The following is a 57267-nucleotide window of genomic DNA, read 5'->3' as shown; positions in this document are numbered from 1 at the left end:
GCCGTCGGCCCGGGCTCGGATGCTCGCCGCGCGCTGGCGCCGGGAGGAACCGGAGCCGCAGCCGTGGCGCTCCGACGAGCCGCCCGCGGGCTGGTTCTTCAGCAAGGCCCGGCGGCGCAGGTGGCGCAGGCGCTGACCGGCCCGGTCGCCGGTTTATTCGGTGGCGTCCGTTTCGCCCGGCAGGGCACAGTAGTCATGTCCCTGCCGGGCGAGGAGCCCGGCGCCGGACACGGGGAGAGGAGCCGGACGATGTCCCTGCACGGCAGTACGTCCAGCTCCCCGCAGGGCAGCCCGCGGGCGGGCTCCGGAGCAGTCGCCACCGCTCCGTAGAGCCTCGCCCCTGGGGGAGCTGCCCGGGGCGGCCGCTTCGAGCACGCGAACCGCACCTCGCGTGGGCCGCCCACCCGGAGGATTGGCCGAGCGGTAAGGCACTGGCTCGCTGAGCCACGGTCGGGCTGGAAGGCCCGCGCACGTTCGATCCGTGCATCCTCCGCGCACACGCGACCGCGTTCAGCCCAGCAACCGCTCCAGGACCACGGCGATCCCGTCCTCGTCGTTGGAGGACGTCACCTCGTCGGCCACCGCCTTCAGTTCCTCGTGGGCGTCGGCCATGGCGACACCGTGGGCGGCCCACGCGAACATCGGGATGTCGTTGGGCATGTCGCCGAAGGCGATCGTGTCGGCCGCCTTCAGCTTGAGCCGGCGGGCCGCCAGCGACAGACCGGTGGCCTTGGACAGGCCCAGGGGGAGCAACTCGACGATGCCCGGGCCCGCCATCGTGACGGTGACGAAACCGCCGGCGGTCCGGGTGGCCGCCTCGCACAGTTCGTCGTCCGACAGGGTCGGGTGCTGGATGTACAGCTTGTTCAGGGGCGCGGTCCACAGATCCGACGCGTCCGTGAAGGGGGTCGCGGGCAGCTTGCCGTGCGCCGCGTAGCCCGGGCCCACCAGCACCTCGCCGTCCAGGCCGTCGCGGCTCGCGGCCAGGTACAGCGGCCCGACCTCCGCCTCGATCTTGGCCAGGGCGACCCCGGCGAGCTGCCGGTCCAGTGTGACCGAGGTCAGCAGCCGGCGGGCCCCGGCGTCGTACACCTGCGCCCCCTGGCCGCAGACGGCCAGCCCTTCGTAGCCGAGGTCGTCGAGGATGTGCCGGGTCCAGGGGACCGCGCGGCCGGTGACGACGATGTGTGCCGCGCCCGCCGCGGTGGCGGCGGCGAGCGCGTCACGGGTGCGCTGCGACACCGAGTCGTCGGACCGCAGCAGTGTCCCGTCGAGGTCGGTGGCGACGAGCTTGTAGGGGAAGCCGCCCGAGGGAGCCGTGTCGCTCACGTGGCCACCGGCTCCAGGACCTCCCGGCCGCCCAGGTACGGCCGCAGCACCTCGGGCACGCGGACCGAGCCGTCGGGCTGCTGGTGGTTCTCCAGGATCGCCACGATGGTGCGCGGGACGGCGCAGAGCGTGCCGTTGAGCGTGGCCAGCGGCCGGACCTGCTTGCCCTCACGGACGCGGATCGACAGGCGGCGGGACTGGAACTCGGTGCAGTCCGAGGTCGAGGTCAGCTCCCGGTACTTGCCCTGGGTCGGGATCCACGCCTCGCAGTCGAACTTGCGGGCGGCCGAGGAGCCGAGGTCGGCGGAGGCGACGTCGATGACCCGGAACGGCAGCTCCAGCGAGGTCAGCCACTGCTTCTCCCACTCCAGCAGCCGCTGGTGCTCGGCCTGCGAGTCCTCCGGCGTGACATAGGAGAACATCTCGACCTTGTCGAACTGGTGCACGCGGAAGATGCCCCGGGTGTCCTTGCCGTGCGAACCGGCCTCGCGGCGGAAGCAGGGCGAGAAGCCCGCGTAGCGCAGCGGGAGGCGGTCGGCGTCGAGGATCTCGTCCATGTGGTACGCGGCGAGCGCGACCTCGGAGGTGCCGACCAGGTACAGGTCGTCGTCCTGGAGGTGGTAGACGTCCTGGGCGGCCTGGCCGAGGAAGCCCGTGCCCGCCATGGACTGGGGGCGGACCAGGGCCGGGGTCAGCATCGGCGTGAAGCCGGCGGCCGTGGCCTGCGCCATCGCGGCGTTCACCAGGGCGAGCTCCAGCAGGGCGCCGACACCGGTGAGGAAGTAGAAGCGCGAGCCGGAGACCTTGGCGCCGCGCTCCACGTCGATCGCGCCGAGGATCTGGCCGAGCTCCAGGTGGTCCCGGGGTGCGAAGCCCTCGGCGTCGAAGTCGCGGATCGTGCCGTGCGTCTCCAGCGTGACGAAGTCCTCCTCGCCGCCCACGGGGACGTCCGGGTGGACCAGGTTGCCGAGCTTCTGGAGCAGTTCCTGGGTCTCCGAGGCGGCGGCGTCGCGCTCCGCGTCGGCGGCCTTCACGTCGGCGGCCAGCTGGCTCGCCTTCTTCAGCAGCTCGGCCTTCTCGTCCCCGGAGGCCTTGGGGATGAGCTTGCCGAGCGCCTTCTGCTCGGCGCGCAGCTCGTCGAAGCGGACGCCGGACGACCTGCGCCGTTCGTCGGCGGACAGGAGGGAGTCGACGAGCGCGACGTCCTCTCCACGGGCGCGCTGGGAGGCGCGCACACGGTCGGGGTCCTCACGGAGCAGGCGAAGGTCAATCACGCGCTCCAGGCTACCGGTGTGGGATGACCGCCCACGACTCACTATTCCCGTCGCGCCTTACGTGCCGTTATGAGGGAATCGCGTGCCGTGTCAATAAAAAGGGACCTCTCCCCGGAACGGGGCATGCCGCGGGCGCCGCATTGACTCGAATCCCTTGCGGGAAGCGGGACTTGGGGCTCGGTTGTCCACAGCGGTCCACACCCGGCGAAGAGTTATCCACAGGCTGTGTGGAAGATCTGTGGACTCCGGAATTGATCACTCCGGAAGGGCGGGCCGTACCTGAGAATTCCCACCGCAAACCCGCTCCACCCTCACTTTCGAGTGGAAACGGGCCACCCCGAAGAGTTACGCAAGGGGAAACGGTGGACGAAGGGTGACCTGCCCGCCGATGGACGCATCAGGGGTGTGTAGGGCGATTTGTCGACTGCTTCATGGTTCGTTGTCGACTTGTCCCCAGGTCGAGAAGCGGACCTGTGGATAACTTCTGTGGATAACGACTATCGGCAGGTACGACCGGCCTAGAAGCGGCCGTCCTGGCAGCGCGCGACCCAGTCCGACGCCGCAACGAACTCCTCGTCCGACGTCCCGAGCCGCGGCGGTCGCACGTCCGCCGGCCGCACGTCGGCACGCGGATACGAGCCCAGGTAGCGCACCTGGAGGCAGACGCGCTTCAGGCCCATCAGGGCCTCGGCCACCCGGCGGTCGGAGATGTGGCCCTCGGCGTCGATGCAGAAGCAGTAGTTGCCGATGCCGGCACCGGTCGGGCGGGACTGCAGCAGCATCAGGTTGATGCCCCGGGTGGCGAACTCACCGAGCAGGTCGCGCAGGCCGCCGGGATGGTCGTCGCGCTGCCACAGCACGACGGAGGTCTTGTCGGCGCCGGTCGGCGCGGCGGGCCGGGCCGGGCGGCCCACCAGCACGAACCGGGTCTGGGCGTTCTCGGCGTCGTGGATGCCCGTCTCCAGGGCCTCCAGCCCGTAGCGTGCGGCCGCGAACTCCCCGGCGAAGGCGGCGTCGTACTGGCCCTCCTGGACCAGCCGGGCGGCGTCCGCGTTCGAGGCGGCCGACTCCCAGTGCGCGTCCGGCAGGTGCTTCTTCAGCCAGTTGCGCACCTGCGGCTGGGCGGCCGGGTGCGCGGAGACGGTCTTGATGTCCGCCAGGGTCGTGCCCGGGCGCACGAGCAGCGCGAAGGTGATGGAGAGCAGCACCTCGCGGTAGATCATCAGCGGGGCGCCCGCGACGAGCTCGTCCAGGGTGGTGGTGATGCCGCCCTCGACGGAGTTCTCGATCGGCACGAACGCGGCCTCGGCCTCGCCGGCGCGCACCGCGTCGAGCGCGGACTGGACGGACACGTACGGGATGAGCTCCCGGGTGGCGGCCTCTGGAAGCGTGCGCAGGGCGACTTCGGTGAAGGTGCCCTCGGGGCCGAGATAGGCATAGCTCGCTGGCATGACCTCACCCTAATGGGCTTGCGGAAGCGCGATCCCCCACAAGCGCGTACACGGCCGCACTCTCACCCCTCCAGCAACCGCTGCCCCACGTACTCGCCCTCCGCAGCCCCGCCGGGCACCGCGAACAGCCCGCTCGACTCGTGCCGGATGAACGGCGACAGGGCGTCGCCCCGGTCGAGCTTGCGCTGCACCGGCACGAAACCGCGCAGCGGATCGGCCTGCCAGCAGATGAAGAGCAGGCCCGCGTCGGGCACGCCGTCGGGGTCGATGCCGTCGTGGAAGGAGAACGGGCGGCGGAGCATCGCGGCGCCACCGTTCTGGTCGGGCCGGGTGATGCGCGCGTGGGCGTTGACCGGGACCACCAGGTTGCCCTCGGCGTCGGTCTTCTCCAGGTCCATCTCCGTCGTCTCGGAGCCGCCGGACAGGGCCGCCCCGTCGGACTTGCGGCGCCCGATGACGTCCTCCTGGGCCTTGACGGAGAGCTTCTCCCAGTCGTCGAGGAGCATGCGGATGCGCCGGACGACGGCGTAGGAGCCGTTCGCCATCCAGGCCGGTTCGCCCTGTTCCGGCACGAAGATCCGCTCGTCGAAGTCGGGCTCGCCCGGCTTCGGGTTCCGGGTGCCGTCGATCTGGCCCATGAGGTTGCGGGCGGTCATGGGGTGGGCGGTGGCGCCGGGCGAGCGGTTGAAGCCGTTCATCTGCCACCGCACCTTGGCGGCCCGGCCCGCGTCCTTCTGGACCGCCCGCAGCGCGTGGAAGGCGACCAGGGCGTCGTTGGCGCCGATCTGGACCCACAGGTCACCGTTGCTGCGGGTCTTGTCGAGGCGGTCCGAGGAGAACTCGGGCAGCGGGTCCAGTGCGACCGGCCGCTGCTTCTCCAGGCCCGTCCGGGCGAAGAAGCTGTGCCCGAAGCCGAAGGTGAGCGTCAGCGACGAGGGCCCCGCGTCGCGGGCCACGTCGGTGTCGCCGTGCGGGCTCGGCTCGCCCGCCATCAGCCGCCGGGCCGTCTGTGACCAGCGGCGGAGCAGGGCCGCGGCCTCCTTGCGCCCGGCGCCCGGCGCCAGGTCGAAGGCGACGAGGTGACCCCGGGCCTGGAGGCCGTCGGTGATGCCGGGCTGATGTTTCCCGTGAAACATCGCCCGGTCGGTGCCGAGCGAGGTGAGCGGAACGGCCGCCTCGGAGGGGGCGGCGGCGTATCCCGCGGCGGTGCCCGCCGTGCCGAGCACGAGGCCGGTGGCACCGGCGGTGCCGAGCAGCCGCCGCCGGGAGATCCCCCCGGGAACGGAGGCCGCTGCGGTGTCCTCCGGGTCTGCGTGTGGGGTGCGGGTCTGGGGGATGGAGGGGTCGGGCATGGTCGTTCAGCCGATCTGCGCGTTCTTGGTGACGGTCACCTCGTCGATCTCGGAGGTCCGCACGGTCACGTCGACCTTCCAGTCGCCGGCCATGGGGATCTGCACTCCGTTCGCCGACCAGTGTCCGGTAGCGAGGTGGTCGGGGGCGACGGGCAGGGGCCCGATGTCCTTGGCCTCGAGGGTGAACTCGACCTTGACTTCGGGGATGTCGAAGGCTTGGCCGTCGGGCCGCTCCACGTAGACGTGCATCTCGTTGCCGCCCACGCGGGCCGGGTCGAGGTCGATGGTGACGACGCCCTTGCCGTCCCGGCCGCCGGTGTCGAAGGGCATGTTCAGCGTGAGCGCCCCGGATGTCCCGGCGTCCGCGGCGGAGGAGGACGAGGAGGAGGCGGCCGCCTTGGCCTCCTGTTCCGTCCGACCCGGCTCGGTCTGCGTCAGCACGGTGGTGACGGCGAGCAGGACGACCGCGATACCGGCCTCGGCCAGCACCGAGCGGCGCAGGCCGGAACGGTTCGGGTCGGCGTCCCGCAGCCGCTTCTGCCGGGCGGCGTCCCGGGCGGCCCGCTGCCGGGCGAGCTGGGCTGCGCGCTCGGCGTCGGCGGGCTGGACGGCGGCCGCCTCGACCGCGTCGGCGGGCTGGACGGCGGCCGCCTCGTCCCCGTCGGCGGTCTCGCCGGAGGCTCCCGCCCCGGCACCGACCTTCTCCCGCTCCGCCGCCGCCGGCGCCGTCTCCGCCAGCCGTCCCGTCCACCGCCGCGAGATCCACGCGACGCCGACGAGGACGCCGACGAGGGCGATCTTCGCCAGCAGGAGCTGCCCGTAACGGGTGTCGGTGAAGGCCGACCAGGAGCCGAGCTGGCGCCACGACTGGTAGGTGCCGGTCACGACCAGCGCGACCACGCTGCCGAAGGCCATACGGGAGAAGCGGCGTACCGCGGTGGCGTCGACGGGGGCGCCGGCGGGTGCCCGGTACAGGGCGACCAGGAGCGCGCCGAGTCCGCCGAGCCAGGCGGCGACGGCCAGCAGGTGCAGGACGTCGACCGGCATGGCGAAGCCCGCCTGCAGTCCGACGGAGGCGTGCTCGGACATCGCCCAGCTCGCGGCGAGACCCGCGGCCACGACGCCGCCGCCGATGGCGAGCCCGAAGGTCAGGTCCCGCTTCTCCTGGGGGTCCTCCCGCTTGTCGTACGCCCCGAACAGGACGGCGATGAACAGCGCGGCGGCGGCGAGCAGCAGCAGCCGGGACACCAGGGCCGCACCGGTCTTGGTCTGCAGCACCTGCCCCAGCAGGGACAGGTCGAAGATGTCGGAGACCTTCCCGGAGCCGGTGAAGGAGCCGCGCAGCAGGAGCAGGGCGAGGGTCGAGGCCGTGAGCGCGAGCCACCCGGAGACGACGAACCGCTGCACCGGCCGCACTCCGGAGCCGCGCGGCCAGCAGGCGAGCACGAAGGCGGCGCCGCCGGCCAGCACGATGAACCCGGCGTACGACACGTACCGCCCGAAGCCGTAGAGCCAGCCCACGACCCCGTCGTCGGCGCCCTGCCTGGAGACCGCCACGGTCGTCTTGGAAGGGGCGCCGATGGAGAAGGTGTAGGCCCCCGCGACGGGGTGGCTGTCCGCCGAGACGACCTGGTAGGCCACCGTGTAGGTGCCGTCGGACAGGTCCGGCCGCAGACGCACGGCGTACGTCGCGCCGCTGACGGCGGACGGCTCGCCCGTGTCGACGCGCTTGCCCTCCGGGTCGAGCACGCGCAGCGAGTCGCCGGAGAGGGCGACCTGCTCGGAGAAGGTGAGCGAGATCCGGGACGGGGCCTGGTCGACCACCGCCCCCTGCGCGGGGTCGCTGCCCGTCACCGCGGCGTGCGCGGAGGCCGGACCGGCCCCGGCGAGCAGGGCGCAGAGCGCTGCCAGGAGCAGCAGCACCAGGGCCCGGACGCGGGGGGCGATGGTCTGGGTCACAGGGGTCCCTCCGTCAGTGTCCGGTCGTCGGGGTGTAGGTCGCGGCCTTCACCGGCATCTGCACCTCGACGGGATCGGAGTGGGCGAAGCGCAGCTCGACGGTGACCGTCTGGCCTTCCTTCGGCTTGCGCTTGAGCTGCTCGAACATCAGGTGGTCGCCGCCGGTCCTCAGCACCAGTTCCCCGTGCGCGGGGATGGTGAGGCTCTCGACCTCACGCATGGCTCCGCCGGTGGTCTCGTGCACGGTGACCTGTCCGGCGATGTCGCTGCTGACCGAGGTCAGTTCGTCGGCGGTGCCGCCCTTGTTGGTGACGGTGAGGAAACCGGCCGCCATCTCGTCGGAGACCGGCTGCGGCATGTACGCGGAGCCGACCGAGAGCTCGGCCGCACCGCCCGAGCCGCCGCCGTCGCCGTCCGGGTCTCCGCAGCCCGCCAGTGCCAGGGCTCCGGCTATGACCAGGGCCGCCGGAGCGAGCCGTCGCCTCACGGGTTCTCCCCCTTGACGATCCTGGGGAGGTCCTTGCTGTAGTCCTGGACGGTGGCGTCCTCGCCGTAGAGCACATAACCCCCGTCGGTCTTCGGCGAGAACGCGATGACCTGGGTGCCGTGCTCGGAGACGACCTTGCCGTTCTTGTCCTTGCGCGGCGGGTCGATGGAGATGCCGAGGGTGCGGGCGCCGGCCTGGACGGTGGCGAAGTCACCGGTGAGGCCGACGAACCGGGAGTCGATGCCCTTGAGCCACTTGCCGAGTTCGGCCGGGGTGTCCCGCTCGGGGTCGGTGGTGACGAACACCACGCGCAGCTCGTCCTGTGCGGCCTTGGGCAACTGCTTGGCGGCGACGGCGATGTTGTTCATGGTCAGCGGGCAGACGTCGGGGCAGTGCGTGTACCCGAAGTAGATCAGCGTCGGCTTGCCCGCGGTCTGCTCGCGGAGGTCGTACTTCTTGCCCTGCGTGTCGGTGAGGACCAGGTCGGGCTTCTCGAACGGCTTGTCGAGGACCGTGGCGGCCTGGTCCGAGCCGGACTCCTCGGAGACCACGGCGACGGGCTTGTTGCTGTCGTCGCCGCTGCCGCAGGCGGTCAGGGTCAGGGAGGCCGCGGCGAGCAGTGCGGCCGCGGCGAAGGTCTTGGTGCGCATAGAAAAATGTCCCAGATGTCGGTGGCGCGGCGCGCGCCGGGGTGTCCCGTGGGCCGGGCGTGCACCCGGCGCGCGCCGTGCGGGGAAGCGGCGTCAGACGGTGCTGCGCCGACGCCCGGCGAGCACGCCGTAGGCGACGCCGGCGGCGCCGACGACGATGCCGACGATGCCGAGGACGCGGGCGGTGGTGTCGGTGCCGCTGGAGGAGCCGGAGTCGTCCGCGGCGGTCTCGGCGGAGGCCTTCTCGGCCGACCCGGCGTCGTCGTCCTCACCGGCCGCCGCGTCGTGGTGCCCGTCCTCGGAGGCGGCGGACAGTTCCAGCACGGGGGCCGGGTTGTCGGGCTCCTCCTGGCCCTCCTGCGGCACCTCGATCCAGCGGACGACCTCCTTGTCGGAGTACGTCTGGAGGGCCTTGAAGACCAGCTGGTCGGTGTCCTCGGGCAGCTGGCCGACGGAGAGCGGGAACTTCTCGAAGTAGCCGGGCTCGATGCCCTTGCCGTCGGCGGTCCAGGTGACCTTGGAGACCGCCTCGGTGATCTTCTCGCCGTGCATCTCCAGCGGCTTGTCCAGCTTGGACTTGGTGACCTCGATCTTCCAGCCGGGCATCGGCTGCGGCATGACGGAGGCCAGCGGGTGGTCGGTCGGGAAGGTGACCTCGAGCTTGGTGGTGGAGGCGTCGTCGCGCTCGTTCGGCACCTTGAAGCCGACGACCGCGTAACCGCCCTTGGCGGCGGTGCCCTCGGGCTGCACGGTGACGTGCGCGAAGGCGGGGGCGGACAGGGCGAGGACGGTGAGACCGGCGGCGGCACCGGCCGCGGCGATACGGGAAGCCTTCATGGAAGGAAGCACTCCGCTGTGAGTCGGGATGAGGAAGAGGGTGCGCGCACGCGCGTGTGCCGCACACGACGGCAACCCTCCTCCGGGGCGTCCGGGCAGCTGCCGGCTTCGGGAAGCCGGGGTTCCGGGACGGGCGGAGTGATGGTGGTCGTGCCGTGTCAGGCGGCGAGGGCGAGTGCGGCTGCGGAAGCCGTCGCGCGGGGCGGGCCCCGCCGGATCACCGAGTGCTGGAGCGGGAGGGTGCGGGGCATCGCGGGCACGGACCGCGCGGCGTGCGCAGGGCGCGGACGGGCTTCGGGCGCGCCGGGCAGCCCGGCGCGCAGGGCCCGCACCAGGGCGCAAGCGGCCCGCAGGGCGCGGACGAGCGCCCCTTCCGCGACGCCCTGAGCCGACAGTTCGGCCAGCCGGAGCACCGCCAGGTCGCCGCGGCGCAGCAGCCAGCCGGCGGCGAGCGCCGCGAGGACGTGGCCGAGCAGCATGGGCAGGGACGGCCACAGCGAGACCGACGCGCCCGGCACGGCGTCCGCGGCGACGTGCGTGTGCGATCCCGCGGGCGGCTGGACCCGCGCGTCGGTGAGGATCCTGTGGGCCTGCGCCGGACTGATCGCCGCCGCCGTCGTGCCGCACACGAACCGCGCGGCCTGCTGGACCAGGGCGGCGTCGCTCAGTCCCGCCGGCCGCGGCCCGGCGGCGGCTGCCGTGCCGTGCTGGCCCAGGCCGAACAGCGTGTGCAGCACCGTCTGGCCGGCCGCGAGCAGGGCGGCGATGCCCGGCAGCGTGCGGGAGCGCCCGGCGAGCGGGACGGCCACCGCGGCCACCCCGAGGAACCCGGCGCCCAGCGTCCACAGCGGGATGCCGTCGCAGGAGGCCAGTGCGTGCCCCGCCCCGGCCAGCACGACGCAGACCGCGGCGAACACCGCGGCCCGCAGGATCCGGAGCCGGGCTCCGGAGCGCGTCGTGGGCGTGTGGGGGGCAAGCATGGCGGCCTCATCATCGCACTGGCCCCGCCGGTCCCGTACGGCAGGTCCGCAAGATGCCGTACGACCGGAACGTCACGCTCTGGTCCGGCGCGCCCCCGGATGCGCCGGGCTTCGCTCCCTTGCCGCGCCGACGCACGCCCCCACATACACCGATCAGGACCAGCGCGCATCCGCCGTATGGGCGGCATCACGTCAACTTCACGCTTACACGCGGGGACTGAGGGCAATACGTAACGGTATGTCGAGCCGCGGCCAGGAGGCTGGAGCATGAGCATCTGGTGGTCACTCCATCTGCGGCGCGAGGCCGCGAGCGTGCCGCTCGCCCGCCGCCTGCTGATCGGCACGATGGAGACCGCGGGCGTGGACCCCGACATCTCCTACGACCTCTCCGTCGCCCTCAGCGAGGCCTGCGCGAACGCGGTGGAGCACGGCGGGGAAACGGGGCGCGGTCCCGGATCGGAGGCCTACCGGGTCACCGCCTACCTCGACGGCGAGATGTGCCGGATCGAGGTCGCCGACGCGGGCCCTGGCTTCCCCGCCTCCTCCGCCGGACGGCCCCGCCCCCCGATCCGTCCCGCGCACACCGACGCCGAGAACGGCAGGGGGCTGTGTCTCATCGAGGAGCTGGCCGACCACGTCCACATCGGCAACACATCGGGCCGGGGCGGCGCCGTGGTGAGCTTCGACAAGGTGCTCAAGTGGCGGGAGGACGCGCCGCTGATGGCGGTCTGACCTGCCGGACGGGGCGGTGTTTCACGTGAAACACCGCCTCCGCGGCGGGCAGCCCCGGCCGCCCTACAGCGCGCCCCAGTCCAGCGTCGTCCGCGCCAGACCCGCCACCTGGGTCAGCAGGGCCAGCCGTGCCGCCCGCAGCGCCGGGTCCGGGTCCATCACCAGCACCTCGTCGAAGAACGAGCCGATCGCCTCGACCAGCGGTGCGGACACCTCGATCAGCGCGCCGAGGTCGTCCTCGCGTCCCTCCAGCGCCTGGCGCACGGCCTGGGCGCACTCGGCGAGGCGCAGCTCCGCGGGAGCGGTCAGCAGCGACGGGTCCGCCGCTTCGACGCCGCCCTCGGGAAGGATGCGCAGCACCCGCTGGAGCGCGGCCGCGAGCGCCTCGAACGCCTCGCTGCCGACATGCCGCTCCAGCGTGGCCAGCGTCCGGTCCCCGTGCGCCGGGCGGTCGGCCCACACCAGCACGGCCTGCACCAGCCGGTGCTCGTGCCCGGCGTCCGTGAGCTGCTGCTCGTAGCGCCGGGTGATCAGCTCGGCGGCCTCGGCGACCCGGTCGGCGGGTACCGCCACCCCCTGCGCGGCGTACCGCACGGCCGCGGCGCGCAGCCCGTCACCCACCCGGATCCCGGCCACGGCCGGCACGCTGCGCAACACGTTGAGCAGCCCGATCGCGGCCCGCCGCACCCCGTACGGATCGGAACTCCCGGTCGGTGCCGCCCCGATCACGAACATGCCCGTCACCAGGTCGAACCGGTCGGCGAGCGAGAGCACGGCCCCCGCGTCCCCGGCGGGCAGGGCGCCACCGGCGGAGCGCGGCAGCTCCATCTCGGCCAGGGCCCGGGCGACCTCGGGGGACTCCCCGGCCCGGCGGGCGTACTCCTCGGCCATCACCCCGGCGAGACCGGAGAACTCGATCACCATCTGGGAGGCGAGGTCGAACTTGGCCAGCGCACCGGCCCGCCGCACGACCTCCACGGTCTCCTCCGGGAGCCCGGCGCGTCCGGCCAGGTCCAGGGCGAGGGAGCCGAGCCGCCCGGCGCGGTCGGCGACCGTGCCCAGCCGGTCCTCGAAGGTCAGCTTGTCCAGCCGGCGGCGGAACTCCTCCGGCGCCACCTTCAGGTCCGCCCGCCAGAAGAACGCGGCGTCCTCGTACCGCGCCCGCAGCACCGCCTCGTTGCCCGCGCGCACCACGTCGTCGTCGCACAGGGCGTTGGCGAAGGTGACGAAGTACGGCATGAGGCGGTCGCCGTCCAGCACGGGCAGATAGCGCTGGTGCTTGCGCATCACGGTGGTCAGGACGCTCGCGGGCAGTTCGAGGTACCGCTCGTCGAACGACCCGCGCACGGCGTAGGGGAACTCCAGGATGTCGGTGATCTCGTCGATCAGCCCGGCCTGGGCCTCCACGTCGATCCGCCCGCCGACCTCGGCCGCCGCCTCCAGCGCCCCGCGCACCACCGCTCCGCGCCGGGCCTCCCGGTCGAGCAGGATGCCGTGCATGTGCAGGAAGTGCGGGTAGCCCTCGGCGGAGGTCACCCGGACCTCCGGATAGGGCGCCTGCCGCTGCACCCGCGTCGTGTCGCCCGAGGAGAGCGAGGAGACCACCACGGGCAGGGGCGTACGGCCCAGCAGCGCCAGCAGCCAGCGCACCGGACGCGAGAACGACAGGCCCGGGTCGCTCCACCGCATGTTCCGCCCCGCGCGGAGCCCGGACACCACCTCGGCCAGCAGGTCGCTGAGCACCTCGACGGCCGGGCGCCCCGGCTCGTGCCGGGTCAGCGACACGTACTCGACGCCCTTGACCTCGATGATCCGTACGTCGGACGGCTCGGCTCCCTGACTGCGGGCGAAGCCCAGCAGCGCGGGCGTGGGGGCGCCGTCCTTGAAGGCGGCGGCGACCTTGGGACCGCGTACGGTCCGCACGGTGTCCCGTTCGCGCGGCTGCACCCCGTCGACCGTGATCACGATCCGGCGCGGCGTGGCCATCACGGTGATCGTCCCGTGCCCCAGCCGGGTCTCGGCGAGCTTCGCGGTGACCGACTCGCGCACCGCCTCGGTGGTGGCGACGACATCGGCGTAGGGCAGTTCCTCCACACCGATCTCGAACAGCAGCGTCTCGACGCCGGGGACCTTGGGCAGCGGGGCCCGTACCGCGGGGGCGGGGGCGGGCGCGATCCCGAGCGGATGCTCCAGCGCCGCCCGCCGCTTCTCCCACAGCGTGGCCGACTCGTGGGTCAGGCCGCGCATCAGCGCGAACGCCTTGGCGCGCTCGGTGGTGCTGATCGCGCCGCGCGCGTCGAGCACGTTGAAGGTGTGACTGCACTTGAGGACGTACAGGTACGCCGGGACGGGCAGCTCCAGGTCCAGCAGCCGCCGGGCCTCGGCCGCGTACGCGTCGAACAGCCGGTGGTTGGTGTCCAGGTCGGCGTCGTCGAGGTAGTACCGGCTCATCTCGTACTCGTTCTGCCCGAACACCTCGCCGTAGGTGATGCCCGGCGCGTAGGCGATGTCCTTGAAGTGGGACACGCCCTGGAGGTTCATCAGGATGCGTTCGAGACCGTAGGTGATCTCCACCGACACCGGGTCCAGCGCGACGCCGCCGACCTGCTGGAAGTAGGTGAACTGGGTGATCTCCATGCCGTCCAGCCAGACCTCCCAGCCCAGCCCCCAGGCGCCGAGCGCGGGGGAGGCCCAGTTGTCCTCGACGAACCGCACGTCGTGCGCGTTCAGGTCGACACCGAGGGCGCGGAGGCTGCCCAGGTACAGCTCCTGCGGATTGCCCGGGTCGGGCTTGAGGATCACCTGGAACTGGGTGTGGGTCTGGAGCCGGTTCGGGTTCTCGCCGTAGCGCGAGTCGTCCGGCCGCACGCTCGGCTCCACGTAGGCGACGCTCCACGGCTCCGGGCCGAGCACCCGCAACGCCGTGGCCGGGTTGGCCGTACCGGCTCCGACCTCGGTGTTCAACGGCTGCGTGATCATGCAGCCGTTGTCGCTCCAGTACTTCTGCAGGGTGAGGATGGCGTCCTGCATGGTCAGCGCTGTCTGAACGTTCTTCATGATGATCGCGCCCGTTCCCCGAGTCGGCCCGGCAAGGTCGGTCATGATCTCATACGTCAACCAGCGCTGACCTGCGCATTTTTGACTGCTTTCGGCGGTAGGTCAGCCCTTGACGGAGGCCATCCACGCCTCGACTTCGTCGGAGCGCCGGGGCAGCGCGGCACTGAGGTTCCGGTTGCCGTCCTCCGTCACGAGGATGTCGTCCTCGATCCGCACGCCGATCCCCCGGTACTCCTCGGGCACCGTCAGGTCGTCGGCCTGGAAGTACAGCCCCGGCTCCACCGTCAGGCACATGCCCGGCTCCAGCACGCCGTCCACGTACGTCTCGGTCCGGGCGGCGGCGCAGTCGTGCACGTCCATGCCCAGCATGTGGCCCGTGCCGTGCAGCGTCCACCGCCGCTGCAGCCCGAGCTCCAGCACCCGCTCGACCGGGCCCTCGACGAGCCCCCACTCCACGAGCTTCTCGGTCAGCACCCGCTGGGCCGCGTCGTGGAAGTCCCGGTACTTGGCGCCGGGCTTCACCGCGGCGATCCCGGCCTCCTGGGCCTCGTACACGGCGTCGTAGATCTTGCGCTGGATCTCGCTGAACCGGCCGTTGACCGGCAGTGTGCGCGTGACGTCGGCGGTGTAGTACGTGTGCGTCTCCACACCGGCGTCGAGCAGCAGCAGGTCGCCCGAGCGGACGGGTCCGTCGTTGCGCACCCAGTGCAGCGTGCAGGCGTGCGGGCCGGCCGCGGCGATCGTGCCGTAGCCGACGTCGTTGCCCTCGACGCGGGCGCGCAGGAAGAACGTGCCCTCGATGTAGCGCTCGGAGGTCGCCTGTGCCTTGTCGAGGACCTTCACGACGTCCTCGAAGCCGCGCACCGTCGAGTCGACCGCCTTCTGCAGCTCGCCGATCTCGAAGGCGTCCTTGACCAGCCGCGCCTCGGAGAGGAAGACCCGCAGCTCCTCGTCGCGCTCGGCGGTGACCTTGTCGGTCAGGGCCGCCTCGACGCCGGCGTCGTGACCGCGCACGACCCGCACCGGACCGGTGGCCTCGCGCAGCTTCGCGGGCAGCTCGCGCACGTCGGAGGCGGGGATGCCGTAGAGCCGCTCGGCCTCGGTGAGGGAGTGCCTGCGGCCGACCCACAGCTCGCCCTGGCCGTCCAGCCAGAACTCGCCGTTCTCCCGGTCGGAGCGCGGCAGCAGGTAGATCGTCGCCTCGTGGCCCTCGCCCCTGGGCTCCAGGACCAGGACGCCGTCCTCGGTCTGGTTGCCGGTGAGCCAGGCGTACTCGACGGAGGCGCGGAAGGCGTACTCGGTGTCGTTCGAGCGGGTCTTCAGGTTGCCCGCGGGGATCACCAGGCGCTCGCCCGGGAAGCGCGCGGACAGCGCTGCCCGGCGGGCGGCCGTCTCGGCGGCCTGGGCGATCGGCTCGAGGTCGCGCAGCTCGGTGTCGGCCCAGCCGCTCTTCATGTTCTCGGCCAGCTCGTCGGACACGCCGGGGTACAGTCCGTTCTTCCGCTGCTTGATCGGCTCTTCGCTCTCGTCCGGGATCGCCGGTGTGAGCTCCTCCGCCACGGTCATCCTCCTCGATACGGCACTGGACCACCGTCCACTCTACGGCGGAGCGGAAGAGGGCCCGGGCCGGTGACGAGGAGCGTTACTCGAAGCGGACCGCGAGCAGCACCACGTCCTCGGCGCCCTCCGCCGCGTCCAGCCCGTCCGGCAGCACGCTGCGCAGGACGTGGTCGGCGATGGCGCCCGGGTCGCCGCGCAGGGCCCTCGGCACCCCGGCCGCCGCGGCGTGCAGCCGGGCGAAGGCCCGGTCCGTGGCCTCGCCGGTGCGGTGGAGCAGCCCGTCGGTGTAGAGCAGAACCGTCTCGCCGGGCTCGGCGAGGATCTCCACGCTGGGCGCCTCCCAGCAGGCGAGCATGCCGAGCGGGGCGGAGACGGACGTCTCCACGAACTCCGTGCGGTGCTGCCCGATCAGCAGGGGCGGGCTGTGCCCGGCACCGGCCAGCGTGATCTTGCGGGCGGCCGGTTCGCAGTAGCCGAACAGGGCGGTGGCCGAGCGGGCCGGTTCGGTGAGCCGCAGCAGCAGCTCCAGGTCGGACAGGACCGCGACCGGGTCCTCGCCCTCCATCACGGCGTAGGCGCGCAGGGACGCCCGCAGCCGCCCCATCGCGGCGACCGCGCTGGGGCCCGCCCCGGTGACGGATCCGACGGCGAGGCCGAGGGCGGCGTCGGGCAGCGGCAGCGCGTCGTACCAGTCGCCGCCGCCGCGCGGGCCGGTGCGGTGCCGGGCGGCGAGCTGGACACCGGCCACCCGGGGCAGCCGGGTGGGCAGCAGCTCCTCCGACATGGTCGTCATGGACGCGCGGGTGCGTTCCAGTTCCAGCAGCCGGGCGAGGTGCTCGGCGGCGTACCGGGCGTACAGCCCCGCGAGGTGACGCTGCCGTTCGCCCGGTTCGGCGGGTTCGTCGTAGAGCCAGACGGCGGCTCCGAGGCGGCCGGTGGCCTCGGGGGCGAGGGGGAGGGCGTAGCTGGCGGCGTAGCCGAGGCGGGCCGCGACCTCGCGGTGGCGCGGGTCGAGCTTCTCCTCGGCGAAGAGGTCGGGCTCGGCGATCGCGTCCTCGCCGCCCGGCAGTCCGTCGAGGATCCGGCCGTAGGACAGGGCGCTGCGCGGCACGGTCTCGATGTGGCCGAGGTCGGCGCGGGCCAGGCCCAGACCGATGGTGGTGTCCGGGCCGAGGCCGTCGAGGGGTTCGAGGACGACGAGGCCGCGACGGGCGCCGACGAGGGCGGCGCCGGCCCGCAGCATCTCGTGCAGGGCCTCGTCGAGCGCGGTCGTGCGGGCCAGGCGTTCGGTCAGTTCGTGCAGCGTGGTGAGGTCGGAGACCCAGCCGGCGAGACGGTCCTGGAGCACCGCGCCGGGTGGGGCCGGCGGGGGTGCGGGGGCGGCCGGAACGGTGGCCGCGGCGGGCGTGACAGTGTGTGCGGGTGCCGGAACCGTTGAATCGATTCCAGCCACTTTCGCAGGGTGCGGGGCGTTCATGGCGTCCGGCCTTCCGACCGGCGCGTACTGCTCAAAAGCATCGCAAACCCCCATGTCATTCTGCGCCGCCAGCAGTGTCTCCACATGTACACGCACTCGTGAGGAGATGTCCAGCATTGTCCTGCTGGGATTCCTGGTGTCCGTGAGGTTCGGGAGAACAACTCCCCTTCCCCTTGCGGAAATGCAAAGTTGGCTTAAAACTGCCGCAGGGGACGGCTTATTGCGGTCGACTGGGGCTGCTCGACGGAGCGTCACAACGGTCGTGATGGGTACCTACTCGGTGAAGGCCAGGGGTGGTTGGGAACCACCCGGAACCTGGTGACGGAACCGGGCGTCCTATCCACCGACGACCGTGCCCCATCCTCCCGTGGCGGAGGCGGAGAGAAATACGCGCGACGGCAAACGCCATACTTCGCCACCCCTACGCCACGCCCGTGCTCAAGACAGACGCAGTATGGGCGGGACGGCCGCGGAGGCAGCCCTTGCTCGACCCATAGGGGTTCCCCTTGCTTCCGGCAGGGGTGTGATGCGCCAACAGGTACGCACAGTGAAGTGATCGACACATGTTGTGATGTGGACCACGGTGTTGCCAGGCGTGCAACGGAAAGGAACGAGCGCTGATGCGCGAGATCCTCGGAAGGCGACGCAGGCTCCTCTCCCAGGGCAGTGACGGGAGGCCTGAGCTGATCGGCGCGGCCCTGACCTACGCGACGGAATGGCAGTGGCCGGTACTCCCGGGCGTGGCGGCGGACCCGCAGGGGCACTCCCGCTGCAGCTGCCCCGACCCCGACTGCACGGTGCCGGGCGCGCACCCCTTCGACCCCGGCCTCCTCGCGGCCACCACCGACGGGCGCATGGTCCGCTGGTGGTGGAGCAACCGGCCGACGGCGCCGATCGTCCTGGCCACCGGCGGCAAGGCGCCCTGCGCGGTCTCCCTGCCGGCCCTGCCGGCCGCCCGCGCCCTCGAGGCGCTCGACCGCTCGGGCATGCGGCTCGGCCCGGTCGTCGCCTCGCCCACGCGCTGGGCGATCCTGGTGCAGCCGTACTCCATGGAGCAGCTCGGCGAGCTGCTCTACGCCAAGGACTTCGTGCCCGGCTCCCTCCGCTTCCACGGCGAGGGCGGCTACCTGGCCCTGCCGCCGTCCGGGACGGGCCAGGGCGAGGTCCGCTGGGAACGGGCGCCGCTGCCCGGCTCGGCCTCCCCGTGGGTGCCCGATGTCGAGGCCGTGGTGGACGCCGTGGTCGAGGCCCTCACTCGTACGGGTGTGAGCGCGCCCGAGTTCTAGGGCCGTCGGGCGCGCCGGGCGCCGCACACGTCCCGGCGCGTTAAGTTCCGGGGCCATGCCGCGTCATTCCCGGGGTCACCGCCGGGACCCCCGTAAGACCCGACTGCTCGCGCTCGCGGGCGTCGGGGTGGCGTGCGCGGTCGCCCTGCCGCTGGCCGTGGCGGCGGCGGGTGCCGTGCGGTCCGAGCGCGCCTCGGGCGCGGCGAACGGCACGACCGCGGCCGGGACGGCCCACGACGGACTCCGCTCCGCCCCACCCGACGGCAAGGCGCCCGGGGAGGGCGAACCGCGCCCGGACCGGCTCGGCCAGGGACTGGCGACCGCCGTGCGCTGCGGACCCGGACTCTCCTCCCCCGACGGCGTCGAGGCGCAGACCTGTGTGATGACGCAGGGCGCGCAGACCTGGGCGCGCACCTACTACCGCAACGCCACGGGCCGGGCGCTCGACGCCGCGCTCACCCTGATGGGGCCCGGGGCCCGGACCGTGCGCATCACCTGCGCCGTGGGCGCCGAGGACGAGCCGGGCACCTGCGAGACGCCACGGGAGGCCGCGCGGGGCGGCCCGGCGGCGTACTCGGCGGTCGCGGAGTTCGCGCGGCGGGCCGGGCAGGGTCCGCTGCTGCTGCGCTCGGGGAGCAACTAGCGCGCCAGCAAAGGCCGTTGACGCATGACTGCGTGCGGTGCGCGGCCGGGGCGCATGAAAAGACCCGGTTGCTGGCGACGGGGGATGCACCAGCAACCGGGCTACAGGAACGGTAACAAGAGATCGGCTGTTCGCAAATTCGATCTCGCCCTTTCCAGTCACCGACTGGCTTGTCCCCGGCGGGAGTTGTGACCACCGGGGGCGCGCGACGGTGGCCGGCCGGTGTACCGGCCGGCCCGCACGCGGCGCCGGGTGTCAGCTCAGCGTGACCTGCCGGTTGGTGAGTCCGCCGCGCGCCCGGCGCTCCTCCGCCGTCAGCGGAGCGTCCGTTGCCAGAGCCGCCGTGAGGCGCTCGGCGAACTCGGCCGCCGGCTTCTCCACGTCCTCGGCCGAGACCCCGCTCGGCAGGTCCCACACGGGCACCGTGAGCCCGTGAGCGCGGAAGGAGCCGACCAGGCGGGTGCCCTCACCGAGGCTGGAACGGCCCGCCGCGTGCAGCCGCGCGAGAGCGTCCAGAAGCTGCTCCTCGGGGTGCGGCATGACCCACCGCAGGTGGTTCTTCTCCGGCGTCTCGCACCAGTACGCGGCGTCCACGCCCTGGAGCTTGACGGTCGGGATGGCCGCGGCGTTGGCCCGCTCCAGGGAGGCGGCGACCTCCGGCGTGGCGTTCTCCGCGTCCGGCACCCAGAACTCGAAGCCGCTGTGCACTTCTGGCTCGAAGGTGCCGTCCGGGTCGAGCAAATCCTGCAGTCGCGGACCGTCCGCCGGGGCACGGCGGCCCTGCACCGGCGTGCCCGGCTCCGCTTCCAGGGCGCGCAGCAGGGTGTCGGCGAGGTCGCGGCTGATGTCGCCGGAGGAGGTGTCGTTCTGCAGGCCGAGCAGGACCGAGCCGTCGTCGCGGCGGAGCGCGGGCCAGGCCATCGGCAGGACCGTGGCCAGCGTGACCGCGGGGACGCCCTCGGGCAGGCCGTCCTTCAGGGGCAGTGCGACGGTGGCCGCCGGGACCAGCTCGCGCAGGGCGACCCAGTCGCACTCGCCGGGCAGGCCCTCGAAGGGGCGGCGGACCAGCTCGGTGACGGCGTGGGCGGCGGCCCGGCCGTGACAGGCCTTGTAGCGGCGGCCGCTGCCGCAGGGGCAGGGTTCGCGGGCGCCGACGACCGGAACGTCTCCCTCGGTGCCGACGGCGCCGGCCCCGCCCGTGGTCTGCGGGCGCTTGGCCTTCGTCTGGGGTCGCTTCTTGGCCATCGATGGGTCTCCCGGTTACGGCTCGTCTCGTACGGTCGGGAGCCTAGCCGTTCGTGCCCCGGGGGACGGGGTCCTGTGGACGACGCCGGGTCCCGCGCGCGTTACCGGGGCCGATCCTGGCCGGGTCAGGGCCGTTCCGGGGTCAGTCCAGGTCGTCGAAGGCGTCCGCGAGGTCGAGCCCGGGTATGCGGGACACGGCCGGGGCGGTGACGCGGCTCGCGAAGTCGTCGCGGCGGTGACCGGCGTCGGGGTCGTGGACGTCGCCGTGGACGACGACCCAGACCGTGACCTCGCCGCGGACGTCGTCCCGGACGCCCCAGTCGTCGGCGAGCGCGGTGATGATGTTCAGCCCGCGGCCGCCGTGCGCCGTGACCGACGGGGTCGCGGGGGCGGGGCGGGTCGGGCCGCCGCCGTCCGTGACCTCGACGATGAGCCGTCCGGCCGGGTCGACGCGCCAGGCGGCGCGGACGTCGCCGTCACCGGAGAGGGCGTCGCCCAAGGGTCTGCCGTGCTTGCACGCGTTGCTCAGAAGCTCGGAAAGGATCAGTACGGCGTCGTCGATGACCGATTCCGCTACGCCGCCGCTGCGCAACTGCGCCCGCATGCGGTGCCTCGCCCGTCCCACGCCCGCAGGGCCATGGGGTACGGCCATGCTCGACGACGTGGGCACCTCCTGTGCCACCACCAACGCCACCCCCGAGACCTCCTTCGCCCCACGCCACGGTGTGGATGCCCCATTGGCCTGTACCGGAAACCGGCCAATCCACGTCCGGTGACGCACTCACCACGATCGAATACGGTCCGAACGCGCCGGAGCACTCCCGGTGACGACGTGGCTGGAAATCATCGGTGTGGCCGAGATGGGAGGATCCCGTCTGTCAAGGCGTGGGTCAAGGGGTGTGCGGGTGTCCGGTGGGACGTGCGGGGTGCGCCGGGCGGTCCGGGCGGTCAGCGGCCGAGCTGATCGAGGACCGCGCGCGGGCGGTTGGTGATGATGGCGTCGACGCCCAGGCGGACGCACAGGTCCACGTCCTGGGGGTCGTTCACGGTCCACACGTGCACCTGGTGGCCCGCCCGCTTCAGGCGCTCGATGCTCGCGGGGTGGCTGCGCACGATGCGCACGGAGGGGCCGGCGATCCGCACGCCCAGCGGCAGCCGCCCGTCCCGCAGGCGCGGGGTCACGAACTGCGTCAGGTGAACCGTCGGCAGGGTCGGCGAGGCGGCGCGCACGCGGTGCAGCGAGCGGGCCGAGAAGCTCATCACCCGGACCTGTGACTCCTCGGCGGAGGCGGGGGCGTCGAGGCCGAACCGCTTCAGCAGCACCAGCAGCCGCTCCTCGACCTGGCCCGCCCAGCGGGTGGGGTGCTTGGTCTCGACGGCCAGCTCCACCCGGCGCCCGGCGTCCGCGACGAGTTCCAGCAGCCGCTCCAGGGTGAGGACGGACGTCGCCTCGCGGTCCTCCGGGCGGTGCTCCCAGTCGGGTTCCTCGTCGCGTCCCTTCCAGGCGTCGCGCGTCTTCCAGGAGCCGAAGTCGAGGGCGGCGAGGTCGGCGAGCTCCAGGGCGGAGACCGCGCCGCGGCCGTTGGACGTACGGTTGACACGGCGGTCGTGCACGCACACGAGGTGGCCGTCGGCGGTCAGGCGCACATCGCATTCGAGGGCGTCGGCGCCGTCCTCGATCGCCTTGGTGTAAGCGGCCAGGGTGTGTTCCGGGGCGTCTTCGGAGGCCCCACGGTGGGCGACGACTTGGATCGGATGCTGACGTGCGTGGGTCACCGCGTCATGGTGCCACCACGCGGGGGTACGCGTCCGGTCGAACGGACTCGACGGATGCGCGGGTCCGGACGGAGGCACTGGAATTGCATCCCTTTCGTCAGTAATGCCCTATATAAAGAATGGCTCCGGACCCACAGCCACCGCTTATGGTGCTCTGACGGCCGGTGGGAAAAGCTGACGGCATACAAAGGGACAAGCACAGCTGCGTCGCACCGGACCGTCGACCGGCGCGAAGAGCGTGACCGAGTGCGACCCAGGACACCAGCCGTGGATCGAGGAGAGAAGCTGTGAGCACCGAGAACGAGGGCACCGCGGTACCCCCCGCCCCGTCCGCACCCCCCGTGCCGGTGGACACTCCCGCTGCTCCGGCGCCGCAGGGGTCGTACGGACCGGACGCGTCGAACCCGTCGCCGTACGGCCAGGACGCGCACCGGCCGCCGCACGGCCAGGACGCGCCCGGTGCCGCCGGCGGGTCAGGTGTCTCGTCCTCCGCCCCGGACCCCTCCTGGCCCCCGCCCCCGCCGCCGGCCGGCCCGCACGGCGACGGCGGCTCCGGGCAGGGGCCGGGCGGCTGGGGCGCGTCGTACCAGCCGCCGGCGCCGAAGTCCGGCCGCGGGCGGGGCGGTCTGGTCGCCGGGATCCTGGTGGCCGCGCTGGTCGCGGGCGGCCTGGGCGGCGGCCTCGGCTACACACTGGCGAAGAACAACGACGACAGCACCGGCTCGACCACGGTCTCCGCCTCCACCAGCGGCGGGGACGTCAAGCGCGACCCGGGCACGGTCGCGGGCGTGGCCGCCAAGGCCCTGCCGAGCACCGTCACGATCGAGGCCGAGAGCACCAGCGGCGAGGGCGGCACGGGCACGGGCTTCGTCTTCGACAAGCAGGGCCACATCGTCACCAACAACCACGTGGTGGCGGACGCGGTGGACGGCGGCAAGGTCACGGCGACGTTCCCCGACGGCAAGAAGTACGACGCCCAGGTGGTCGGCAACGCGCAGGGCTACGACGTCGCCGTCATCAAGCTCAAGGACGCCCCCGGCGACCTCAAGCCGCTCACCCTCGGCGACTCCGACAAGGTGGCCGTCGGCGACGCGACCATCGCGATCGGCGCCCCCTTCGGCCTGTCCGACACGGTGACGACGGGTGTCATCAGCGCCAAGAACCGCCCGGTGGCCTCCAGCGACGGCAGCGGCAGCCAGGCGTCGTACATGAGCGCCCTGCAGACCGACGCGTCGATCAACCCGGGCAACTCCGGCGGTCCGCTGCTGGACGCGCAGGGCAACGTCATCGGCATCAACTCCGCGATCCAGTCCACCGGCAACGGCGGCTTCGGCACCGGCCAGTCCGGCTCGATCGGCCTGGGCTTCGCCATCCCGATCAACCAGGCCGAGTACGTCGCGCAGGAGCTGATCCGGACCGGCAAGCCGGTGTACGCGAAGATCGGCGCGTCCGTCTCCCTGGACGACAGCTCCGACGGCGCGCAGATCACAGACCAGGGCGCGGGCGGCGCGGCACCGGTAGAGCCGGGCGGCCCGGCCGCCAAGGCGGGCCTGAAGCCGGGCGACGTCATCACCAAGCTCGACGGCCACCCGATCGACTCCGGCCCCACGCTGATCGGCGAGATCTGGACCCACAAGCCGGGCGACAGGGTCACGATCACCTACGAGCGGGACGGCAAGCAGCGCACCACCGAGGTCACGCTGGGCTCCCGCGTCGGCGACAACTGACCCCCACCCGCCCGCACCGACCCGTTACCCTTGTCCCCGCGCCGCCGATCACGGCAGGCGCGGGGAGGTGTGCCCGAGCGGCCTAAGGGAACGGTCTTGAAAACCGTCGTGGCAGCGATGTCACCGTGGGTTCAAATCCCACCGCCTCCGCTTGCTGAGCAGTGAGTACGGCCCCTGACCCGGGTTCCCGGTCGGGGGCCTTTCCTGTGCGGTGCCGATCCGGCGGCGCATGTGAGTACCCGTACTCATGTGCGGTGCCGGCCGTGGCGCGACGCTGGTCGCATGCGGGCAGGGGAGTTCCGGTGAGGCGGGGGGACGGGCCGTCGGTCGGGCGGCAGGCCGGGGTCGGTGCGGCGCTGCTCGTCGTCGACTTCGTGGTCATCGCCTGGTCGGTGTACGCCGTCGGGATCGCGGGATGGGCCGACGGCTACGAGAGCGACGGGGTCGCACGGACCGGTGCCTCGCGGGTGGCGTCGCAGGCCGCGTGGCTGCTGGGCGGCGGCGCGGTGGTGACGGGCGGTGGCCTGCTCGCGCTCGGCTGGCGCATCCCCGGTGTCGTGCAGTTGCTGGTCCTCGGAGGCGGGGCGCTGCTGGTGTCCTCCGCGGGCGCCGGGTGGTAGCGGGCGGCGGCGTAGCATGCCGGTCGTGGAGCGAGAGATCTTGGAGACCGTCGTGCCGGCGAGGCCGTCGTGGGTCCGCGTCCCACCGTCTTCGCGCGCGGAGAAGTGAGCGCGGCCCCCACGGCCCCTGAAGCGGTGAGCCGGCGCATCGTCGTCGTCACCGCCGTGCACGGGCCCCATGCCCGCTTCCTGCCGGAGGCCTACGCGTCGCTGTGCGCCCAGCGGCTGCCCGCCGGGTGGGGCTGGCACTGGGTGATCCAGGAGGACGGGGAGGGCGACGGGGTGCGGCCGTACGTGCCCCGGGACCGGAGGGTGACGTTCCGGCAGGGGCGGGGCGGTGGGCCCGGGGTGGCCCGGACCATGGCGCTGGCGCACGTCCAGGGCGCCTACGTGAAGGTGCTGGACGCCGACGACCGGCTCGCGCCCGGGGTGCTCGCGCGGGATCTGGCGGTGCTGGAGGGCGACCGCGGCCTCGGCTGGGTGACGTCCCGGGTGCTGGATCTGATGCCCGACGGGTCGACGGTCGGGTTCCCCGGCGATCCCGACGAGGGGGTGATCGAGCGCGGGGACGTGCTGGAGCGCTGGAAGGCCGACGGGTACCTCGCCCCGGTCCATCCGGCCTCGCTGTTCGTGCGGCGGGAACTGCTGCTCGCGCTCGGCGGCTGGATGGCGCTGCCCGCCTCGGAGGACACGGGCCTGCTGCTGGCGCTGAACGCCGTGAGCCGGGGCTGGTTCTCGGGGGAGGTGGGCCTGCTGTACCGGAAGTGGGAGGGGCAGGTCACCGGGAAGGCCGCGCACATGGAGCGGGGCGAGCGCGCGGCCCGGATGGCCGTGGTGGAGACCAGGGCCAGAGCCCTGTCCCGGCTGCGGTGGAGCTTCGGCGCGGACCTATGACAGGAGGCCGGAGTCCGGGTCGGCCGGGGGTGTGGGGGCCGGGGTGAGGCGCGTGTACCACTCCGTGCCGAGCAGTGTCTCCCGTTCGCGGGCCGGCAGCGCGGCGATCAGGCCCGGGGCGGCTCCGCGCGCGACCTCCGTGCGGTGGGCCAGGATCGCGGCGACCTTGCGGTCCAGCCAGGGCCTGACGTCGACCGTGGTCGTGACGTGCGCGTCCGGGACCGTGAACATCGGCTTGCCCGTGGGGGTCGGGAGCCCGGCCCAGGCGCGGAGGGCCGAGTGGGGGTGCGTGGCCAGGTACAGGGCGCTCGGCCGCCAGGGAGCACCGGCGTCCGGGTAGAGGCGTTCGAGGCCGGCGGCGTGGACGGCGAGCAGGGTCACCCGGTGGGTGTGCACGTGGTCCTCGTGGCCGGTCGGTCCGCCGTACGCGTCATGGGTGAGCACGATCCGCGGGCGGAACGCGCGCACCTGCGCGACCAGTTCGCGCACCGTCTCGTCCAGCGGGGCGTCGAGCAGGCGGGGCCGGCCCGGGGCCGAGCGCGGGACGCGGGAGTCGGCGTACCCGGGCATCCGGGGCGGTCCGGCGCCGAGGATCCGCAGGGCCTCGGCCAGTTCCGCGGCGCGCGGGGTGTCCGGCGCCCAGGTCGCCGTGACGACCGCCGTGCGCGCGCCCGCCGCCGCGTGCCGGGCGAGCACGCCGCCCGCGGCCAGGGACTCGTCGTCGGGGTGCGCGAAGACCGCGAGCAGGCCGGGGAGCGGCATCCGCCCTCGCTACGGCTGGTCCGGCGCCTGCGTCCCGGTGACGCTGATCGCCTGGCTCGGGCACCTCTCCGCCGCCTCCAGGACGTCCGGGTCGCCCCCCTCGGTCCGCTCCCGGCCCGGGCGCACGACGCCGTATCCGTCGACGAAGTCGAAGACCTCCGGGGCCCGGTGGACGCACTCGGCGGATCCGTAGCAGAGATCGCGGTCGACGGAGACCTTCATGACGACCTTCATGACCCTTTGTCCCCCTCCGGACGGTGTCACGAGCCGTGGGCATCAGCAGGTGCCTGCCCCACGGGCCTCCGGTTGAACCGCCCGGCTCGCACGGGCCGCCGTCGTGGCGGGCCGGTGCACGACCCGGCGGCGCGGCCGTGACCGGCGGTGCGTCGGGCATCCAGGGGTGGGAAGGTGCGGTCTGCGGAGCCGGGTGACGCGGTCGGCGGGGTTGGGGGGCGCCGCCCTCAGGGGAGGATCACCACATCGTCCGACACCGGTCCCTCCCCTCGTGGGGACCGGTGCCGAACGGTGGAGTCACCGTCGTCCGACTCGGATGGAAGCTGACCGGATGGGTGCGTTTGCTGAGTCCGGATCCTGCCATTTCCGGCCGTGGACGAGGAGGTTCCGGGGTCAGGGGAAGGGTATTGCCGCAGGTCAGCCATATAGAGTGAGTTTTCCGGACCGGACGTCGGACGTCCCGCGCGACGAGTGAGGAGTGGAGACCTTGAGTTCCGACTCGGGGGCACGCACCGCCTTCGCGGAACGCCTCGCGCTGCTGTACAAGGAAGCAGGCAACCCTCCACTCAAACGCGTGTCCGAGTCGGTCGGACGGCTCCAGCGGGTCGACGAACGCGGGCGGCCCGTGCGGGTGTCCGCCCAGCGGATCAGCGACTGGCGGCGGGCGCGGAACGTGCCGGCTCAGTTCACCGCCCTCGCCGCGGTGCTGCACGTGCTGATCCCGGAGGCGCGCCGCGCGCGGCCCGCGCCGGTCTCCCCGGGCCTGTACGACCTCGCGCAGTGGCAGCGGCTGTGGGAGCGCGCGGTGGCCGACCCGGTCGGCGACCGTCCCGCGGCGTCCGCGGCGGAGGAGCGGCCCGCGGCCGAAGTGCCGGCCGCGCCCGGCTGGGTGTGCCCCTACCGGGGGCTGGCCTCCTACCGCCGGCAGGACGCCCGGTGGTTCTTCGGCCGGGAACGCAGTACGAACGCGCTCGTCGCCCAGCTCCGTGCGGTGGCCGGCACGGGCGGGCTGGTCATGCTGGTCGGCGCGTCGGGGGCGGGCAAGTCCTCGCTGCTGAACGCCGGTCTGGTGCCCGCCCTGCGGAACGGCGCGCTGAGCGAGGGCGACGGGAGCGGTGCGGGCGGGGACTCGGGCGGCCAGGTCGGCCCGGGCGGCCCGGGCGGCAGGGGTGGTCCCGGCGACCGGGGTGGCACGGCCGGTCCGGCCGGTCCGGGCGGTCCGGGCGGCCCGCGCGACAAGGGTGGCGGGGGCAAGGACGGCGAGGGCGGCGACCGCGCCGACGGCCCGGGCCGCGCGGAACCCGTACCCGTCGTGCAGTTCGTGCCGGGCGGTGACCCGCTGGCGGAGCTGGTCCGGCGGATCCCGGATCTGGAGCCCGTCGTCCCGGTGCCCTCCGTCCTGGCGCCCTCCGTCCCGGTTCCGGGCGAACCGGACGAGGCCACGCCGGACGGGACCGAGGCTCCGCCGGCCGGGACCGGCGCCGCGCAGGCCGGGACCAGGGCCACGCCGGCCGCGACCGAGGCCGCGCAGGCCGGGACCACTGTCACGCGGGGCGCGACCGAGGCCGCGCAGGCGGCGGAATCAAACGCTCACCTTCCAGCGGAATCCCGCACGCCCCTTCCAGCGGAATCCCGCACGCCCTCTCCAGCGGAATCCCGCCCTCCCCGCCCGTCGGAATCCCGCATTCCCCCCTCCCCGGACGCTCCCTCCCCGGACGCTCCCTCCCCGGACGCCGTCCGCGCCGCCGTCACCGCATGGGCCGAACGCGAGGCACCCTCCGGTGCCCGTCCGGTCGTCATCGTGGACCAGTTCGAGGAGACGTTCACCCTCTGCCCCGACGAGGCGGAGCGGCGCGCCTTCGTCGAGGTCCTGCACGCCGCCTGCACACCCGCCGTGCCCGGCCGGCCGGCCCCGGCGGTCGTCGTCCTCGGCATACGCGCCGACTTCTACGAGCGCTGCCTGCGCTATCCCGAACTCGCCGACGCGCTCCAGCACCGCCACATGGTGCTCGGGCCGCTCACCACCGCCGAACTGCGCGAGGCGGTCACCGGCCCGGCCAAGGCCGTCGGGCTGGAGCTGGAGCCGGGGCTGGCGGAACTCATCGTCCGGGAGGTCAGCGCCGACGGACCGCGCGGGGCGCACGACGCCGGCGTGCTGCCGCTGCTGTCGCACGCCCTGCTCGCCACCTGGCAGCGCAGGAAGGCGGGTCGGCTGACGCTGGCGGGCTACCGCGCGGCCGGGGGCATCCAGGGCGCGGTCGCGGCGACCGCCGAGCGGGCCTGGTCCCGGCTCGACCCCGCGGCCCGCACGGCGGCCCGGCTGCTCCTGCTCCGGCTGGTCAGACTGGGCGAGGACACCGCGGCCACCCGCCGCCGAGGCACCCGGCGGCAGCTCGCGGACGAGTCCAGCGACCCGGGCAAGACCGAGGAGTCCCTCGAAGCGCTGGTCCGCGCCCGGCTGGTGACGCTCGACGCGGAGACTGTGGAGATCACCCATGAGGCGCTGCTGCACGCCTGGCCGCGGCTGCGCGACTGGATCGACGAGGACCGGCAGGGCAACCTGCTGCGCCAGCGCCTGGAGGAGGACGGCCGGGCCTGGGAGGAGTCGGGCCGCGACACCTCCCTGCTCTACCGGGGGTCCCGGCTGGAACAGGCCCACACCTGGGCGAGGTCCGCCGGGGACACCTTCCTGACCCGCAGCGCGGTGGAGTTCCTGGCCGCCTCGGTGCGGCTGCGCCGGCGCTTCCTGTGGATCACCCGGGGCGCGGTGGCGGCCCTGGTCGCGCTGGCGGTGCTGGCCGTGGGCTCGGCCGTCATCGCGTTCAAGCAGCGCGACGACGCCGTCTTCGAGCAGGTCCTGGCCCAGGCCGACCGCGTCCAGGACACCGATCCCTCGCTCTCCGCGCAGCTCGACCTGGTCGCCCACCGGCTGCGGCCGGGCGACGAGGGCGCCAGCAGCCGCCTGATGTCCATCGTCAACGCCCCGCTCGCCACGCCCCTCATCGGGCACACCGGCGCCGTGTACCTCACGACGTTCAGCCCGGACGGCACGACCCTGGCCACCGCCAGCTACGACCGGACCGTGCGGCTGTGGGACGTGACCGACCCCCGGCGCCCCGAGCCGCTGGGCGGCCCGCTGACCGGCCACACGAGCTGGGTGAGCAGCGCGGTCTTCAGCCCGGACGGCCGGACGCTGGCCAGCGCCTCCGACGACGGCACGGTCCGGCTGTGGGACGTGACCGACCCGTCCCGTCCCCGGCCGCTCGGCGCTCCCCTGACCGGCCACGACGGCACGATCTACCTCATCGCCTTCAGCCCGGACGGCCGGACGCTCGCCTCGGCGAGCGACGACCGCACCGTCCGGCTGTGGGACGTCTCCGACCCGCGCCGGCCCCACGAACTCGGCGAGCCCCTGACCGGGCACACGGCCGCCGTGCGGTCCGTGGCCTTCGCCCCGGACGGCCGGACGCTGGCGGCGGGCGGCGACGACGGCACCATCCGGCTGTGGGACGTGTCGGACCGGGCCCGTCCGCGGCGGCTCGGCGGGCCGCTGACCGGCCACGGCGCCCTCGTGCACACCGTGGCCTTCAGCCCGGACGGCCGCACGCTCGCCAGTGGCGGCGAGGACAACACCGTCCGCCTGTGGAACATGGCCGATTCTCGTCGCCCGGAACAGATCGGAGCGCCGCTCTCCGGCCATACCGGCCCGATCTGGTCGGTGGCGTTCAGCCCCGACGGCGCCATGCTCGCCGCCGCCAGCGCGGACAGCACCGCGAGCCTGTGGAAGGTCAGCGACCCGGAGTACCCGTCGCAGGTGGGCGGGCCGCTGGCGGGCAGCAGCGGGGAGATGTACGCGCTCGGCTTCAGCCCCGACGGGCGCACCCTCGCCACCGGCACGGGCGACAACAAGGTCCGTCTGTGGGCGGTGCCCAGGTCGGACATGACCGGCCGGACGGGCTCGTTCCGTCCCGACGGCCGGGTGCTCGCGACGGCCGGGCGGGACGGCCGGGTCCGGTTGTGGGACGTGCGCAGGCCCGGCAGCCCGGTGCGGATCGGTGAGCCGTTCCGGCCCGGGAAGGACGGCGTGCGCACGCTGGAGTTCTCCCCGGACGGCCGGACCGTCGCGGCCGTGACGGGCGACCGGACCGTGCGGCTGTGGAACCTGGAGGATCCGGAGCACCCCGTTCCGTACCGCTCGTCCATCCCCCTGCGCATCCGGTACGCCGACCCGCTGGCCTTCAGCCCGGACGGGCGGGTGCTGGCCACCGCTCACGACGACCGCACGATCCGGCTGTGGGACATCGCCGACCCGTCCCGTCCCCGGCCGCTCGGCGCGCCCCTGACCGGCCACAAGGGCTATGTGAACTTCCTGGTCTTCAGCCCGGACGGCCGCACGCTCGCCAGCGGCAGCGCGGACGGCACGATCCGGCTGTGGAACGCGGGCGACCCCGGCCGGATCACCCTGATCGGCACGCCCCTCAGGGGGCACCGGGGAGCCGTCAACGCCCTCGCCTACAGCCGTGACGGCCGTACGCTGGCCAGCGCGGGCGACGACACCTCCGTCCGCCTCTGGGACGTGGCGGATCCCGCCGGCGCCGCCGAGCGCGAGCGCCTCACCGGCCACACGGAAGCGGTCGTGTCCCTCACGTTCAGCCGGGACGACCGCACCCTGGCCAGCGGCGGCAACGACAGCACGGTCCGGCTGTGGGACGTCTCCGACCCCTCCGACGCCACCGCGATCGGCCAGTCGATGAGTCCCGGCGCCGAGACCGGCAACTTCCTGGCGTTCAGCCCCGGCAGTCATCTGCTCGGGGTCTCCAGCGGAGCCGACACCATCCGGATCTGGGACCTCGACGTCGAACGGGCGGCGGACCGCATCTGCGCGATGACCCGGGGCGTGCTGACCCCGGACACCTGGCGCGAGTACCTCTCCCGCCTCTCCTACGATCCGCCCTGCGACGAGTGAGCCCGTGAGCCCGGTTTTGCCCAACAGGCAAGTTCCGTGAGGAAGTTGAGTGAGACGAGTCACAAGTCAGACGTTTCAGCGGCCAGTCGGCTCGTCGTGCGCAAGCGCTTGTTACCCTTGGCCATAGCTCGACCGCTGGTGCATCCCCCGTCGCCAGCGGTCGGGCCTTTTTTCAGCGCAGGCCGAGCCGCATCAGGACCCGGGGATGCCCGGCCAGGACCGAGGTGGTGGCCGCCGCCCAGGTGAAGCCGGCGCGTTCGAAGTTCTTCCGCAGACCGGCGTAGGCCATCGTCAGATCGACCTTGGCGTCGCCGTTGTCCAGGGGATACGCCTCGATCGCCGGTGCCCCCTGGGCGCGGGCGAAGTCGACGGCGCCGGCGATCAGGGCGTGGGAGATGCCCTGCTTGCGGTGGCCCGGTCGGACCCGGACGCACCACAGGGACCAGACGGGCAGGTCGTCGACGTGCGGGATCTTGCGGTTGCGGGCGAAGGAGGTGGCCGCGCGGGGGGCGACGGCGGCCCAGCCGACCGGTTCGTCACCGTCGTAGGCGAGCACGCCCGGGGGCGGGTCGGCGCGGCACAGCTCGGCGACGTAGGCGCCGCGGGCCGGGCCGCGCAGTTCGTTGTTGAGCTTGGACGGGATCCGGTAGCTCAGGCACCAGCAGACGTTGGCGTCCGGTGACTTGGGGCCGAGCACGGCGCGGACGTCCTCGAAGTCCGTGGCGGGGCGCACGTCGATGCTCATGCCCTCACGATGCCACGCGCCGCGCGGCCGTGCCGCCGGATCAGGCCCGCGGCGGGGAGACGGCCTGGCTGAAGGCGGTGTAGAACGGCTGGGCCATGCCCGCGAGGGCCGAGGCGCCCTGCGCGAACGGGGTGAGCGGGTCGATCGAGCCGGACCGGCCGCCCCCACCCCCGCCGCCGCCCTCGGCGGCCAGGGCGGGCGCACCGCCCTGGAGGGCGACGAGGACGAGCAGCAGCACAGCGGCACGGGGAAGCAGACGAGTTCGCATGCTCGCTTCAACGAACCGCCTTCTCCCAGGTCACCGGGGTGCGGTCAGTGTGATGGGCGTACCGCCGAGGCCGCCCGCAGCAGCCGGAGCTGGCCGATCTCGCTCACGTTCTTGGTGAGTTCCGTGTTCACCCAGGCCACCATGTGCGCGACCGTGTACCGGGGATCGTCCCGCCACGGGAACGGTGCCGTGGCGTCCAGGTCGGCGTCCGCGAGGCCGTCCAGGACCGACAGCCAGGCGGTGCGCAGGTCGCGCAGCCACGTGACGGTCGCGCTGCCCGCGCCGGGCCAGGCGATGTCCGCCCGGTCGCGGGGCGGGCGGCCCCGGGCGTGGTCGAGGGTGACGCTCCACCACCAGCCGATGTGCCAGCTCACCCAGGCGATGGTGGGCACCGGCACGGGGTCGGGTTCGGTGTCCGCCCAGTCCGGGACCCAGCTGCCGTCGGCGGCCCGGCGCAGCGTCCAGCAGTGCGGCACCGGCTCCCAGAGGAAGTCCTCCGGCTCCAGCCGCTCCAGGTGGTACTCGAACAACGACCAGGTCGACTCGAACTGCTCGCGCAGCAGTTCCCCGCGGGAGACGCTCATCGGACGACCCTACGCAACGGTCCGGGCGTCCCGGGCCAGTCCCGCCCAGTCGAGGTCCCGCAGCGCGGGCTCCGCGTCGCAGCCGGACGGCAGGCGGGTCGTGGCCTGGAACCAGACGACGACCAGGCGCGAGCGGTAGATGACCGGGTCGCGGCCGGGGTCCAGGGCCGTGGACTGGAAGGTGCCCAGGCAGGCCACGGCCGGCAGCATCTCCACGGGCCCGAGGCCGCCCGCGTACTGGTCGGGGTACTCGCGCACGGGCGGCACCAGGTGCACGGGTGTGCCGGGATGGGCGCGCTCGGCGGCACCCACCAGTCGGGCGATGCGCAGGTCGTTCACCGGTCTGCAGGGATAGCCGGCCGGCAGGCCGCCGTAGGTGGAGGAGAAGCGCAGCTCGGCGAGGTCGACCGAGCGGCCGGAGGCCAGGACGAGGCGGGCGAGCGCCATGGCCGGCGGGTTGGCGTGCGAGTGCATGGGGGTCTTCCGGTGCTCAGGGACAGGGCTCGGGTCACGGCCGGTGTCCCGTCATCCGGGCCGCCGAGGCGATCGTCGCCCGGGCCTCACGCTCGGTCAGACCGGTGGTGAGGGCCGCCTCGACCAGGGGGACCACGAGCGCCGGGCCGATGCCGTCCTCGTAGGCCCGGCAGGCCGCCCAGAACAGGCGGGTGTTGCGCTGGCCCTCGTGCGCGGCCAGGACGAACTGGACCAGGCCCTCGCCGTGCCCGCCGGCCGCGGTGGGTGTGGCGTGGCGGGTGCGGGGCGGCGGGAGCAGCAGCCGCAGCAGGGAGCGCGGGCAGCGGGCGGGGGGCAGGTGGGCGGTGCCGGGCGCGGCGGCGTACACGCCCCGGTCCGTGCGGGAGCCGGGGCCGACGAGGTAGCCGCCGGCGCCCCGGATGTCGATGCCGGGAGCGAGGCGGCCCGCGGAGTTGGGGACGACCGCGTCGGCCGGGCCGCTCAGCCACAGGTGACGCCCGCCGGACGGGGTCAGGACCACCACCGTCGGGGGGATCGTGAACAGGTGCCGCAGGGCCAGCTCGCGCAGGGCGGCCGAGGAGTCCGTGCCGGTCTTCACGTCCAGGTCGACGCCGATCAGATGGTGCGGGGGCAGGCCGCAGGCGATGCCGTAGCCGGTCGCCCAGGGTGCGGCGGCGAACAGCTCGCGGATGCGGGCCGGGTCGCTGGAGGCGTCGTACACCCCGTGGCCGAGGCGGCCGCACGCGCCGTGGCAGGGGGAGGGGGCGGGGTCGTCGCGGTGGGGGGAGCGCAGCGCGGGCAGCTTGGTGCGCGACAGGGGGATGACGGCGAGCCCGCGCTCGGCGGCTGACAGGGCGTGTGCGAGGGCCAGCGTCGTGGCCTGCCGGTCGGTGGTGGCCATGACTCTAGTTTCGTACACGCATTCGAAAAAGGAAAGAGGAGGCGGCCGCGACGCGCCGGAGAGGCGTGCGGTGCCCGAAAGGTGCGGGAACGCTTCGTCCCTTGCGGCACCTGGGTCCGAACGCCCCCTTGTGTCCTCGTTCGGTACGGAAGTGGCGGGAAGGGGTTTATCGACTTGTCATCACGCTTGCGTGCGAATCGCGGCTTCCGGGGTGGTTCGCCGGGGATTCGGTGGGCAACTCTGGACTCGCGACGTCGCGCAGAACGCCAGGGCGGCCGGCCAACTTCCCTGGTGAGAGCAGCACTTCGCGCACCGGCGGTGACCGGCCGGTGCGCACGGTTCCGAAGTCCTGGAGGGACAACACCATGGCAAGCATCCGTACCGCCCGCGTCATCGCCGCCGTCTCCGCCCTTCCGCTCGCGGCCGCCCTCTTCACCGGGGTCGCGACGGCGGACAACGGCGCCTTCGCGGACAACGGATCCATCGCGTCCGTCACCGAGGCCGAGCAGGGCATCCTCGGCAGCGGCGTCGGCGGTGACAACTTCGGCAACGCGGCGACCACCCAGCAGCAGGCCGTGGGTGAGGGCGCCTCGAACCAGAGCAACACCGCCCAGGTCAACGGCTCGGCGTTCACGGCCGTCAACCAGGGCAACGCCAACACCGCCGTCAGCTTCGCCCCTCTGTGGTGGTGAGCCGGGCGGGCCGGTGCGGCGGTACCGGCCCGCCGTCGGGATGGGTGTGCTTCGTGGGGTGACAAGCGTCTGAGCGGCGGTGCTCCGGTACCGCCGCACAGGCGTGTTCCGACCACTCCACGTCGTTCGACCCGCAGGGGTGATCCCGCAGTACGCCGGGTCCGCCGCTCCACCTACAGGAGGTGCAGCCACCCCCACCCCTACAACCTGAGGGGGACCCCGCTTCGGGACCTGCGGCCGATCCGCCGGGCATCGCCCCGCTCATAGCGTGGAGCCATGACCACACTCGTCTGCACGAGCGCTTCGAAGGCGGCCGCACCCACGGCGCAGACCCTTCCGTACCCGTCGTTCTCGTCGTACGTCAGGGCCCGCCGGCCGGTGCTCCTGCGTACCGCCCGCTCGCTCACGGGGAATCCGAGCGACGCGGAGGACCTGCTGCAGACCGCGCTCACCAAGACGTACGTCGCCTGGGAGCGCATCGAGGACCACCGCGCCCTCGACGGCTATGTGCGCCGGGCGCTGCTGAACACCCGGACCTCGCAGTGGCGCAAGCGCAAGGTCGACGAGTTCACCTGCGGCGAGCTGCCCGAGCCGGACCCGGTGCCCGGCGGCGACGACCCGGCCGAGCAGCAGGCGCTGCGTGACGCGATGTGGCGGGCGATCATGCGGCTGCCCGCCAGGCAGCGGGCCATGGTGGTCCTCAGGTACTACGAGGACCTCAGCGAGGTGCAGACGGCCGAGGTGCTCGGTGTCTCGGTGGGCACGGTGAAGTCGGCGGTGTCACGCGCCCTGGCCAAGCTGCGCGAGGACGCCGAACTGGGGCTCGTCCGTCAGTGAATCCCGCGGTGACCTGCGGCGGTCCGTCTCCCGCGGTCCCTGTGGGTGTGACCGTCGGTAGTCCCAGGTGGAAAGCCCGGCCGGGCGCCGTCCTGACCCGCTGTGAGCCGGCCCGCCCGCATGGCGTGATGTGATCGATCGCCCGGTCCTAGTGACATACCGCGTGGTATGTGCGCAGAATCAGCGCAACCTTTACCACCGCGTAGGCAATGTCGCCCCGGGAGGACGCCGTGCTGAGCACCATGCAGGACGTACCGCTGCTGATCTCGAGGATCCTGACCCACGGGTCGACGATCCACGGGACATCACAGGTGACCACGTGGACCGGTGAGGACGAACCGCACCGCCGCTCCTTCGCGGAGATCGGCGCCCGCTCCGCCCAGCTGGCCCACGCACTGCGCGAGGACCTCGGCGTCACCGACGACGAGCGCGTGGCCACGCTCGCCTGGAACAACGCGGAGCACGTCGAGGCGTACTTCGCGATCCCGTCCATGGGCGCGGTCCTGCACACCCTGAACCTCCGCCTCCCGCCCGAGCAGCTGGCCTGGATCGTCAACCACGCCGCCGACCGCGTGATCATCGCCAACGGTTCGCTGCTCCCCCTGCTCGCCCCGCTGCTGCCGCACCTGAAGACCGTCGAGCACGTGGTCGTCACCGGCCCGGGCGACCGCTCCCTGCTCGCCGGGGCCACCGCGCGGGTCCACGAGTACGAGGACCTCATCGCCGGCAAGCCCACCTCCTACGACTGGCCCGAGCTGGACGAACGCCAGGCCGCCGCCATGTGCTACACCTCCGGCACCACCGGCGACCCCAAGGGCGTGGTCTACAGCCACCGCTCCATCTACCTGCACTCGATGCAGGTCAACATGGCCCAGTCGATGGGCCTGACCGACGAGGACACCTCGCTGGTCGTGGTCCCCCAGTTCCACGTCAACGCCTGGGGCCTGCCGCACGCGACCTTCATGACCGGCGTGAACATGCTGATGCCGGACCGCTTCCTGCAGCCCGCCCCGCTCGCCGCGATGATCGAGGGCGAGAAGCCGACCCACGCCGCCGCCGTCCCGACCATCTGGCAGGGCCTGCTCGCGGAGCTGACCGCCCACCCCCGGGACGTCTCCTCCCTCACCCAGGTCACCATCGGCGGCTCGGCCTGTCCGCCGTCGCTCATGGAGGCCTTCGACAAGCTGGGCATGCGGGTCTGCCACGCCTGGGGCATGACGGAGACGTCCCCGCTGGGCACGGTGGCCCGTCCGCCCGCCTCGGCCGTCGGCACGGACCAGGAGTTCGCCTACCGCCTGACCCAGGGCCGCTTCCCGGCCGGCGTCGAGGCCCGGCTGACCGGGCCGGGCGGTGAGCGCCTCCCCTGGGACGGCGAGTCCGCCGGCGAGCTGGAGGTCCGCGGCGCGTGGATCGCGGGCGCCTACTACAACGGCCCGGACGCCGAGCCGCTGCGCCCCGCCGACAAGTTCAGCGAGGACGGCTGGCTCAAGACCGGCGACGTCGGCACCATCTCCCCCGACGGCTACCTCACCCTCACCGACCGGGCCAAGGACGTCATCAAGTCCGGCGGCGAGTGGATCTCCTCGGTGGAGCTGGAGAACGCGCTGATGTCCCACCCGGACGTCGCCGAGGCCGCCGTCGTCGCCGTCCCCGACGACAAGTGGGGCGAGCGCCCCCTGGCCACGGTGGTCCTCAAGGAGGGCTCCACCGCGACCTTCGAGACCCTGCGCGCCTTCCTCGCCGAGGAGGGCAAGATCGCCAAGTGGCAGCTCCCGGAGCGCTGGACGGTCATCGAGTCGGTCCCGAAGACCAGTGTCGGCAAGTTCGACAAGAAGGTGCTGCGCCGGCAGTACGCGCAGGGCGAGCTGGACGTCACGTCCCTCGCCTGACCGCACGGACGGAGGAAGCCCCCGGCGACGACCGCCGGGGGCTTCCTCCGTCGCGGGCGGCTTCCCGCCCGCCTCACCGTCGTCCCGCCGCTGTGGCGGACTTCCGGCGCTCTTACCGTCGCGACCAGCTGAGCCCCCACCCGAGGACCAGCCAGACCGCGGCGACCCCGCACACCCCGCCCCAGCCGACGTGGCTGTACGCGGCCCCGGCGAGGGCCGAGGCGGCGGCGCCGCCCGCGAAACCGGCGACGACGTAGGCCGTGTTGGCGGTGGCCGGGGTGGCGGTCGCGGTCAGGGCGAGGGTCTGGTTGGCGACGTGCGAGGCGACCAGCGCCGCGTGGATCAGGACGGCGGCGGCGAACAACGCCACCAGGACGTGCCCGCCCAGCCAGAACAGCGGCACCGACACGGCGGCCAGCAGATACGCGGACCGCACGACCCGGGCCGCGCCGAACCGGTCCACGAGCCCGCCGGCCAGCGGTGCCACCGCGGTCGCCGTCAGCCCGAACAGCCCGAAGAGCCCGGCCGTCGCGGTGGACAGCCCGTACGCCGGTCCGGTCAGCAGCAGCGCGAGCGACGTCCACAGCGCGCTCCAGGCGCCGAACATGCCGGCCTGCCGCAGGCACGCCCGCCACAGGTCCGGCGAGCCGCGCAGCACCGACGGCAGGGCGGCCAGGCCGGAGAACAGCGAGCCCGTCCCGCGCCGCCGCGAGGGCAGGACGGACGCGGTGGCGAGCCCGAGGACGAGCGTCAGCACGGCCGCGCCCGCGAAGACCCAGCGCCAGCCGAAGGCCTGACCGGCCAGGCCGCCCAGCACCCGGGCCGCGACGATCCCGGTGAACAGGCCCGCGATCACGGCCGCGACATGCAGGGCGCGCCGGTCGGCGGGGGCGCGTTCGGCGACGAGCGGCACGAGCAGCTGCGGCACCACGGTCGCCGCAGAGGCGACGAACACGGCCACGGCGAGCGCCCCGACGCCCTGCGCGGCCGCGCTGGCGGCCAGTGCGGCGGCGGTCACGAGCGTGAGCCCGGCCACCAGCCGGCGCCGGTTCGCGCAGTCGCCGAGCGGGGCGAAGAACAGCAGGCCGACGGCGTAGCCGAGCTGCGCGACCGAGGCGATCCAGGCGACGGCCGAGGGCGCCGAGCCGAAGTCGCGGGCCATGAGCGAGAGCAGCGGCGCGGCGAGGTAGATGTTGGCGGCGGTCACCGCGCTGCACACGGCGATCAGCGTGAGGAAGAGACCGGGGGCGGGGGTGCGGTCCTGCCGCGCGGAGGCCTTACGGCGGGGCGGGGTCGTGGTCGCTGTCGACATGAGGGGAGGACTCCTTGGAGCCGGCTCTAACAACTAACTGGTTGGTTGGACATCTGCGGAACAGCATGGGCGGCTCGTTCATTCCTGTCAACCAAACAGTTGGTTACCTGGCGCGCTACCCTCTCCCCATGGCAGCAAGGGACCCCGAGGCCACCAAGGCCCGGATCTTCGAGGCGGCGGTCGCCGAGTTCGCCCGGCACGGCATCGCGGGCGCCCGCATCGACCGCATCGCCGCCGAGGCGAAGGCCAACAAACAGCTCATCTACGCCTACTTCGGCAACAAGGCGGAGCTGTTCGCGATCGTCCTGGAGCGCAAGATGCTCCACCTCGCCGAGGCCGTCCCCGTCGACGCGGACGACCTGGAGGGCTGGATCGACCGCCTGATGGACTACCACGCCGCCCATCCCGAGCTGCTGCGCCTGCTGTTCTGGGAGGGCCTGGAGTACGGCAGCACCGAGCTGCCCCACGAGTCCGACCGCCAGGAGCACTACCGCCGCAAGGTCGCCGCCCTCGAGGACGGCCAGGACCGTGGCGTCGTCACCGACGCCCTCCCGGCGGCCGACCTGCTCTTCCTGCTGACCGCCCTGGCCAACTGGACGGCCGTCGTCCCGCAGATGCGGCGCATCCTGGTCGGCGACGACGAGACCGACCGGGACCGCCTGCGCGCCTCGGTCAAGGAGGCGGCCCGCAGGCTCACCGCCCGCTGACCGCCGGACGCACGGCTAGTTGGTGCCGATCCGGCTGAGCAGTTCCACGATCCGGGACTGCACCTCGCCGCTGGTGGACCGCTCGGCGAGGAAGAGCACCGTTTCACCCGACGCCAGCCGCGGCAGGTCCGCGGGGTCGACGGCGGCCGTGTACACGACGAGCGGGGTGCGGTTCAGCTGCCCGTTCGCCCGCAGCCAGTCGATGATCCCGGCGAACCCGGGCTGCCGCCGGTGCACCTGCATCAGGTCCATCACGACCAGGTTCGGCCGGAACTGCCCCGCCAGCGTCACCGCGTCCGCGTCGCTCGCGGCCCGCGCGACCTGCATCCCGCGCCGCTCCAGCGTCGCCGTCAGCGCCAGCGCGATCTCCGCGTGCTCCTCGATGAGCAGCACGCGCGGCGGGTGCTGCTCGCTGTCCCGGGGGGCCAGCGCCTTCAGCAGCACCGCCGGATCGGCGCCGTACGCCGCGTCCCGCGAGGCCTGCCCGAGCCCGGCCGTGACCAGCACCGGAACCTCGGCGGCCACGGCGGCCTGCCGCAGCGACTGCAGCGCCGTCCGCGTGATCGGGCCGGTCAGCGGGTCGACGAACAGCGCCGCTGGGAAGGCCGCGATCTGCGCGTCGACCTCCTCGCGCGAGTGCACGATCACCGGCCGGTAGCCGCGGTCGCTCAGCGCCTGCTGCGTGCTGACGTCCGGCGCCGGCCACACCAGAAGCCGCCGCGGGTTGTCCAGCGGCTCGGGCGGAAGTTCGTCGTCCATCGGCTGCGGCCGCGGCGGATCGGCCACCTCGACGGCACCGCCCGGACCGTCCAGCGGCTCGGGCCCCTCGGCGGCGTTCTCGTCCGGGGCGCCTATGGCGTAGGAACGCCCGCCGCCCTCGGTCAGATGCGCGAGCCGCGACTGGCCGGCGAGGGACGGCTGCGCGGGCAGGGGCGCGGAGGCCTGGGCGGGCACCTGCGCGGGCGCCGGCTCGGCCACCGGGTGCGGCCGGGCGGCCTGCTCCGGACGCGGCGCCTGCTCGGAGCGGGACGCCCCGTCGGCACGCGCCGCCTGGTCCGTCCGTGCGGCCGGGTCGGGCGGCGTGCCGAGCTTGCGGCGTCGGCCCGAACCGCCCGGCTGGTGCGGGGGAGGCGTCGCCGACGGCTGCTGCACCTGGGCCGCCTGCCGGTTGAAGGGCACGCCCTGGCCCAGCGTCCGCACGCTGATCGCCCGTCCCTGCGTCGCGTTGGGGTCGGCGGGCGCGGCGGCCTCGGCGGGCAACGGCTGCGCCACCCGCGGCACGCCCTCCGGGGGCAGCGGGGTGCCCTGGGCGGGAGTGCCCGGCTGCGATCCGGCCGCAGGGGCGACACCGTTCGGCGGCACGGCGTGCCCGGCCCCGCCCGGCGGTACGGCGACACCGGCTCCCGAGGTGCCGTCGGCGGGCCAGGGCTGCGGCGCGGGGGTGCCGTGCGGCGGGGTGGCGCCGTTCGGTGCGGGTGCGGGTGCGGGTGCGGGTGCGGGTGCGGGTGCGGGTACGGCTTCGGCGGGGAGCGGCTGCCCGGCGGAGACCTGCGGCTCCGGCACGAGGCCGCCCTGCTGCGGCAGCGGCTGCGCGCCCTGCGGCCCGGCCTGGACCGGAGCCTGCGCCATTTGCCCGGGCAGCGCGGCCTGCACACTCTGCCCGAGCCCGCCCTGCGCGGGCACGGACACGACCTGCGGGTGCACACCGACGCCCTGCGGCGGTACGGCGGCACCGTGCGGCGGTACGGCCACGCCCTGCGGCGGTACGGCGACACCCTGCCCGGGTGCGGCCACGCCCTGCCCGGGGGCGGGGACGCCCTGGGGCGGCACGGCACCCTGGGCGGGAACGGCCGTGTGCTGCGGCACCGCGTGCTGCGGCGGGACAGCGGTGCCCTGCGGCTGCGGCAGACCGCCCTGGGGCACGGCGCCCGGCGGGACGTTCCCCTGCGGGACGTTCCCCTGCGGAGGGACGGCGGTGCCCTGCGGCGGCACGGCCGCACCCGGCGCGACCTGACCGGCGGCCACCGCGCCCTGCCCGGGAACGCCCTGCCCGGGAACCTGGCCCGGAGCCACCTGACCACCGGCGTTCTGCGGCACGGCGGCCACCTGCCCCGACCCCACGGGCACGCCCCCCGGCACCGGCACACCGGGAACGGCCGGACCGGGAAGGGCAGAAGCAGGAACGGCAGAAGCAGGAACGGCAGAGCCGGGGACCTCCGCACCGGGCACCCCCGGCACGGCCGTACCCGGCGTCTGCGCCCCGGCGTCCTCGGCCGGCTGCGGTGCTGCCACGGCCCGCCGCCTGCGTCCGGTGGGCGCGCTGGTGGGATGGGGCTGCGGAGGCGTGTGATCGGCGGACTGGTCGGGCGGGGCGGCGTCGTGCCGCTGTTCGTCAGTGCCGCCGTCAGAAGCGGTCTCCGGTCCGGCCCCACCGGGGACGGCAGTCCCGGGAGGACCCGCCGCCGTGCCGTGCGGCGGCACCGCCACGGCTGTCTGCCCGGCCGCGGCCGGGGCCTGATCGGCCTCGGCGGGCGGCAGCGCGAACACCGGACGCGGCCCCGCCGCCTCCTGCGCGGCCGCCGCCCTCTCGTTCGCTGCGGCCAGCGCCCGCCGCCGGCGCCCGGTCGGCTGCTGGGCCTGCCCCTGCGCCGCGTCGCCCGGGCCGCCGGTGCCACCGGAGGCCTCACCGGACGACGGCGCGGGCAGCGCCGGCGGCAGCGCGTGCTGCTCACCGGGTTCGGGCCGGGCGCGCCGCCCGGCCGGCGGAGCGGGTACGCCCTGGGGCGGAACGGTCCCGCCCAGCCCCGAGCCCGAGGCCGCGGTCCCGGCCCCCTGCTCGGCGGCCGTGACGACGGCCCCCTCGGCGACACCCTGGACGGCACCGCCGAGCGCGTCCGGGGCACCACCTTCGGCAGCACCGCCACCGCCACCGGCACCGGCGTCCTCGGCCGCCCGGCCGCGCCGCCGCCCGGTACCGCCCGACACGGCGCCCTCACCGGACGCCTGCGCCGGAAGAGCGGCCGGTCCACCGGCGGCCCGCCGCCGGCGCCGTCCGGTCGGCGCGCCCGCCTCGGCACCGGCGTCGCCGGCTCCCTCGGCACCGTCGGTTCCGTCGCTCTCGGCGGCCGGACCGTCCGCGTCGAGGAACGCGTCGGTCGAGCCCCGCCGCGCGCGGCGCCGCCCGCCACCGGACGTCTGCTCCACCGGTGCGGCGGCGGCAGCGGCGGTCTCGTCCGCCGGCTGCGCGGTCACGGCTCCGGCCCCGCCCCCGAGCGGCACCTCCAGGACGTACGCGCTCCCGCTCATCCCCGGCACCTCGTGCGTCTGCAGCACGCCGCCGTGGGCCCGGACGATCCCGCGCACGATCGGCTCGTGGACGGTGTCGCCCCCGGCGTACGGCCCGCGCACCTCGATGCGTACGACCTCACCGCGCTGCGCCGCCGCCACCACGACGGTGTTGTCCAGGTAACCGCCCGCCGAGACGGGCGTGTTGCCGGTGGCGTCGACCCCGGCCACGTCGGCGACCAGGTGCGCGAGGGCGGTCGCGAGCAGCCGGGGGTCCACCTCGGCCTCGATGGGCGGCGCGTGCACGGCGAACTGCACCCGCCCGGGCCCGATGAGCTCGACGGCCCCGTCGACACCGGCGGCGACGACGGCGTCGAGCATCACCTTCGTCCGGGTGACGTTCTCACTGCCCGCGTCGAGGCGCTGGTAGCCGAGGACGTTGTCGATCAGGGTGGTGATGCGCGAGTAGCCGGCCGACAGGTGGTGCAGCACCTGGTTGGCCTCGGGCCACAGCTGCCCGGCGTCGTCGGCGGCGAGCGCGGCCAGTTCGCGGCGCAGCTCCTCCAGCGGCCCGCGCAGGGAGCGCCCGAGCAGGGTCAGCAGCTGCTCGTGCCGGGCGGCGAGCGCCTCGTAGCGGTCCTTCTCCCGCTCCCCGAGGGCGGCGTAGCGCTCCTCGTTCGCGGCGAGTTCCTCGGCGTGCCGCTCGCGCAGCTCCTCCACCTCGGTGACGTGCCGCTGGCGCAGGGCGGTGAGCTCGGAGGCGTGCTCCTCGGCGATTCGCTCCAGCTCCTCGGCGTGCGCCCGCTCCGCCGCCTCCTTCTCCTCGACGACGGCGTCATAGGGCCGCCGGTCGGTGAAGGTCATGACGGCGCCGACGAGCTGGTCCCCGTCGCGCACGGGCGCGGTCGTCAGGTCGGCCGGCACCTTCGAGCCGTCCTTGGCGTACAGCACCTGCCCGCGCACCCGGTGCTTGCGCCCGGAGCGCAGGGTGTCGGCCAGCGGCGACTCGTCGTAGGGGAAGGGGGAGCCGTCGGGGCGGGAGTGCAGGACGAGTGTGTGCAGCTCGCGTCCGCCGAGGTCGCTGGCCCGGTAACCCAGTATCTGGGCGGCGGCCGGGTTGACGAGGACGATCCGCCCGTCGGTGTCGGTCCCGACGACGCCCTCGGACGCGGCCCGCAGGATCATCTCGGTCTGCCGCTGCGACCGCGCGAGCTCGGCCTCGGTGTCCACGGTCCCGGACAGATCGCGCACCACGAGCATCAGCAGCTCGTCGCCGGTGTAGCCGTAACCGTCGTAGGCCTGCTGCCCGTTCTCCAGATTCGCACTGGTGACCTCGACGGGGAACTCCGTCCCGTCGGTCCTGCGCGCGACCATCCGGGTGGGCTTGGTCCGGGCCCGCGGGTCGAGGTGTTCGGGCCGCCGCATGGAGCCCGGGATCAGCTTGGAGTCGAACTGCGGCAGCAGGTCCAGCAGTCCCCGCCCCACCAGGGCGGTGCCCGGGGTCTCGAAGGCCTCCAGGGCGATGGTGTTGGCGTTGACGACCGTCCCGTTGGCATTGACCAGCACCAACGCGTCCGGCAGGGCGTCCAGTATGGCTGCGAGGCGAGCAGCGCCTCGGGATGGCCTGCTGCTCACGAGACGCTTCCTCCCTGTTACCGCACCTTGCCGACCGCTCGGGCCATCTTGCCAACCGTCCCGCGGCGTGTCACGCGAGGGAGTCTAAGGGCTGCGGTTGCGCTCGCGACGCCGGATGAGAGGGAGGTCGCACGAGGAAGTGACGGCGAACCGGCGACCGGGTGAGCGCCGAACGCCCGCCCTCCTGCGACGACGTCGCGGGACCTCCCCGGGACCTTTACGGAAGCGGCGTTTCTGTATCTTTCGGCCGAGCCGCCCGGACCTGGCGGAATGAGGGCGGAGCGTGGCGCGAACGGGTTCCGGACCGGCCGCCCTTCCTCCCGCCCGTCGTCAGCCCTTGTCTTCGGACCTCATGTCAGGCAGCAGCGGCACGAGCCGGTCCCAGCGGGCGATCCCGCAGCCGTCGCGACGGTCGTAGGTCGCGTCGACGGGGCGCCCGGCCCAGGTGCCGGTGACGTGCGCGGTGGCCGGACCGCCGTACTGCATGGTGCAGAAGCCGCCTTCCGGGTCGGGCGCGAAGAGGTCCTGGCCCCACCGCGTGTCCCGCTCCAGCGTCGCGCAGGCGCCGCGCGGGTCGGGGTGGCTGCCGCCCGCGGGGCCGCAGTACAGCTCGTAGGTCCCGTCGGCCCCGCCGCCGGCGTTGCGCACGGTGACGGTGAGGTGGTCACGGTCTGGTCCGCCGCCGGCCGGGGCGGGCGACGGCGGACCGGCGGCTTCGGCCCCGGCGTACGCGGCGGGGGAGACGGCCGCCAGCGATCCGAGGGCGGCGACGGAGGCAGCGGCGCCGACGAAGAGGCGCCGCAGGGCGGGGCGGGCGGTGGCCCGGGGGGTGGCACGCAACATGCACTGACTAACGCGGCACGCTCCCGGACGTTGCGCGCGCCCCGCGCACGCCCTCCCCGCGGCCCTGTCGCGGCGGCACCGGCCGCGGGCCCGGCAAGGCCTTTGCCCTGCGCCCTTCCCGCCTAGTACCGTGGGGGTCGATTGGTGACAGCACGCTCGACTGTGTCATCATCGGCACGCACCGATCCGCGCTCGCGCGGGCGGATGTGTGGAGGCGTCGCCTAGTCCGGTCTATGGCGCCGCACTGCTAATGCGGTTTGGGCCTTAAAGCCCATCGAGGGTTCAAATCCCTCCGCCTCCGCCAGATCACGAAGCCCCGGTCAGCCGACCGGGGCTTCGCCGTTGCCGGGGTGCCGCACACCCCGCCCGGATGGCGTTTTCGCAGCTCACAAGGGGTGCGGCTAACGGATTTCACATGGCGGCGGCAGTCATGTAATGTTCTTCCTGTCGCCGCGAGCGAGCCGGAAGGCCCGGGAGCGGCGATAAAACAGAACAAGCACTCGTAGCTTAACGGATAGAGCATCTGACTACGGATCAGAAGGTTGCAGGTTCGAATCCTGCCGAGTGCACAGCAGACCAGAGGCCCTGTGGAGAGATCCACAGGGCCTCTGGCTTTTGCCTTGACGGCAGTGTTTGACGGCAACCGCCTTCGCAAGCCGATCAGACGGCTACCGGGACACCGGCCGGGCCGTCGTCATCATTCGGATCGTTGCCGTCACCCCTCAGTGCGTCCCCGACGCGGTCGAAGGCGGACCGTTGGGAGTCGAGCCGTACGAAGGTGTAGATGTCCATGGTCACGCGGATGGAGCTGTGGCCGAGGACTTCGATGATCATGCGGGCGTCGGCGCCCTGTTCGTGGAGCAGCGAGGCGCACGTGTGGCGGAGGCCGTGGAAGCGGACCTTGCGGACGCCGGCACGGACGCACAGCGCCTCGAAGGAGCGGTTCAGGTTGCGCGGCTCGATGGGGGTGCCGTTCTTCGTGGTGAAGACAAGGCCCTGGGCCGTCCCCTTCCAGTTCGAGCCAGCGGCTTTCCGGTCGGCGAGCTGCTGGGCGCGCTGAGCGCGGAGCGCGGTCACGCACTCGGACGGCAGGGCCACGCGACGGGCCGAGCGCTGAGTCTTCGGCGCGACGATCAGCAGTTCGCCGCCGACCCGCTGTAGGGCCTGCCGGACGGTGAGGACGCCTTCGTGGAGATCCACGTCCGACCAGCGCAGCCCCAGCAGCTCGCCGTGCCGCAGGCCGATGCGGACCGCCAGCCCGTACGCGGCCCACAGTCGGTTGTCTCGGGCCGCCGCCAGGAGCTGACGCCCCTCTTTGACCGTGAGCGGTTCTATCTCACGCTTCGTTCCCATGCTCAGCTCCACGTTCCGGGCCACATTGCGGGGCAGCTCGTCCTCACGTACTGCGTGCTGGAGGGCGGCCCGCAGGATCACCAGAAGGAAGCGCACGGTTCGGTCCGAAGGGAGCTTCGTGCAGCACTTGCCGAGGGCGCAGCAGCGCCGCTTGTGCTCGGGCCGGTTCTTGTCCTTGCCCTGCGCGCAGCCAGCAGGTGGCGCCCTGTTGTGCAGAATGGTGATGGCGCAAGGGGTCTTCTTCTGCCTCAAGATTCAAAAAGTGATGACTATTTGGAACTGCTAAGTCAGGCTGTTGCACAGGCGTGGAAAATGGGAGATTCCAGAATTCGCTCGATCTTGGAGCGCGCTGCCGTCGTAAACTCACTGGGCGATAAGGTCGAGTTCCATAAAGAGACTCGGAGTCGCGGGGGAACGATCCCGTGGGTTGCAGGTGAGGACCTTCATGCTGGTGTACGAAAGTCTATGATAGTTGGGGTTGTGGCCCGGAAGTCGAAATCTGCCTATTTCGGCAACGCCAACTCATTTCTTGCCAAGTCCTTCCTCGACTCTGTCCTGATGGGGCAGACGGAGGTGGGCAGCTATGTAATCACTGCTTACGTGCCGCCTGAGGAAATTCACACAGAGCGCAAGGTGAACCCAGGTGAGACGATACCTTTGGTTGGCCGCCACACTGGTCGCGAAAACACACTAGGTATGGTAGACGCCCTTTCTGCCGCTCAAGAGTCGGTTTCAGTGGTACGCCTACCCAGAGGCATAAGCTCGAGTTCTCCCCATCTGACTACTCTGCCCTAGAGGCTGCTGGAAACGTAATTGCTGCCGCAGCAGCAGCCGAGTACGTCACAGTGCTTGGGCCGTGACTCAACTTGAGCGTCCGAAGCCAGGAGATCCTGGTGTTGTTAGCCTCGATGTCTTCAGCGGTTCCAAGGCTAAGAAAATGAGAGTTCGCCTTAAGGTGGAGGACTATGCTTTGGCGGTCGACGCTCATAAAAACAATTTAGCCCTGAGGGTATCCGGTCGCCAAGAGGTGGAAGGGTGCTATTACTGGCTCTATGGTCCGGATATTCGCCGCAAATGTCAGTCCTTCCTCTTCCTCAACCTCGATTCATCAGCGGTCGTGAGTGCCTGACCGGGTCGTCGCTTCGCCCTGTTTGTCCCGTGTGATCGCGGGCGGGGCCTTCGCGCAGGAACTGGGCGTGTCCTGAGCCGGCGACGCCCCGTATGTGACGGATGTTGGTCGCGGTGATGCAGTAGCGCCAGCCGGTCTTCTTCTCGAACTCGGTCAGCTTCTTGAGGTGCCGTCGGGTCGGACGCCCCCGGCGCACGATCAGCCGCATCCCCTCGGGCCAGCCCTCGCGGGTGTTCAGACCGGTCAATTCGGCGGCGAAGTAGCCCTCCTGGAGGCTGCCGTCCTGGTGCACGGAGCAATCCTTGGCTCACCTCGCCGTACATCAAGGTTCGCTACGCCGGTCTCTGGCTCGCTGAGTGTCTGACCGGCGCCGTGCGGGTCGCCGCCTCCCCGGCCACCGGCCGTGTCAGGCCGCCTGGATACCGGCGAGCTTCTTCGCGGCCGTGATGCGCTTGGGGTCTTCGATGATCTGGGTCCCGGCCCCCTTGCCGGGGGTGACGCTCCACTGCCTGAGGGTCTCCGCGACCTGGGGGAGTTTCGCCGAACCCGGCGGGACGTCGATGAAGAAGACCGATTCCTTGGGCGACTCCGTGTCGCCACCCCACCTGACGACACCTTGGAGCTCGGCGAGGATGTCCCGGATCGCCGTGACCTGGTGTGGGAAGAAGTTGCCCTTGACCCCGAGCGGGTAATTGTCCGGGTACAGCGCCAGCGCGGTGCCCGACAGGTGGTTGGACTCGAAGTCCGCCTCCACCCGCCGGTCCTCGCTGTACCCGATGACCTGTCCGCGGCTCGCTTCGAGCCGGGTGACGTCGTAGTGGAAGCGTTGCGCCACATAGGCCAGGACGGTGCCCACATCCCCTTCCCGCAGAACGACCCGGAGGTCCGTTCCCGGTATGTCGTAGGGGGCGGTGCCCGACGAGCTCGCGGTGAGGACATCCCAGCCGTTCGCCGATCTGGGTCTCTTCCATGAGGCGTCGGCGGCCTGGGCGGTGCCGGGAGCGAGAAGGACCTCCCCCGTGGCGAGCAAGGTGGCTCCGGCGGCGACACCGGTGATTCCTCTGATCAGGGTGCGGCGTGAGAAATCGGTGTTCATGAGATCACTCCAGATGTTTTTCTGACTCGCTTGCGCAGGTACACGGAAGTGCCGGCCGAGACGAGGGCGGCACCCGCCAGGAGGCACACGAAGACGGTGACCGACACCGAGACGTACTCCACGGTCGACCCGTCGGAGTACACGCAGGCGTTTCGAAGAGGCCAGTACTGCTGGTCGATGGCCGCCAAGTCGGCGCCGGCGTCGTTCCGGCTCGTGCACAGTTCGGGGAAAGGCCCACCCGTGGTGACGGCGAACCAGCCGTAGCAGTACACCGCCACCGCCGAGGAGGCCAGGATCAGGGCGACGACCGCGTAGACCCTGCGCACGGGCAGCGGCGGGTGGCTCAGCAGGATGAGGACCACCACGATGCCCGCCACCACGGTGACCAGACTCGCAGCCAGCAACGCGCCCATCACAAACATGTGAAACCTACTTCTTCTCTGCTTCCTGCGCGGCGAGGAACTTCGCCCGGCGCGCCACCTGCTGGTCGATGAGCCGCTGCAGCGTCTCGGCGAAACCCGTGTAGAACTCGCTCATCACGGAGTCGGACTCGTTCCACGGTTCCTTGCCCGCCGGGCAGTTCCTGTGGATGAGGAGAGTACGGGTGGAGGACAGCAGCGTGTCGTCTATCTGGTCCTCCAGGAACGCCTTCGCCGTCTCCCGGATGTTGCTCGTGACGCCGCCGAACCGGTAGCGCTTGAAGTCACTGAAGCGCGTCAAATGGCCCGTTCCGATCAGGATCCTCCTCAGCTCCTGGACGATGTTCGTGTTGCCGTTCTTCAGGCGCTCGGCGATCAGGAACCCGTCGATGTCCTCGATGAGGTCGCCCAGCGCGAACGTCGACGCGACGTCGGGCCTGCACAGCGTCTTGCGGCAGAAGTCCAGGGGCGACGCGTTGTCCGAGCGGCTCCATTCACCGTAGAACGTGAGCAGGTCTCCGCCCCAGCTCGCCAGTTCGGCGCGGTTCGCCTTGCCCACCCCGGCGTTGCCCTTGAGGAAGTAGCCACTGGCGCTCGCCGCGAGGTGGTCCGGATTGATGAGGGCGCCCATGGAAGGGTCGGTGTACGCGTGCTTCCTCGCCTGGTCGAGCCCCCGGCCGGTGGCGTAGCTGATGAAGGCGTCGTCGACCTCACCGAACAGCGCTCTCCACCGGGCGTCGGTGTACTTGTCCCAGCGCATGAACTGCAACGAGAGCTCGTTCGGATCACCCTTGCCGTAGGAGACCGCGGCGTCGTACACCCTTTGCGCGTAGGCGATGAACTCGTCGACCGACGAACCGTCCGGATCGTTGACCGATTCCTGCCCGAAGTCGGCGCCGGGGCGGTGCGCCACCGCGTCCAGCCCGAAGCTGTCCGAACCGTTGGGGAAGGTGAACTCCTTGATCTGGTTGAACGCCCAGTTCTGCGGCAACGGGAAGCCGAGGTTTCCGGAAAATCCGTAGGACATGCCGGAGACGTACGCGTAAGGGACGTAGGTGGCCCCGGAGACGCTGGCGCACACGTTCCGCGAGCCGTAGACACCGGCGATGTACTTGCTGCCGTTGCTCTTGAGCGCGTCGTTCACCCCGGAGAAGTAGTCGATGATCAGGTCCATGTCCGCCGAGGTGGCGTCGTAGTCGACCGCGAAGTAGATGACCGTGCCCCTGTTGAACCCGTACCCGGCGGCGCGGCCGTGGGCCAGGCTGCCGTGCAGGTAGCCGTTGCTGTATTTGAAGTCCGCGAGACTGCGTGCGTCGTACTGCCAGATGGGGATGACGTTCAGTCCGGCGGAGAAGATGGCTTCCAGCTCACCGGGCTGGATCTCCTTGTTCAATGTGCTCCCGGGCGGCTCGTCCAGGTAGCGGCCGACGGCGCGGTACCCCTCCCGGTAGAGGGCTTCCGCCCGCTGGGGGGTGATGGTGAACCGGGTGTCGCAGGCGTTGACCTTCCGGTCGGGGTTCCCGTAGGAGACGAGCAGCTGCGCCCAGGTGTCGAAGTCGGCCTTGCCGGTCACTCCGATCGCGGAGAAGCTCTGGAACTTCCTGACCCAGTCGGTGAGGTCCGCGTCGAACTTGTTGCCGAAGGTGGCGATGTCGCCACTCGTGTTGGAGGGGCCGTTCGCCACGCACGCACCGGTGAAGAGCTGGACCCACGTGCCGCTGTCGCCTTCGGAGAGGGTGTGGGCCTTCAGGCCGGCCACGGTGCCGGGGCCGAAGACACCGGTGGCCTGGTCCTCGGGAATGCCGGACTCGTACTGGATGGCCTTCATCAGCGCCTGCTGGACGTCACGGGAGAAGAAGCCGTCGCACGGGCCGATGTAGAAGGTCGACTTCTCGAAGTAGCGGCCGTTGAGCCACTGCTGCATGAAGCGGATCTGTTCCAGTCCGCCGGACAGGAATATGTAGGCGTCCATGGTCAGCAGGGCCTTGAACACCTTAGGGCGGACGGTGCCGTTGAGGTAGGTTGCCGAAAGGCCCATGTCCCGCATCATCGTGTTGATGCCCGTCTGGGTCGCCTGGGACATCTCCCCGTCGATGGCGCCGGCGCTGTAGCCCTTGCAGTACATCCCGCACTGGATGATCTTGACGATGTTCTTGTTGGACTCGCCGATCTTGATGGCACCCTTGGCTTGCAGTCTCGATAACGTCGTAGGGCCGAAAGCGTTGGACAGCGCTGTGATGCCGAGTTCGTACTGCAGCGCACGGGTCAGGGAATACATGGTGTTCCAGCCGGTCTTGCCGTTCTCCGTGACGGGGTTGTAGCCGGAAACGTTCTTGTAGGTTGAGTTGACCCACTTCTGGGCCTGGAGCACCATTTCGTCAGCCATTACGGCAGGCAACCTTTCGTTCGTAAATCGCTGAGTGTTCGTCCGGGCGAGACGGACGCCTCCCCGACCTCACAAGAAGGGACCGGAGAGTAGTAAGCGTGGTGGCAGACGCCTCAGTTGAGTGTTCCGGCGCTGCGGTGACTTGCCGACCCGGGGCCTTACCGCCGATACCTTCCCCGCAGGAACACATGCGGCCGCAGCGGCCGTTGCCCTGACGGACCGTGCCGACGCACTGGGTGCGAATGCCGAAATCGCCGGCGATGCTCAGACCATCCGCCCGCTCATCGCGGACGGCATGTCGTCAGGACGCCGTCGCTCCTGGAGACCGTACGGGCGTGCGCGAAGCTGCGCACGGATACTTGAGAGGAAGTCCTGGACGTGGGTGCGATCGGCACGACGGCCGCCGCTGACCTCCTGTAGGGCGGTCACAAGGCCGGGTCTCGCCTGCGAGGACGAGACCCGGCCTCAGCTATGCCGAGGTCATGGCGACAGGCAGGCCGTCAGCTTTCGTCCGGTGTGCGGGTGACGCGGGTGATGGTGATGGTGGGGTCGGAGGGCACCGGCTTACCAGGGTCTGTGGCGGTCAACTCGGTGGGCCTGCTTGTGCCGGGGTAAAGGGGAGCGCCGTCCGTTCCGACGTGCAGAACGGCCTCAAAGGCCTGCGGGCCGGTGATTTTCACCTCCGCCGTATAGGCTGCGCGGTCGCGACCGGTGTTGGTGATGGTGACGGGGACGGTCAGGCCCGTGCGGGTTCGGATGGTTCGGTAGACGGTGACGTCACCGCGGGAGACCAGAGGGCTCTCGAAATCCGGTTTCGCGGGATCAAAGGGTTCACCTGAAACCGGCACGCCACTGGGTGCGGCAGCAGCCCGCTTGCGGGCCTCGTCCTCCTGCGCCGCAGCATCCTCTCCCCCGGGGCCGACGGAGGCCCTTGGTGGCGCAGAAACAGAGCCTGGCCTCTGGACCGGGGTTGCGGAAGCCGCTGGCCGGGACACCTGCCCTTCACCCTTGGTCCGTGCGTCGCTTGAGCCCCCACACGCTGTGAGCACCGTCAGCAACCCTGCCGCGCACAACAGTGTGATCCCGTGACTGTGTCGCAATGTCTTACGTCCTTTATGGGCAGCCATGTGTGCGTCAGTTGCAGTTGGTGACATTGTCAGCGACTCGGTTGATGAGATAAGTTGAAGAGCTCGATGACGCCTTCATCAGGGCCGTCACCGTGCCGCAGCCTCCAGGCTTCTGCCATACGGGACCGGCGTACTGACTGAAGGTGCCCTGGTCGACATCGCACGGCGTATTCGTGTAGTTGTCGCAGAGCTGCAGCTTCATCCACTTGGAAGTTCCCGTGTTGTTGTCGAACACGGAGCAGGTGTTCTGATTGCTACCGGCACCATTGCCGCCGTAGACCCACAGCGTACCCAGGCGGCTTGCGTCGGTGGGCAGACGTAGAGCAAGAGCGATGGTGTCGTACTCCGCCCCACAGAGGTTGGCCATGGTTGCCACCTCCTTGGGGTGAGTCTTGACGAAAGCAGCAGCCTCCGCGTCGACGCCAGGCCCGATGTTGATGTCGCTCGCCGCGTGTGACGAGGCCATGAAAGGGCTAGCGGTCAAGAGTGCCACGGCCATCAGAAATGCGGTGGTCGTCCGCCGTAACGAACCCGGCGCCGTATTCATGAAAACCCCCCTGAAGTCATCCCGGACTACTTATGCAGCCAGTTCTTCATACACGCCTGAAACAGTTTTGATCAAGCCTTCCTCGTGCCAGGTGGTCTGCTTGAGCAGATACTGGACATGAGGAGTTCCTTATAGGGGCTGCAGAATGCCAAAAATGCCCGAATGGCACCTCTACGGGGGTGGGAAAGTTCCTGCCAGACAGGCGAAAGCCTGCCTTTCTGGCGATGAGCTGAACTGCCGCAGAGGACCACCTGGCCTCGAACTGAGGACCGAGGGACGCAGCGGCTGACTGGCGAGCGCCCTGGGATGGCCTGATTCCATTGCGCCCTTCACGGCCTGCGCAACAGCACCGCCCCAGCATGCCCGACCAGCCCTTTCCCGTCGGCCGTCACAGACAGACCACGGTCCCACCCTGTACGCTCGCTCACCAGGAAGGTGCCCTGACTCCTGTGCCGGATTCGATCTAGACACTCGCATCCTCGCAGGTCGGCGGCACCTTTCTGCTGTCAGGGCGTCAGATCAATCAATTCCGCTGAGAGCCGGGGTCAACGCCTCCCGCATGCTGCCGCCTCAGGGCACCAGGGACTCGTCCACGTGCTTCAGGGGGTCCCTCGTGCCGGAGCAGGCGCCCTTCGAGGACACCGACACCCCGGAGCCGCCCCGAGGTTCTTGAGGAGCGGTCAAGCAAGATCGCCAAGCGGCCAGGCGACCGCAACGGCTTGACGCCACGCAACTGGACGCGCTACCCAAGATCCATCTACGCGCGTGTAGGGGCATCTACCTGGGGCGCTCCCTGACCTTTTCTGATGGATGGTCAACCTCCGGTTGACCTTCATTTTCGGCGGCTTCGCGGGAATCCTCCGTCGGACGATGGAGGCGGTCTCGTACTACGAGGCCATGGCCACGGCGGGTGGCGTGTTCATCGCCCTCGTGATCATGATCTTCGTGGTCCTGACCTACATCGGGTCTTGATCACGCAAAACGACATCACTGGCTTCCGGTAGCCCTCACCACCCCTGCGGGGACTCCCGGTCTTCAGGGTCCTGTCTCCGCGGTGACCCCGTACAGACAAGTTCAGGGCAGGAGAGGTCTTGGCGCACGGCCAGGACCTCTCTTCGTGATCAAAGTCCCGGAGAGGCGCCTCCACTGCGCCGTGAGTCGGCGAGTACTTCCCCGCCCTCACTGCTCACTCGTCGGGCAACAGCCACTCGTCGTCTTTGAGCTTGGGACTGACGACACTTTCGCCGTTGGACAGCAGGACCCGAAACCGCAGGTGCGTACGTTGTTTTTTGATGTAGTCGCTCGCCTCGGGGTTCCCTTCCGTGCCGGTTCTCGTGCCAGCGCGGAGGAGCGACACTTCACTTTGGGGTGGACTCGACGGTACGTCAGGCCGGTGAAGATCACGTTGCAGAGTGCAGCAATTCCGGCACCGATAGCGATGCCGCGAGCCCACCAGTCAACGTCATAGTCACTCCACTCCCTGCAGATCGTCGAACGAAGGTTTCCCTGAACTCTGAAATCGCGCCCATATGTGCACGCTACGTAATTCTGGCGCTTCGGGCGCGCAGAGCGGGGCAGCCCCAGGATGAGCGCGGCGGACATCGCCAGGTGAGCCGTCGTTGCAGGCGGTGCCATCGTGCAGAGCTGACGGCAATCCTGACGGCAACGACAGCACACAGAGACCGTTGATCACGATCGCCAACGATCAGCCGGGAGGAAGGCGGGGCCCATGCACGACCGCCTGCCCGATCCTACGGATCAGAAGGTTGCAGGTTCGAATCCTGCCGAGTGCACAGAGATCAAAGGCCCCCGGGATCACCCCGGCGCCTTTGACGTGGGCGCGGCCACGGGGGCGACACGGCCGAGGTCGGGTCCGGCTGCAACCGCGGGCTGCGGGAGAGCGTCACTTGCGGTGACCGAGCCCTGACGCCTCGTGGGAGGTACGTCGTTGCCAGCCCCCTCTCATCCACCCCTGCCGCCGTCGCTTCCGCCGCTGCGCGGACAGTCCACGGCTGTGCGCCTGCGGCGTACCTTCCGCTCGCGCAAGGCGCTGTCGGGTGTCACCCAGTGGTTCATCGACTGGGGTATTCCGATCGCCGCGGTCATCGGGTTCGTCTGGGTGTTCGGCGCCAGCCGGTCCGAAGGGGGATGGAGCGGCATCTACAAGGTGTTCACGCTCATCGACCCGCCCGCGCATCCCTCCTCGTGGGGTGCCTCGGTCCTCGGCTGGCTCCTGGTGCCCGCCCTGATCGGTGGGGTGGCCGGTCATGTGATCGCCGCTCGCATGCAGCGCGTCAAGGAGATCGCCACCAACCGCCTCTTCCGGCGAAGGGGATGGGGCCGCAGGCTCAAGCCGCCCGGAAGGATCACCTTTCTCGAGTCATTGCACCTGAAGAGCGCGGAGGACCAGGAGTTCCTGGACCGCTATGTGAGGCGGGCGCATCGGGGAGACTGGAAGAAGGCGCAGGACCATTGGGAAATCCTCGTCCGCGACGTGCTGTGCACCGTCGAGCTTGCCGAGCTGGACCGCACGGAAGCCCTGGCCTCCGCCGAGAGTTTCGCCCGCGCGGTGATGTGGATGACCTCCTACCAGGACAAGTGTCTCGTGTGCGCCGCGCGCGCCACCCATCCCTGACTCCACCGGAAGGACCGTTCGATGCAGACACGAAGCGCCGTGGAGATCGCCCGTGCCGCTTTGCGCGAGATCTTTCCCACCGCTCCGGAGGACGGCCTGGACCAGGGGGCGCGTCACCTCACCCGCTGGGGAGTCGAGGGTCACGGCACCCGGCTCGGCGGCTCGGCAGCCGCGCTCATGTACCTGGACCTGGCCGCAGCGTCCCACGAGGGTCCCGACGCCGTGCCCGAGGACGTCGCCGCGGCGGCGGAGGTCCGGGGCATCGCACGGACCTGGCGTGCGCCCACGCGGCGGGGCTGACGCCGGCATTCGACGGGAGGCCGGTGTCAGTGGTCCCCTCTACGCTCGGTGGTGATGGCACAGGCATGGACGTGCTCGGGGCTGCGGTGGTCGGCGGAGGGTCCCGTGCTGGTGTGGGGCGGGGGCCGGCGCAGCGCGCTGACCCGGGGCAGGCGCGTGGCGTTCGGGGTCGCGCCGGAGGGCGTGCGGACCTGCGTGGGGGCCCGGGGGCACCCATGCCCGGTGAGGGCGGTCGTACCGGCGCGGAGCACGGGGGCGCGGTGTGAGGAGTGCGCGCGGCTGGACCGGGCGCACTCCGTGGCGGCGGACACCCTCGCGGACGATCCGCGCCCCTACCACGTGTACGTGGCGTGGTTCGGGCCCGGCATGGTCAAGGTCGGGATCACGGCCGTGGAGCGCGGCTCGGCCCGGCTGCTGGAGCAGGGAGCCGTCTGTTTCAGCTGGCTGGGCGCCGGGCCGCTCATGGCCGCACGCCGTACGGAGGAGTTGCTGCGGGCCGCGCTGCGGGTGCCCGACCGGATCCCCTACGCGCAGAAGCGGGCCGTGCGGGCCGCGCTGCCGGGGACGGCGGCCGAGCGGGCCGGTGAGCTCACCGCCCTGCACGCGCGGGCCGTCGCGCTCGCCGGCTGGCCGGAGTCGCTGGAGCGCGAGCCGCTGGAAGTCGTCGATCACGTCGGTGTGTTCGGGCTCGCCGGCGCTCCTCCCGCCGTCGGGGAGGTGGGGGAGCTGGCCGCGGGGGGTGTCGTCGGCGGGGAGCTGGTCGCCGCCGCCGGACCCGATCTCCATCTGTCGACCGAGGCCGGTG

The 57267-nt window shown here is 72.0% G+C and carries 47 protein-coding genes and 4 tRNA genes (2 of these 51 running past the window's edge); 19 read left to right on the top strand and 32 right to left on the bottom strand.

What is annotated here, in order from left to right:
• Both ACF07N_RS15415 and ACF07N_RS15410 read left to right on the top strand, forming a co-directional pair.
• A protein-coding gene (locus ACF07N_RS15415) for a hypothetical protein (RefSeq protein WP_383327543.1) crosses the window boundary here: on the top strand, positions 1-136 show its 3' portion. Its footprint begins 119 nt before the window's first position; 136 of the gene's 255 nt are visible here — the last part of the coding sequence; its start codon lies beyond the left edge, outside the window; its stop codon occupies positions 134-136.
• Between the two features lie 270 nt (positions 137-406).
• Positions 407-493, top strand: a tRNA-Ser gene (locus ACF07N_RS15410).
• 17 nt (positions 494-510) lie between these two features.
• Here ACF07N_RS15410 and ACF07N_RS15405 read toward each other — a convergent pair.
• From ACF07N_RS15405 to ACF07N_RS15365, 9 genes are all read right to left on the bottom strand, one after another.
• Positions 511-1329 (bottom strand): HAD family hydrolase, encoded by an 819-nt coding sequence (locus ACF07N_RS15405; protein ID WP_383327546.1) that lies wholly within the window; start codon positions 1327-1329, stop codon positions 511-513.
• A complete protein-coding gene (serS, locus tag ACF07N_RS15400) occupies positions 1326-2603 on the bottom strand; it encodes a serine--tRNA ligase (protein ID WP_383327549.1) in 1278 nt (425 codons plus the stop codon). The genes ACF07N_RS15405 and serS overlap by 4 nt, the downstream gene beginning before the upstream one ends.
• 518 nt (positions 2604-3121) lie before the next feature.
• Entirely contained in the window at positions 3122-4054 is a 933-nt protein-coding gene (pheA, locus tag ACF07N_RS15395) for a prephenate dehydratase (RefSeq protein ID WP_383327552.1), read from the bottom strand.
• Between the two features lie 62 nt (positions 4055-4116).
• Positions 4117-5406, bottom strand: a complete 1290-nt coding sequence (gene efeB, locus ACF07N_RS15390) for an iron uptake transporter deferrochelatase/peroxidase subunit (protein WP_392112687.1) — start codon at positions 5404-5406, stop codon at positions 4117-4119.
• A gap of 6 nt (positions 5407-5412) precedes the next feature.
• On the bottom strand, positions 5413-7365 hold the full coding sequence (locus ACF07N_RS15385; protein ID WP_392112684.1) for a copper resistance CopC/CopD family protein: 1953 nt from the start codon (positions 7363-7365) through the stop codon (positions 5413-5415).
• A gap of 13 nt (positions 7366-7378) precedes the next feature.
• The gene (locus tag ACF07N_RS15380; RefSeq protein ID WP_392112681.1) at positions 7379-7852 is read right to left on the bottom strand and encodes a copper chaperone PCu(A)C; all 474 of its coding nucleotides are present in this window, start codon (positions 7850-7852) and stop codon (positions 7379-7381) included.
• The gene (locus tag ACF07N_RS15375) at positions 7849-8502 is read right to left on the bottom strand and encodes an SCO family protein (RefSeq protein WP_383580194.1); all 654 of its coding nucleotides are present in this window, start codon (positions 8500-8502) and stop codon (positions 7849-7851) included. The genes ACF07N_RS15380 and ACF07N_RS15375 overlap by 4 nt, the downstream gene beginning before the upstream one ends.
• A 93-nt stretch (positions 8503-8595) precedes the next feature.
• Positions 8596-9339 (bottom strand): YcnI family protein, encoded by a 744-nt coding sequence (locus ACF07N_RS15370; protein WP_392112678.1) that lies wholly within the window; start codon positions 9337-9339, stop codon positions 8596-8598.
• A gap of 158 nt (positions 9340-9497) precedes the next feature.
• Positions 9498-10319 carry a hypothetical protein gene (locus ACF07N_RS15365; RefSeq protein ID WP_392112675.1) on the bottom strand — a complete coding sequence of 274 codons (822 nt, stop codon included), beginning with the start codon at positions 10317-10319 and terminating at the stop codon, positions 9498-9500.
• Positions 10320-10586: 267 nt separating this feature from the next.
• Between ACF07N_RS15365 and ACF07N_RS15360 the strand changes: the two genes are divergently transcribed.
• Positions 10587-11051, top strand: coding sequence for an ATP-binding protein (locus tag ACF07N_RS15360; RefSeq protein WP_383341933.1), 465 nt, complete (start codon positions 10587-10589; stop codon positions 11049-11051).
• Positions 11052-11114: 63 nt separating this feature from the next.
• Here the strand turns inward: ACF07N_RS15360 and ACF07N_RS15355 are convergent, their stop codons facing one another.
• From ACF07N_RS15355 to ACF07N_RS15345, 3 genes are all read right to left on the bottom strand, one after another.
• Positions 11115-14108 carry a glycine--tRNA ligase gene (locus ACF07N_RS15355; RefSeq protein WP_392112672.1) on the bottom strand — a complete coding sequence of 998 codons (2994 nt, stop codon included), beginning with the start codon at positions 14106-14108 and terminating at the stop codon, positions 11115-11117.
• A gap of 102 nt (positions 14109-14210) precedes the next feature.
• Positions 14211-15674, bottom strand: coding sequence for an aminopeptidase P family protein (locus ACF07N_RS15350; protein WP_392112669.1), 1464 nt, complete (start codon positions 15672-15674; stop codon positions 14211-14213).
• Positions 15675-15750: 76 nt separating this feature from the next.
• Complete coding sequence (locus ACF07N_RS15345; RefSeq protein ID WP_392112666.1) at positions 15751-17262, bottom strand: PP2C family protein-serine/threonine phosphatase; 1512 nt, start codon at positions 17260-17262, stop codon at positions 15751-15753.
• A gap of 503 nt (positions 17263-17765) precedes the next feature.
• Between ACF07N_RS15345 and ACF07N_RS15340 the strand changes: the two genes are divergently transcribed.
• Positions 17766-18431, top strand: coding sequence for a bifunctional DNA primase/polymerase (locus tag ACF07N_RS15340; protein ID WP_383327584.1), 666 nt, complete (start codon positions 17766-17768; stop codon positions 18429-18431).
• 55 nt (positions 18432-18486) lie between these two features.
• Entirely contained in the window at positions 18487-19074 is a 588-nt protein-coding gene (locus ACF07N_RS15335; RefSeq protein WP_392112663.1) for a hypothetical protein, read from the top strand.
• 255 nt (positions 19075-19329) lie between these two features.
• Here ACF07N_RS15335 and ACF07N_RS15330 read toward each other — a convergent pair whose 3' ends face one another.
• The 3 genes from ACF07N_RS15330 to ACF07N_RS15320 all read right to left on the bottom strand — a co-directional run bounded on the left by ACF07N_RS15330 (position 19330) and on the right by ACF07N_RS15320 (position 22095).
• The gene (locus tag ACF07N_RS15330; protein ID WP_383341951.1) at positions 19330-20319 is read right to left on the bottom strand and encodes a DUF5926 family protein; all 990 of its coding nucleotides are present in this window, start codon (positions 20317-20319) and stop codon (positions 19330-19332) included.
• Between the two features lie 142 nt (positions 20320-20461).
• Positions 20462-21100: an ATP-binding protein gene (locus tag ACF07N_RS15325; RefSeq protein WP_383327593.1), complete on the bottom strand. Its 639-nt coding sequence runs from the start codon at positions 21098-21100 to the stop codon at positions 20462-20464.
• 167 nt (positions 21101-21267) lie between these two features.
• Complete coding sequence (locus tag ACF07N_RS15320) at positions 21268-22095, bottom strand: glycerophosphodiester phosphodiesterase (protein WP_392112659.1); 828 nt, start codon at positions 22093-22095, stop codon at positions 21268-21270.
• A 287-nt stretch (positions 22096-22382) separates the two neighbouring features.
• On the opposite strand from ACF07N_RS15320, the gene ACF07N_RS15315 reads away from it, so the two are divergent.
• The 4 genes from ACF07N_RS15315 to ACF07N_RS15300 all read left to right on the top strand — a co-directional run bounded on the left by ACF07N_RS15315 (position 22383) and on the right by ACF07N_RS15300 (position 25336).
• A complete protein-coding gene (locus ACF07N_RS15315) occupies positions 22383-23822 on the top strand; it encodes a S1C family serine protease (protein ID WP_392112656.1) in 1440 nt (479 codons plus the stop codon).
• A 63-nt stretch (positions 23823-23885) separates the two neighbouring features.
• Positions 23886-23972, top strand: a tRNA-Ser gene (locus ACF07N_RS15310).
• Between the two features lie 152 nt (positions 23973-24124).
• Positions 24125-24442: a hypothetical protein gene (locus ACF07N_RS15305; RefSeq protein WP_392112653.1), complete on the top strand. Its 318-nt coding sequence runs from the start codon at positions 24125-24127 to the stop codon at positions 24440-24442.
• Positions 24443-24577: 135 nt separating this feature from the next.
• Complete coding sequence (locus tag ACF07N_RS15300) at positions 24578-25336, top strand: glycosyltransferase family 2 protein (RefSeq protein ID WP_383327605.1); 759 nt, start codon at positions 24578-24580, stop codon at positions 25334-25336.
• Here ACF07N_RS15300 and ACF07N_RS15295 read toward each other — a convergent pair.
• Positions 25331-26098 carry a PIG-L deacetylase family protein gene (locus tag ACF07N_RS15295; RefSeq protein WP_392112650.1) on the bottom strand — a complete coding sequence of 256 codons (768 nt, stop codon included), beginning with the start codon at positions 26096-26098 and terminating at the stop codon, positions 25331-25333. The two genes, ACF07N_RS15300 and ACF07N_RS15295, sit on opposite strands and share 6 nt — an antisense overlap.
• A 9-nt stretch (positions 26099-26107) precedes the next feature.
• Positions 26108-26320: a ferredoxin gene (locus ACF07N_RS15290; protein ID WP_383327791.1), complete on the bottom strand. Its 213-nt coding sequence runs from the start codon at positions 26318-26320 to the stop codon at positions 26108-26110.
• 499 nt (positions 26321-26819) lie between these two features.
• Between ACF07N_RS15290 and ACF07N_RS15285 the strand changes: the two genes are divergently transcribed.
• A complete protein-coding gene (locus ACF07N_RS15285) occupies positions 26820-31298 on the top strand; it encodes a hypothetical protein (RefSeq protein ID WP_392112647.1) in 4479 nt (1492 codons plus the stop codon).
• Between the two features lie 172 nt (positions 31299-31470).
• Here the strand turns inward: ACF07N_RS15285 and ACF07N_RS15280 are convergent, their stop codons facing one another.
• Genes ACF07N_RS15280 through ACF07N_RS15260 form a run of 5 tightly spaced genes read right to left on the bottom strand, consistent with a single transcriptional unit; the run spans position 31471 to position 34270 of the window.
• Positions 31471-32043, bottom strand: coding sequence for a GNAT family N-acetyltransferase (locus tag ACF07N_RS15280; protein WP_392112645.1), 573 nt, complete (start codon positions 32041-32043; stop codon positions 31471-31473).
• A 40-nt stretch (positions 32044-32083) separates the two neighbouring features.
• Complete coding sequence (locus tag ACF07N_RS15275) at positions 32084-32311, bottom strand: hypothetical protein (RefSeq protein WP_392112642.1); 228 nt, start codon at positions 32309-32311, stop codon at positions 32084-32086.
• A gap of 44 nt (positions 32312-32355) precedes the next feature.
• Complete coding sequence (locus tag ACF07N_RS15270) at positions 32356-32895, bottom strand: DinB family protein (RefSeq protein WP_392112639.1); 540 nt, start codon at positions 32893-32895, stop codon at positions 32356-32358.
• A gap of 9 nt (positions 32896-32904) precedes the next feature.
• Complete coding sequence (locus ACF07N_RS15265) at positions 32905-33369, bottom strand: hypothetical protein (RefSeq protein ID WP_392112636.1); 465 nt, start codon at positions 33367-33369, stop codon at positions 32905-32907.
• Positions 33370-33403: 34 nt separating this feature from the next.
• Entirely contained in the window at positions 33404-34270 is an 867-nt protein-coding gene (locus ACF07N_RS15260) for a bifunctional DNA primase/polymerase (RefSeq protein WP_392112634.1), read from the bottom strand.
• A 365-nt stretch (positions 34271-34635) separates the two neighbouring features.
• Here ACF07N_RS15260 and ACF07N_RS15255 point away from each other — a divergent pair, with 365 nt between their 5' ends.
• From ACF07N_RS15255 to ACF07N_RS15245, 3 genes are all read left to right on the top strand, one after another.
• The gene (locus ACF07N_RS15255) at positions 34636-34962 is read left to right on the top strand and encodes a hypothetical protein (RefSeq protein ID WP_392112631.1); all 327 of its coding nucleotides are present in this window, start codon (positions 34636-34638) and stop codon (positions 34960-34962) included.
• Between the two features lie 276 nt (positions 34963-35238).
• On the top strand, positions 35239-35799 hold the full coding sequence (locus ACF07N_RS15250) for a SigE family RNA polymerase sigma factor (protein WP_392112628.1): 561 nt from the start codon (positions 35239-35241) through the stop codon (positions 35797-35799).
• A gap of 209 nt (positions 35800-36008) precedes the next feature.
• Positions 36009-37688 carry a long-chain fatty acid--CoA ligase gene (locus ACF07N_RS15245; protein WP_383342028.1) on the top strand — a complete coding sequence of 560 codons (1680 nt, stop codon included), beginning with the start codon at positions 36009-36011 and terminating at the stop codon, positions 37686-37688.
• A gap of 112 nt (positions 37689-37800) precedes the next feature.
• Here ACF07N_RS15245 and ACF07N_RS15240 read toward each other — a convergent pair whose 3' ends face one another.
• Positions 37801-39000 carry an MFS transporter gene (locus ACF07N_RS15240; protein WP_392112625.1) on the bottom strand — a complete coding sequence of 400 codons (1200 nt, stop codon included), beginning with the start codon at positions 38998-39000 and terminating at the stop codon, positions 37801-37803.
• Between the two features lie 128 nt (positions 39001-39128).
• Between ACF07N_RS15240 and ACF07N_RS15235 the strand changes: the two genes are divergently transcribed.
• Positions 39129-39707: a TetR family transcriptional regulator gene (locus ACF07N_RS15235; protein WP_383342034.1), complete on the top strand. Its 579-nt coding sequence runs from the start codon at positions 39129-39131 to the stop codon at positions 39705-39707.
• A 15-nt stretch (positions 39708-39722) separates the two neighbouring features.
• On the opposite strand, the gene ACF07N_RS15230 is transcribed toward ACF07N_RS15235, so the two are convergent.
• On the bottom strand, positions 39723-44627 hold the full coding sequence (locus tag ACF07N_RS15230; protein WP_392112620.1) for a PAS domain-containing protein: 4905 nt from the start codon (positions 44625-44627) through the stop codon (positions 39723-39725).
• Positions 44628-44957: 330 nt separating this feature from the next.
• Positions 44958-45470, bottom strand: a complete 513-nt coding sequence (locus ACF07N_RS15225) for an SSI family serine proteinase inhibitor (protein WP_383580159.1) — start codon at positions 45468-45470, stop codon at positions 44958-44960.
• Between the two features lie 210 nt (positions 45471-45680).
• Here ACF07N_RS15225 and ACF07N_RS15220 point away from each other — a divergent pair.
• Both ACF07N_RS15220 and ACF07N_RS15215 read left to right on the top strand, forming a co-directional pair.
• Positions 45681-45774: transfer RNA gene (locus ACF07N_RS15220), tRNA-Ser, on the top strand.
• Positions 45775-45966: 192 nt separating this feature from the next.
• A tRNA-Arg gene (locus ACF07N_RS15215) sits at positions 45967-46039 on the top strand.
• Between the two features lie 91 nt (positions 46040-46130).
• On the opposite strand, the gene ACF07N_RS15210 is transcribed toward ACF07N_RS15215, so the two are convergent.
• The 7 genes from ACF07N_RS15210 to ACF07N_RS15180 all read right to left on the bottom strand — a co-directional run bounded on the left by ACF07N_RS15210 (position 46131) and on the right by ACF07N_RS15180 (position 53527).
• Complete coding sequence (locus ACF07N_RS15210) at positions 46131-47075, bottom strand: tyrosine-type recombinase/integrase (protein WP_392112616.1); 945 nt, start codon at positions 47073-47075, stop codon at positions 46131-46133.
• Positions 47076-47917: 842 nt separating this feature from the next.
• Entirely contained in the window at positions 47918-48244 is a 327-nt protein-coding gene (locus ACF07N_RS15205; RefSeq protein ID WP_392112613.1) for a hypothetical protein, read from the bottom strand.
• A 114-nt stretch (positions 48245-48358) separates the two neighbouring features.
• Positions 48359-49048 (bottom strand): hypothetical protein, encoded by a 690-nt coding sequence (locus ACF07N_RS15200; RefSeq protein ID WP_392112610.1) that lies wholly within the window; start codon positions 49046-49048, stop codon positions 48359-48361.
• Positions 49045-49470 (bottom strand): hypothetical protein, encoded by a 426-nt coding sequence (locus ACF07N_RS15195; protein WP_392112607.1) that lies wholly within the window; start codon positions 49468-49470, stop codon positions 49045-49047. The genes ACF07N_RS15200 and ACF07N_RS15195 overlap by 4 nt, the downstream gene beginning before the upstream one ends.
• 7 nt (positions 49471-49477) lie before the next feature.
• The gene (locus ACF07N_RS15190; RefSeq protein WP_392112605.1) at positions 49478-51853 is read right to left on the bottom strand and encodes a glycoside hydrolase domain-containing protein; all 2376 of its coding nucleotides are present in this window, start codon (positions 51851-51853) and stop codon (positions 49478-49480) included.
• Between the two features lie 500 nt (positions 51854-52353).
• Positions 52354-52701 carry a hypothetical protein gene (locus ACF07N_RS15185; protein WP_392112602.1) on the bottom strand — a complete coding sequence of 116 codons (348 nt, stop codon included), beginning with the start codon at positions 52699-52701 and terminating at the stop codon, positions 52354-52356.
• Positions 52702-52987: 286 nt separating this feature from the next.
• Positions 52988-53527, bottom strand: a complete 540-nt coding sequence (locus tag ACF07N_RS15180; RefSeq protein ID WP_392112599.1) for a hypothetical protein — start codon at positions 53525-53527, stop codon at positions 52988-52990.
• A gap of 2014 nt (positions 53528-55541) precedes the next feature.
• On the opposite strand from ACF07N_RS15180, the gene ACF07N_RS15175 reads away from it, so the two are divergent.
• The 3 genes in view from ACF07N_RS15175 to ACF07N_RS15165 are tightly spaced (at most 54 nt apart) and all read left to right on the top strand, a layout consistent with a single transcriptional unit that may run on beyond the window.
• Positions 55542-56162, top strand: coding sequence for a DUF6313 family protein (locus ACF07N_RS15175; protein WP_392112596.1), 621 nt, complete (start codon positions 55542-55544; stop codon positions 56160-56162).
• Between the two features lie 21 nt (positions 56163-56183).
• The gene (locus ACF07N_RS15170) at positions 56184-56462 is read left to right on the top strand and encodes a hypothetical protein (RefSeq protein ID WP_392112593.1); all 279 of its coding nucleotides are present in this window, start codon (positions 56184-56186) and stop codon (positions 56460-56462) included.
• A gap of 54 nt (positions 56463-56516) precedes the next feature.
• Positions 56517-57267: the 5' portion of a DUF2797 domain-containing protein gene (locus ACF07N_RS15165; protein WP_392112590.1), read on the top strand. The gene runs 128 nt beyond the window's last position; the window shows 751 of its 879 coding nt (coding positions 1-751); the start codon lies at positions 56517-56519; its stop codon lies off the right edge, out of view.

It is taken from the genome of Streptomyces sp. NPDC015242 (assembly GCF_043079125.1).
In the GTDB taxonomy this organism is placed as follows: Bacteria; Actinomycetota; Actinomycetes; order Streptomycetales; family Streptomycetaceae; genus Streptomyces.
This window is presented reverse-complemented; position numbering and strand designations above follow the sequence as displayed.

What these genes read in the sequence shown, in the direction of transcription:
- ACF07N_RS15180 (WP_392112599.1), bottom strand. Translation starts at nt 53,527, where the DNA reads ATGAATACGGCGCCGGGTTCGTTACGGCGGACGACCACCGCATTTCTG.
- pheA (WP_383327552.1), bottom strand. Translation starts at nt 4,054, where the DNA reads ATGCCAGCGAGCTATGCCTATCTCGGCCCCGAGGGCACCTTCACCGAA.
- ACF07N_RS15295 (WP_392112650.1), bottom strand. Translation starts at nt 26,098, where the DNA reads ATGCCGCTCCCCGGCCTGCTCGCGGTCTTCGCGCACCCCGACGACGAG.
- ACF07N_RS15335 (WP_392112663.1), top strand. Translation starts at nt 18,487, where the DNA reads ATGCCGCGTCATTCCCGGGGTCACCGCCGGGACCCCCGTAAGACCCGA.
- ACF07N_RS15360 (WP_383341933.1), top strand. Translation starts at nt 10,587, where the DNA reads ATGAGCATCTGGTGGTCACTCCATCTGCGGCGCGAGGCCGCGAGCGTG.
- ACF07N_RS15370 (WP_392112678.1), bottom strand. Translation starts at nt 9,339, where the DNA reads ATGAAGGCTTCCCGTATCGCCGCGGCCGGTGCCGCCGCCGGTCTCACC.
- ACF07N_RS15350 (WP_392112669.1), bottom strand. Translation starts at nt 15,674, where the DNA reads ATGACCGTGGCGGAGGAGCTCACACCGGCGATCCCGGACGAGAGCGAA.
- ACF07N_RS15355 (WP_392112672.1), bottom strand. Translation starts at nt 14,108, where the DNA reads ATGAAGAACGTTCAGACAGCGCTGACCATGCAGGACGCCATCCTCACC.
- ACF07N_RS15275 (WP_392112642.1), bottom strand. Translation starts at nt 32,311, where the DNA reads ATGCGAACTCGTCTGCTTCCCCGTGCCGCTGTGCTGCTGCTCGTCCTC.
- ACF07N_RS15195 (WP_392112607.1), bottom strand. Translation starts at nt 49,470, where the DNA reads ATGTTTGTGATGGGCGCGTTGCTGGCTGCGAGTCTGGTCACCGTGGTG.
- ACF07N_RS15375 (WP_383580194.1), bottom strand. Translation starts at nt 8,502, where the DNA reads ATGCGCACCAAGACCTTCGCCGCGGCCGCACTGCTCGCCGCGGCCTCC.
- ACF07N_RS15330 (WP_383341951.1), bottom strand. Translation starts at nt 20,319, where the DNA reads ATGGCCAAGAAGCGACCCCAGACGAAGGCCAAGCGCCCGCAGACCACG.
- ACF07N_RS15290 (WP_383327791.1), bottom strand. Translation starts at nt 26,320, where the DNA reads ATGAAGGTCTCCGTCGACCGCGATCTCTGCTACGGATCCGCCGAGTGC.
- ACF07N_RS15240 (WP_392112625.1), bottom strand. Translation starts at nt 39,000, where the DNA reads ATGTCGACAGCGACCACGACCCCGCCCCGCCGTAAGGCCTCCGCGCGG.
- ACF07N_RS15190 (WP_392112605.1), bottom strand. Translation starts at nt 51,853, where the DNA reads ATGGCTGACGAAATGGTGCTCCAGGCCCAGAAGTGGGTCAACTCAACC.
- efeB (WP_392112687.1), bottom strand. Translation starts at nt 5,406, where the DNA reads ATGCCCGACCCCTCCATCCCCCAGACCCGCACCCCACACGCAGACCCG.
- ACF07N_RS15250 (WP_392112628.1), top strand. Translation starts at nt 35,239, where the DNA reads ATGACCACACTCGTCTGCACGAGCGCTTCGAAGGCGGCCGCACCCACG.
- ACF07N_RS15255 (WP_392112631.1), top strand. Translation starts at nt 34,636, where the DNA reads ATGGCAAGCATCCGTACCGCCCGCGTCATCGCCGCCGTCTCCGCCCTT.
- ACF07N_RS15340 (WP_383327584.1), top strand. Translation starts at nt 17,766, where the DNA reads ATGCGCGAGATCCTCGGAAGGCGACGCAGGCTCCTCTCCCAGGGCAGT.
- ACF07N_RS15280 (WP_392112645.1), bottom strand. Translation starts at nt 32,043, where the DNA reads ATGAGCATCGACGTGCGCCCCGCCACGGACTTCGAGGACGTCCGCGCC.
- ACF07N_RS15345 (WP_392112666.1), bottom strand. Translation starts at nt 17,262, where the DNA reads ATGCTGGACATCTCCTCACGAGTGCGTGTACATGTGGAGACACTGCTG.
- ACF07N_RS15170 (WP_392112593.1), top strand. Translation starts at nt 56,184, where the DNA reads ATGCAGACACGAAGCGCCGTGGAGATCGCCCGTGCCGCTTTGCGCGAG.
- ACF07N_RS15365 (WP_392112675.1), bottom strand. Translation starts at nt 10,319, where the DNA reads ATGCTTGCCCCCCACACGCCCACGACGCGCTCCGGAGCCCGGCTCCGG.
- ACF07N_RS15235 (WP_383342034.1), top strand. Translation starts at nt 39,129, where the DNA reads ATGGCAGCAAGGGACCCCGAGGCCACCAAGGCCCGGATCTTCGAGGCG.
- ACF07N_RS15245 (WP_383342028.1), top strand. Translation starts at nt 36,009, where the DNA reads ATGTCGCCCCGGGAGGACGCCGTGCTGAGCACCATGCAGGACGTACCG.
- ACF07N_RS15265 (WP_392112636.1), bottom strand. Translation starts at nt 33,369, where the DNA reads ATGCACTCGCACGCCAACCCGCCGGCCATGGCGCTCGCCCGCCTCGTC.
- ACF07N_RS15200 (WP_392112610.1), bottom strand. Translation starts at nt 49,048, where the DNA reads ATGAACACCGATTTCTCACGCCGCACCCTGATCAGAGGAATCACCGGT.
- ACF07N_RS15260 (WP_392112634.1), bottom strand. Translation starts at nt 34,270, where the DNA reads ATGGCCACCACCGACCGGCAGGCCACGACGCTGGCCCTCGCACACGCC.
- ACF07N_RS15270 (WP_392112639.1), bottom strand. Translation starts at nt 32,895, where the DNA reads ATGAGCGTCTCCCGCGGGGAACTGCTGCGCGAGCAGTTCGAGTCGACC.
- ACF07N_RS15225 (WP_383580159.1), bottom strand. Translation starts at nt 45,470, where the DNA reads ATGTTGCGTGCCACCCCCCGGGCCACCGCCCGCCCCGCCCTGCGGCGC.